Raw genomic sequence first — 57,671 nt, forward strand, 5'->3', positions numbered from 1 at the left:
CAGCTCCTGTAACGTTCCCTTTCCCTTCTCATAGGCCTGCAAAAACTTCCGTCGCAAATCGTTGGAATATGCTCCCGCCATGCCGATGAGCAGAGAATCGCCATCTGTAGTCTACACTATCTTTGAAAATGGTCTAGTCGATGGAGAATGAATGTCAAAGGTAAGTTGGATCAATGCAATTCGGATCAGTCACCATGTCCCTCCATGTGACCATCGCGCTATTGTCGAGGAATTACGCCGACAGTGGCACCCGAACACACCCCCCGAGGATAAGCCCAAGCGCATCGAAGCGGGCGATACTGCTGATTCAGTGACGCGGGTTTGTACGGAGTGTCAGACGACAATCACAGTCACACCGACCACGGTTGTCGAAGTCGATGCTGTCACAGTAGCTCCTTGAAGTTCGCGGGCAGGTTTTCGCCCATTTGCCGCGCTCGCGTAAATGGGAGCAGATTTGTGGTGCGGTCGGTCTGCTCCCTCTCGGGGAAGTTGGGAATGTTGAGCCTCATTCCTTACTTCCCCTTTTTTCTTGGGTGATACATGAGCCCTAGAACAGGCCCCAGAATGAACTTCCGGGGGTACAGTTAAAGTACAGATTAGGTCAACGAGTGATCCAGGCACCTTACGGTATTGGCGGCACCCCCGGAGAGCCCCCTCCCCCCGCCTCGAACCGCCATAGGCTCCCCCTTTTCAGATCGGCTCGCCATCGCGTCACGTTCGGTTATAGGCGTTCGCTGCGGGTTGAATGGTGTTCGGGGATGACCTGAGTAAACATCAACATACGTTGATAATCGAGGGGTCTGATCCATCTTTGGGGGGCTCTTTTATGGCTCATGGATTGGGCGATAGCTCAAAGACAACTCCCCCACAGGCTCGGGGGTTTGCTTAGAGGTTACCTCCGAGCGGCGGGTTTATTGTGCACGTTGTATGCAATCGAGCTGGTAAACAGATATGTTTACAGTCACTTACAGTAATCCAGCGGTCACCGTAACCGCTCATCTGCTGACGGCGACGAAAAAGCCAAAGTGTCTCAAATTGAGACAGCAGCGTGATACGCGGTTTCAACTATGTAGTTTTTACCTGCCCATCGGATTATCACAAACAACCGTGACCCAGATCACTGCAATGCTAACCGGACTAGCGTAATATGCAAGCCCGGTACACATCCATGACGAAAAAGATATCAGAAGAAGCCCGCAAATACCTGCGGTCGATTGCACGGCGCGGCGGGAAGAAGCGGGCCGCGTCATTGAACGAGTTCGAGCGTAGTCAACTGGCAACTAATGCGGCCAATGCGCGATGGACGAAAGAGAATCACCGCATCGCAGAGGACACCGCGCAAGTGGTCAAGCGGGTAATTGACCGGCTGGAAGAAATCAGACAGCGGGAACCTGCGGCAGTGATCCGCTATACCGGGCCGTTCCCGCCTGAGATTGTGACCGGCCCCACAATGTTCGAGCAAGGCGACGTGATCCTGAGCCCTGAAGGACTCGCGGAATGGCTGCAAATTCCGCTGTCAACGGTGCGCGACCTTTGCCGAGCACGATCACAGAAACGCGACCGATATCCGCTGCCATTTTTCAAGCTGGGGAAGCGGGTACGGTTCACTAAAAGGCAGGTGTTGGAATGGCTCTCGAAATTGGAACAAGCGCGAAAGAGTTAATCAGAAGTCGGGGCCGCCGTCGCAAACAACATCGCGTCGGTTGCGTGGTCAAGATAGGCGCGTCGTGGTACGTGCGCTATTACACGGGCCGTATGGTTCAGCATACAAAACGCGACGGCAGCACGGCGACAGTACGTGAACTGAAAAACCATCCGCTCGGGTCAGTATCAGAACTGACAAAAGATCAAGCACGCGGCGCGGCTGAGAGCTATCTCAAGCCTCTAATCTCAGCGCGTGGTGTGCAATCCTCCAATCTGACTGTAGGTCAATACTACACGGATGTGATTCTCGAATGGTGGAAGCGAAACCTGAAGCCCTCCACGTTGTACGGATATGAGAAAAATTGGCGACTCTATATTGAGCCTGAGATGGGAGAGCGGCCTATTGCGGAATTCACCACGGTTGACGGTGGCAACTTTCTTGACAGGCTTATCCGCAAGGGGCTGAATAGTACAACAGTTGCTCACGTTCGTAATACAGCCAATCGCATCTTTGCTCATGCCGCGACAAAGGGAGTCATTGCAGCGAATCCGTTCGCGGGAGCAGTAATGACCGAGAAAGCCAAACCGCCCCAGCGGACATATAAATATTCGATGTTGGAAGTACATGACATTCTGCTGGCATTGCGGGGGAATCTCAAAGCACAATCGGCTGTGGGGCTATGTTTCTTTGGGGGTCTTAGACCTGGAGAGGCGCGGGCGACAAGGTGGGAGAACTATGACGGCGCGACACTGAAGGTTGAGCAATCGGCTTGGAGAAAGCACGTCACGCCGCCAAAGACACGGGAATCCGTTGCGGTAATTCCTGTTCTCGCGCCCTTGCGCGAATTGCTCTCCCGTTTGCATGAGGAACAAGGGAACCAGACCCAGGGCTGGATTCTGTGCGGGGAAAATGGTGCGCCATTGAACCTCGAAATGTTGGCGCGAAACACAATCAAACCGCTACTTAAGTCGGCGGGGATTGAGTGGCACACGTATTACGCTTGTCGGCGCGGTTGCGCGACTGTGGCGACCGACGCCATCAAAGACCCAGTCGGCGCGGCGGGGATGCTGCGGCAAAAAGGAATCGAAACAGCAGCGCGGTTCTACATCGGGACTCAGAGCGAAAGCACAATGCGGGCAATGGCTGAGTTTGAGCGGCTGTATTCGACGGTTGAAAAACAATTGCCCGCTTCAATCTCTGTGTGAAAAGGTGGTCAAAATGAAGTACGAAGTCATGCACACGCGAATTAGGTGTTTGACGTGCGGTCTCATCCAGGATTGCAATGGCATGAGGACAGCAGAGAACGAACGAGACGCGCACGAATTTGGACACTTACATCCGACTGTCATTCAGTGCCGCGTAGGGAGGCAGCGGCGTTGGGTTACGGTGACCGCCACACTAAGCGATGATGGTTGGATTCCGTACACAGACCCGGAAGACTACGGCCACACTTGTCGGGACATTAGCCGTTAGTATGCACGCCGTATGCACGGAAACGTCAAATTATGCACGGGAAATCAGCGCAAGTGATTGATACAATTGAGTTCGGAGAGGTGCGTGAGCGGTCGAAACGGGCGGTCTTGAAAACCGCTGAGCCCGAAAGGGTTCCGGGGGTTCGAATCCCTCCCTCTCCGCCAGCTTTTGACCACGGGTCCTTCGTCGGCTCAGGATTTCGCCTGCGGGCTCCCGCTCGCTTGACGTCCCCGACGAGCCCTGGGGCCCGTTCGCGCGCGGCGTCAAGAACGCAAGGCTTCGGTCGTCAAGCTTCAGGCTTCAGGCGGAGAGCGTAATCGCTCGCGCTTGCGGCCTGAAGCCGGAGCCTGGAGCCTGGTGCCTGACATTCACTCCGGCTCGCTCGCGCGCGCTTTTTGAGGTGCGCCCTTACCGTGCAGCAGCTCGACGATGGCGCGATACAGCCGGGCGCGCATTTCGTAGCGTTCGGATGCCCGCGTGATGTAGCGCACCATGATGTTCACGCCCATGTTGGTCGGCTTCACGTTGATCGCCGGCGCCGCCGAGAACGCCTGCAGCGCGTGACCGCGTGCCACCCGCTGCCATTCCTGCTCCGCCTGACGGACGTTGGCTTCCGTCTCCGCCAACACCTGATCCTGCACCGACTTCAGCACCGGATACGGATCTTCTCCGCTGGGCACGAGCACTTCAATTTCGTCCCACATCCACTGGCCCGTGGTGGAGAAGTTGAAGTAGTGCCCTTCAATGGCAAAGCTGTTGACGAAGGCCACTTTCCTGCCCGTCGGATGTCCAGCGTCGCTCCACTGCCCGGTCTCCAGCAGAACGGTGCGCAGCAGGCCGATCTCCACCACCTCGCCGCCAATTCCGTTGATCTCGACCCAGTCGCCGACGCGAATTCCGTTTTTGCCCATGAGCACGAACCAGCCGAAGAAGGCGACGATGAAATCCTTCAGCGCCACGGTCAGGCCCGCGCCCGCCAGCCCGATGACGGTCGTCATCTGGCCCGGCGCGCCCACGATCACCATCACGATCAGCAGCAGCGCCAGCGCCTGCACCGCGAACCGCGCCACGAAGTGCAGGCTGCGCAGGCGCTTGCGGTCCGGTGTCAGCGAGGCGCTGAAGCGCCCGAGGCCCGCCGTCGCCAGCAAGGCGCCCAGCACGATGAGCAGAATCCACAGCACACCCTGGATCATCCCGTGCACGCTGGCACGCTGCTGCACGGCCACCACACCGGCCCAGTCGCGGTATATATCGCCCAACTCCTGCTCGTTCTGGATGCGCTTGCCGTAGTCGGCGAGGCTCCTTGTGTCTTCGCCCAGCCGCCGCACTGCAGTGACCGCAGCGCTCAGTCCCGCCGATGCCCCGGACTTCTGCTGGTTGATGCGCGACTCCAGATCGTCGTGTGCCTTGGTCAACTCGGCCGCCGCCCTCTCCGCTTCCTGGGACGCCGCCGCCAACTGAAGCTGCTTGCCGCGCAGCAGCTTCCAGTACCGCAAGTGCGACGCCAGCGGCCACGATTCCGGCAGCGGCGGCGCGTTGGGCAGCGCGAAGGCGGTAGTGTGCGTGGCCACGTGCTCATCCAGTAACCGCTTCAGCGCGCCTTGCTGATCGCCGCCCTTGCGCAGCAGATCCTGCTTGGCGTCGGCCACCTCCTCCTGGTCGAGCGCCAGTTGCGCCTGCGCCAGTTGAATCAACTGCTGCACCTCCGGATCATCCTTCGCCTTGGACTCCTGCAGCGCCGCAATCGTGTCCTGGTCGGCGGCGACGCTGGTCTCCGCCTCCTTCAGGAGCGCGGTGATCTTGCGGGTTTCCTCGGTCGGAGGAGCGGGATGCGCCACGGCGTCGCGCAACGAGATCGCGAATGCCAGGTCCACCGCGTCATCGGCAACATTCAGCGCGCGCCGCGCCGGCGGATGTTCTTCCCGGGTCCAGGCCTGCGCCGCCAGCGCCCGCGCCGTCTCCAGCGGCTTCTGGTCCACCAGGTTGCGCCGCCACATGCCCGGGCGCGAGTTGCGAAAACGGCTCACCGCCGGCCCGTTAGAACGCGTCAGTACCCACGCCGTCAACGCCGCCACCGTGACCGCCAGCCACACGCCAAGGATCAGCTTTTGCTTGCGCATCATCGTTGCCCGCGATTCCGCGCCTCGGAAGGGCGCCGCAAAGAACTTCCTAATCTTGCCATTCCGAAAGGCTTTGCCCCGAGGAAACTGTTTTTCCGGGCTTGGCATCTATGCTATTTACTTTCTCACGGGAAAGTACGAGCATATATGTTGCTCTCTGGCCCAATCCAGAACTCCAGGTATGCCGTGCTAGTGCGCTTGCTCATAATCTGTTTGATGCTGAGTTTTACCGTGAGCTTGAGCGGGCGAGGACGTACGCGCGGCTATCAGGCCGGCGGCGGCATTCATCGCAACCAGCCCAAGCAACGCACCAAGAAAGACAAGCAGCCGAAGAAGCCTTCCCCTCCGCCCGAAATCAAAACCGTTCAGCTAAAACCGAGCAACTAAACGAGGCAGGACCTCGACCCATTCCGCGCAACTCGGATCTCACAACCCACGCAATCCGCCGTTCCTTCACCGGATCGAGACCGCCCTATGGCGCCTTCAGGGCGAACACGTCGATCGCGAGTTTGCGCCCGAAGGACGGAGATGCGGCCATGGAGGGCCTCCAGGACTAGCGAGTGGCGTTTGGGACGAGTCGCTGCGGCGTGACCAGAGAAACGTGCAACTCATTTTCGCTTAAACGCAGACACAAAGAAAGCCGCAACATGGACGCGCACATCCTCATCGTCGACGACGAACAAGCTGTTTTCTCCATGCTCAAGGCCGTATTCGAATCCGAGGGATACACGGTCACCACCGCCTCCTCCGGCGCGCAAGCCTGCTGCCTGCTCGCCGTCCAGACTTTCGACGTGGTGCTGACCGACATGCGGATGGAATCCGACAACGCCGGCTTCGACGTGGTCCGCGCCGCCCGCAAGCGCTCCGCTGGCAGCGTCATTGTGATCCTCACCGCCTTCCCTTTGCTCGCCCAGGATTGGCGCGCCGCCGGTGCCGATGCCGCCTTCACCAAGCCCTCCAACATGGCCGCCCTGCTCACCGCCATCCGCGAGCTCCTGGACCAGCACGGCCGGCTGTCAACTCTCTCCCCTGACACCGCCAGCTAGTCTGACTTTGATTCACTCGTAGCGCAGGGCTTCCACGGGATCCAGCTTGGAGGCTTTCCACGCGGGATACAGGCCAAAAAAGAGGCCCACGCTCATGGAACTGATGACGCCCAGGAGGACGGCCCATATCGGCACCGAGGACGGCAGCTTGGGCATGGTCATGTTGATGACGACGCTGATTCCGATGCCGAGCAGCACGCCGATGGCGCCGCCGGCGAGGGTGAGGGTGATGGCCTCGGTGAGGAACTGGCGGATGATATCGCGGCGGCGGGCGCCCATTGCCTTGCGCACGCCGATCTCGCGGGTACGCTCGGTGACCGACATCAGCATGATGTTCATCACGCCAACGCCGCCTACCAGCAGCCCGATGGAACTGACCACCACGGTAACCAGCGCGATGGCGCCCATGATCTGGCGGAACTGTGCCGCCATGGCCTCGGCCGAGCTGACGGAGAAATTGTCCGGTTTGTCGAACGGCACATTCCGGCGGCGGCGCAGCAGACCGCGCACTTCGTCTTCGGCAGCCGCTTTTTGTCCGGGATAAGCCTCGACCCCGATAAAGTGCTCGTCGTAGTTCGGGTGGTGCTTACGGTAGCTGTGGTACGGAACCTGGATGGTCTTGTCGGCCGCTTCATCGCGGAAGAACTGGCCCTTGCGCTTCTCCAGCACGCCGATGACTCGATACTGCACGCCGTCGACGGTGATTTCCTTGCCCAGCGGATCTTCGCCCTGGAAGAGGCCCTCCTGGAGGTCATAACCGATGACCGCCACGTCCATGCGGTGCAGGTCTTCGCCGTCGTTGAAGAAGCGCCCCTTGATGACATGCGCGTTGTACACCTCGGCCCAGCTGGGTACCGTACCGTTGTGATCGACGTTAAAAACCTCGTTGCCCTTGTAGCGCGCGCTCATCGGGCCGCTGCGGCGGTCGAAGCGCGGGAAAATCTCGACCGTGGTGTTCTTGACCGCCGGGCATTCCTCCTTGATGGCGAGCGCGTCCTCCAGGGTGAGTGGTTTGCGCATGCGCTCCTCGGCGGAACGACGTCCGACGTGGAACCCGATGTCCCAGCGGAAGACAAACAGGGTGTTGGGGCCGAAGTCTTCCAGAAAGCTGCGCACGTCTTGATCAAGGCCGACGACGATGGAGCCGACGGCGATCAGCGCGGTCACGCCAATCATGACGCCCAGCACCGTGAGCAGGGACCGTCCCTTGTGCTCGCGCAGGGTGGTGAACGCCATGCGCGCGTTCTCGCCCAGTTGGAAGTGTGGGAGCAACGATTTGTGGTTGCCGTTGGGCATATCTTTGTGGCTGCGTGGTCCGTAGCCCATAGTTCGCAGCCTCTTGACTACCGACTACGGGCTGCCGACGACCATTCGTTTAAGTTTCAAACCTCAGGGCCTCGATCGGATCGAGCTTTGCGGCCTTGCGCGCCGGATAAATTCCGAAGAACAGGCCAACCGCGGTGGATACGGTGAGCGCCACAATCACGGCCGAGAGCGGCACCGCCATCGGGACCGACGTGGTATTGCGCACGATCACGGCGCCGAGCCAAGCGACGGTGACGCCCAGCAGGCCGCCCACGGCCGCCATGACCGAGGATTCGACCATGAACTGCATCAGGATGTCGCGGCGGCGCGCGCCGATGGACTTGCGCACGCCGATCTCGCGGGTACGCTCGGTGACGCTGGCCAGCATGACGTTCATGATAACCACCCCCCCGATCACCAGGAATACGCTGACGATGCCAATCATGCTGGAGGCGAGTACCGCGGTCAGCTTATTCCATAGTCCCATGATGGTGTCGGAGGAGATGATGCCGAAGTTGTCTTCGGCGCCCGGACTGAGGTGCCGCCGCGCCCGCATCAGGGCGCGGACCTCGTCCTTGCTTCGCTCCATCCACTCTGCGCTCCGGCACTGCACGTTGACCGACAGGCTGGAGTCGTGGCCGTAGTGCTTGAGATAGGTTTGAATTGGCAGGTAGACGAAATTGTCCTGCGACTGCCCGAGCACGGTGCCGATGGATTTTGCCGTGCCGACAATCTCGTATTCCTGGCCGTCCACCGTGATGATCTTGCCGATGGGATCCAGGCTGGGGAATAGCCGGTTGGCGGTCTCGCTGCCGGTGAAGGCCGTCATGGCACGGTGTTCATTATCGGCATCGGAGATGTAACGGCCGGTCTGCGGCTCCTCGACGTCCATCTGCCCGATGTTGGCGGTAACGCCGCGGATGGAGACGTCCTCCAGGCTATCGGCGCCGCTTTTCACCTTGCCGTTCTTCCTGACCTCGACGCCGACCTGGAGGGGCAGGCGCAGGCCGGCGCGCAGCGCCTCGTAGTCTTCCCACTCGATTTTGCGGTTGCGGCGCTGCGCCTTCACGAAATCGGCGGCGTTGGTGATGATGGGAAACTGGTGGACCAGGAAAACGTTGGAACCCATGTTGGCCACCCGGTCGGCGATGTAGCGGTTGGTGCCTTCGATGACCGCCACCACCAGGATGAGCGTTGAAACCGACAGGATGATTCCCAGCAGCATGAGGAAGGAGCGCAGCTTGTGGGCGCGCATGGTTTGCAGCGCCACCAACACCGGTTCGCGCACACGAAAGCCGCCTGGCAGGTTGCTCACACTGCAGGATACGTCAATTGCGGCGGCGAAGTTTCGGGAAAATCGGAGGGTTGCGCGTCACACTCCATTGTGACAACGAGATTTTCCGCTTGGGCGGGAGGGCGCGAGCGCATATCGTTAAGTCATTGCCAGTGCAAGAGATTCCCACTTGATTAGGAGCGATTAGTGGAAACCCACCCCCAGGGCTCTCGGGCCAAAGTGTTGCTCACTTCCGTATTCGGGCCTTACGCGCAGGACGACGAGTTCGGCAGCCGGGCCATCAACCCGATGGAGCTGTACCACAACCAGGTGACGCGGGCGCAGGGCAGCTTCTCGCTGCGCATGTTCCATCGTTCCTGGGGGATCATGCTGATCCAGCACAATATCACTGCGCCCTGCACGGTGCTGGATTTCCCCACCCTCGATCACTTCAAGCGCGAGCTGACGACGCAACACTACGACATTGTCGGGATTTCGTCCATCATTCCCAACTTCGGCAAAGTGCGCGAAATGTGCCGTCTGGTGCGCGAGCTGTCGCCCCAGTCGCAGATCATCGTCGGCGGGCACGTCGCCGCCATTCCCGACATTGAGAAGATGCTGGACGCCGACCACATCGTCAAGGGCGAGGGCATCGCGTGGATGCGCCGGTATCTCGGCGAGGACGAGAAAGCGCCCATCCAACATCCGCCGATCATGTCGGCCTTTCAGTTGCGCGTGATGGGGTTGCGCGTGCCGGAATCGAAGCGCACCACCGCGGCGACCATCATCCCGTCGGTGGGCTGCCCGATGGGCTGCAACTTCTGCACTACCTCGGCGTTCTTCGGCGGCAAGGGCAAGTCCGTGAACTTCTACGAGACCGGCGATGAGCTGTTCGAAGTCATGTTGCAGGCAGAAGCCGCGATGAACACCCGCTCGTTCTTCATCATGGATGAGAATTTTTTGCTCAACCGGCCGCGTGCGATGCAATTGCTGGCCCGCATGAAGCAGGAGAACAAGCCGTGGGCCCTGTACGTGTTCTCCTCGGCCAACGCGATCCGCAAGTACACCATGCGGGAACTGGTCGAGCTGGGCGTGTCGTGGGTCTGGATGGGACTGGAGTCCGAGCAGTCCGGCTACGCCAAGCTCAACGGCGCCGATACGCTGCAGTTGACGCGGGAGCTGCACCAGCACGGCATCAAGACGCTGGGCTCCACCATCGTGGGCATGGAGCATCACACGCCGGAGAATATTCGCGGTGAGGTGGAGCACGCCATCGCGCATCAGACCGACTTCCACCAGTTCATGCTGTACACGCCGGTGCCGGGCACGCCGCTGTTCCAGCAGATGACGGAGGAAGACCGCATGCTCGACGTGGACTTGGCCGACATCCACGGGCAGTACAAGTTCAATTTCCAGCACGCGGCGATTTCACGCGACGACTCGAAGATATTTCTCGACTGGGCGTTCTGGCGGGACTTCGAGCGCAATGGACCCAGCGTCTTTCGCATCTGCCGGACGATGCTCCAGGGCTGGATGCGCTACAAGAATTACCACGACGCGCGGGTTCGCGCCCGCTTCGAGTGGGAAGTGAAGCAGTTGAAGGTCGCCTACAACGCCTCGCTGTGGGCCATGGAAAAGCGGCTGAAGCACGCCAATGAGAGCATCAGCCAGCAGATCCGGACGCTGCGCAAGGAAGTGGAGAAGGAATTCGGCCTCGCCGCGCTGAGCGCGCGCGCGTTTTTGGGCCCGCTGCTGCTGTGGGCATCGAAGCGCGAGGACAAGCGCCTGGCCAAGGGCCAGACCTACGAGCCGCCGACGATTGTGGAGCGTCGCAACTGGTCGGAGGCGTGAAGAGGTCGATAGTCGATGGCCGGCGGTCGATGGCCGATTGCGAGTAAACGCTGCTTCCCAGCATCAAACGTGGAGTATCTTCCACGGCCATGAAGCTTGCGCTGCCACAATGCCCAGGCTTTCTCGTATGCATGAGATGGCCTGCCGCTAGCCACGCCCTTTGCGCCATCGACCCTAGGCCATCGACCATCGACTATTCCCAGCCATTGCCTTCCCGCCGCACTCGATTTATGTTCCCTGCATGGCGAAAACGATTCGTGTAGGTGTGCTGTTCGGCGGGCGCAGCGGTGAGCACGAAGTGTCGTTGCTGTCGGCCGCGTCGGTAGTGGAAGCGATTGACAAGAGCAAGTATGAGGTCGTGCCCATCGGCATCACCAAGGACGGCCGCTGGCTGACCGCCGACCACGCCGAGCGGCTGTTGCGCGGCGAGCATAAGGAAGAGCGCCACCTGCGCGCCGGGGATCCGGAAAGCACGCCCGGAGCGGCGCTGCTGGCGAAAGGCGAGTCGGTGATGGTGCCGCCGGTGCCAGGACGCGAACTGGAACCCTTCGAGGTGGATGCCCCGCACCGGAGAGCCAGCGACCGCGCGATCAACGTCGACATCATCTTTCCGGTACTGCACGGGACCTTCGGCGAGGACGGAACCATCCAGGGATTGCTGGAGCTGGCGGACATTCCGTACGTCGGCGCGGGCGTGCTTGGCTCCGCCGCCGGCATGGACAAGGACGTAATGAAGCGCCTGTTCAAGCAGGCGGGGCTCGCTATGGTGAAGCACATCACGGTGCTGCGCTCGCAGTGGGAGCAAGACCCGAAGAAGGTGCGGCGCCAGATCGAGAAAGCGCTCAAGTACCCGGTGTTCGTGAAGCCCGCGAACCTCGGCAGTTCAGTGGGAATTTCCAAAGTGCATGATCGCGGCGAAATCGATGGGGCGATGAAGGAGGCGGCGAAGTTCGACCGCAAGATCATCGTCGAGCAGGGCGTCGGAGGAAAGGGCGGGCGGGCGAGAGAGATCGAGTGCTCGGTGCTGGGCAACGACGAGCCCCAGGCGTCGGTGGCGGGCGAGGTCGTACCCGCGGCGGAATTCTACGACTACAACGCCAAGTACATTGACGAAGGATCGAAGCTGATCATTCCGGCGAAGCTGACGCGGGCGCAGCAGAAAAAAGTGCAGGAGATGGCGGTGAAGGCGTTCCTCGCCGTGGATTGCTCCGGGCTAGCGCGCGTGGACTTCCTGATGGACCCGAAGACGAACCGCATTTACGTGAACGAGATCAATACCATGCCGGGCTTCACCTCGATCAGCATGTACCCCAAGCTGTGGGCGGCCTCGGGAATATCGTATCCCGACCTGATTGACCGCTTGATCCACTTAGGGCTGGAGCGGTTCGAGGAGAAGAAGCGGAACCAGTACACCAAGGATTGAGCTTCGCGGACATATCAGGGCAGGGACCGACTGGAATCACGCTCGACGCGGACACCGCGAACGATTTCCGAGCCGCGCAGCACCGTCGCGGGTGGCCTTGAGCGTGTTGATCAGCGACTCCTTGGGTAATTTCTGAATGATCGGCTCGATCACCCACCCCAGCCCGAAGGGTACGTCCCGCGTCAGCGAAAGGGCGCGACACTCAACGTACACACCTTCCTCGCGCTCCTGAAATCGCCAGTAGGAATGCAGACGCCACAGGAATCCATGGCCCGTATCAGGTGGCTGCACTCGTTCCTGAGCGGTACCCGCCCCCTCCACTTCAGCAACCCGCGTCGTGTTCGAGCGGCAAATCCAGTGCCTTGGGTCCACGGGACGGTAATGCACTTCGTGATCTGTGTCGAGCACCACGGTCATGATTCTTTTCTTGAGAAGTCGCAAGTAAATTTGGAAATCGTTGCCTTGCCGGCTAATCAGTTTCGAGGCAATCACCTCGGGCTTGTAGATGTTCTTGTGATTATCGTAGTTCTGTACCAGCGCCAGCACGTCTTTCGCCGTCGCACCGGAAATCAAGGCCGCGCCAATCCAGTCATGGATCAAGCCGCTGGGGACTTTGACCGGCCCCTGACCCGACCAGAATTCCGCCACAATCTCTCCGGCTTGGACGCGCTGGGCTCGCGCGGGAGTTGCGTCCGACCACAGAAACGGTTCGCCACCCCCCAGATTCTGTTCCATGGCCGCTTCGGCATCGCGAACGTAGGAAGCGAAATTCTCCAGTGTCTTTTGTTTCAGAGTTACCGGAGCGACAGTCGACGCCATGGCGCGTGATCCAATTCGAATCGTGTCATTCCCCTGGCGGGCAGGAATTACGCGCCGGGTTGCGAAACACTCACGACCAGCATCGCCTTCCTGGCGCCCTTCGGCGCGGTGGCGTACGCAAAGTCGATGTTGATGCCCTTCTTTGCCAGCTTCCCGGTTGCCTCTGCCAGAGCCCCTGGTTTGTTGTTGAGTTCAAACTGCTCCAATGTCCCTTCGGTGTAGGACGTACCCGCCTGCTTGAGTGCTTTTTTTGCTTTGTTGACGTTGTCCACGACCACCTGCGCCGAGCCTTGCGTCCCAGCGGTGCTGCCCAGTAAGGCCACGATATTCACCTTCGCATCGGCCAGGACTTGGGCGACCTGAGCCAGTGCTCCGGGCTGATTCTCCAAAGCGACGGTTAGCTGTTTCACTTTCGCCATGCGTAACCTCCACGCAGCCAGTTGAGGCTGTGATTGTGATTGATTGACCGGGAATTGTGCGCACCCGCGCCGTCTTTGGCAAGGACTTTCGGCGTGGGTTCCCGGCCGCTGGTAGCCTCGCGTGTCCTCAGCGCATCGGCCCGTGAAGCAGCTTCGATGTAAAATGCTGGCGAATCCAGCATTCATATCGGACGGAGCGAGCGATGCGCGGAAGCGAGAAAGTGATTGAGCAGTTGAATGCGGCTCTGAGCGCAGAGTTAACGGCTATCGTGCAATGCATGACCCAGTCCGAGATGTGCCAACACTGGGGCTACAAGCAGCTTGGCGACCGCACCAAAGCACGAGCCATCGAGGAGATGAAGCACGCCGAGGGACTGACCGAGCGCATTATTTTTCTCGGCGGCACACCCGCCATCGAGGTTGGGCTAAAACCGCAACTCGGCAGCAACGTGCAGCAGCAAATGGCCATTAACCTCAAGGACGAACAGGATGCGGTGAGCCAATACAACCAAGCCGTGAAGATCTGTTTCGAGGCCAGGGACGAAGGTTCCAAGGTTTTATTCGAGCGAATGATTCAGGACGAAGAGCGGCACGCGGACTACCTGGAGGCCCAAGTTCATTCCATCGAGGAAATGGGCATTGCCAACTACCTCGCACAGCAGTTGCAGGGCGGCGCATGACCTTGCATCGCCAAGTCCAATGGAACTGATAGATCGGTTCAAATTTTCCGCACAAGGGCGGTGTCCATGGCGCTTCCGCTATCCGACGAAATCCGCTCTCTGCTCGATGGCCCCAACTTCGCCCATGTGCTATTGCGGTAGGAAAAGGCTCCGGCGGCGTTCGGTGGCAAGTCGGGTAGATTAGTGACACTCGTGAATAACTTGCCAAGCGCGGCAAGAAACTTCTATTCGCTTAAGCTGCTGACACCATAAAAAACTTCGTCACACCGGTGATGTGATTGTCGTCACAATGGCTGCGCCAACATATGCCACCGAATTGAGCCCGAGAACCGAGAGCAGCCCAGCTACAACGCACCCGACCGCGCCTGAGTAAACACAGCATCAAGCGGAATCGCGGTGCTTCCAATTCCCGAACCAGCGATCAAAGAACGGAAAACGAACGTTGAGCAGGTGGTCGAGAACCTCTGGCAGCCGGGCGGGCACATCGTTTTTCGGCACTACTGCGTCTGCTGCCGAGAATTTGCCGAGGGGAATGCTCGCGGAATGGCATACCAGCAGTACGGGGACGTGAGGCTTGATGTCCTTCATACGGCGCACCGCGGCGCCAGGCCCCATTCCGGGCGCTTCGAGGTCGAGGATGATGGCATCAACCGGTTTCTTCCTGAGCACTGAGTAACCTTCGCGCTCGCTGGTCACGGTTATCACTTTATAGCCGTGGCGTTGGAGCAGCCTCTGCTGCCCCGATCCTCCCAAGCTATTGTCAATGCAGAGGATAATTGGGTATCGTCCGGACACGGGGCTCCCTCCTCAAAAGTCTTTGAGTTGCTTGCGGCGGAAGAATCCGCTCTTGGGAACCAACAGCATCCAACGTGCCAAAAGCTCGGTGTGGCACAGCCACGCCGCTTCCCACCGAGGTCGAAGCTTGTCGCGAACAGCTTGCGGGGCTACGAGGCCAGATTCACAGTTCTTTCCAGAAGCCCGCCCTGCTGCAGGGGTGAAAATTGTTCACGAGCGGAAGGATTTGTTTCCAGGGTGGGAGGCTAAGGTAAACAGCGGCAATTGGTGACCGGATGGGGCAGTCAGAGGATCGCTCGTGGCAGTGACACCTCTAAGCTGCGCGGCGAGGCTGTTCCTGCTCGTCTTGTGGCTTCCGTCTTGCTATGCGGTCGTCGAGGTACGCGATTATTCCGCCCGCGAGGATGACTAGGGCGGCGATGAGCAAGAGGCTGGGATCGTCCACCCGGAGGAACGCTGCTCCGATCACCATACTGCCCCCTAATGGTCTGCGGCAGTCAGAGGCTGGGCAGAACCGTCGCAAGCATGGGGAGAAAACCGGGCGCTGGATGGCCGCTCACTCGTTCATTGCGAAGACGCGCCAGATATCCAACCGGCGTAAAGGGTCATCCGACCCCATGAGTGACCAGACCGTGTCCGAACGCCCAGTCCAAGATGATCTTACTGCTTCTTCAATCCAGCAGTGCAACCGCAACGGTTGAAGTAGTCGATTTTGATTCCCAAAATGGCGCACTAACCCAACGGCCCAAGCAGACTTGCTGTATCTTCAGGAAGAGCTATGCCCCTCGCCCGCTCCACCGAAACCCCGCTGCCGCGTCGATCTCAATGGCATCGCCAGCAACAGCCAGTTCGCGCAGCAATCCCTCTACATCGCGCTGGCTCAAGAAAAATCCTTGTTGGGCTAGTTGCAAATCTACATCGGCTGCGGTGAGTGGAATAAATCGTCCCGCCGGCGAGCGGGCGTTTTGCAGCAGGTGGCGGCAGGCTTGGGTCGCAGAGGAAAATTCCGTGCTGCGGGGAGGAATGCGTGCTGGAATCCGCCCGGACATAGAGCATCTTGTACGACGGTTTCCAGCGTGCGTCAATTCCCCAACATTAGTGCAGGTGCAGGGTGGCCTTACTGCACCGCTTGGAGGCGCGGCGTGGGGTCGCCGATGGGGCGTGAATCTCGCAGTGTCATCACTTCCGTAATCTTCCGGTGCCTCGGGGAAGGCGTAAGTTGTAAGGAACGGTTATGGGTATCCAAGTCATTCTGCCTCAACAAGGCTATGAGCCAGTCCGCCGATGGGCGCGCTACAGAATCGATGTCCCCGTTCGCCTGATCGCCCAGCGACCCACGAAGGTGGCCATTGTGCCCGGTCGTGGCAGAGAACTGAACCGCGGCGGGATGGCCGTCTTTGCTGGGGTCGAACTGTCTATCGACGAGGTAGTTGCGGTCGAGTTCACACCGCCCTACGCAGGGCAGCCTATCAGGGCCAGGGGCTTCGTTCGGAATCGTGCCGGCTACACGTACGGGATCGAGTTCATCACCGAGAACGATGCCGACTACAGGAACGTGGGGCAGCTAGAATCCATTCTCCAGATTCTCGGCTCGGTGGCGAACTGAGGCGCAGGACGCAGAAGATCGGCGCCGCTAACGCCGCGCCGAAATCACATTCAACACGAGTGCCGCGATTTTCTGGCACTACTCTCATTCCCAAGGGGTTGGGGATGGTGGCGGCGGTTGGACTCGAACCAACGACCTAGGGATTATGAGACCCTCGCTCTAGCCACCTGAGCTACACCGCCACATAGGAAGTCGCGCCCAGCGGCGCGCCAACAGGAGGCCGCTTACGATTCTAAGAGGCGCGTGGAAACAGTGTCAAACCGCGGCGCACCGGCGCCGCCCATGGTCGCGAAAGGACAGGGACAAAAGAGCGCGCCTCTACGCTCCTGTCCAGCATCCAAACACGGGTATAATGAGCTGTCGCGGCTCGTTAGCAATCTCACCCGAATCGCAGGTGGCGGAGTTTCATGTCCAAGAAGGTTAAGGCGGTAATTCTGAGCGTTTCCATCGCAATCGTGCTGTTCACGATCGCGGGCGGGCTGGGCGTGCGCGCTGCCTCCAACGACGGAGCATATCGCCAGTTGGGCGTGTACAGCGAAGTGCTGTCGCGCATTCGCAGCGAGTACGTCGAGGAGCCCAACATCCCGCAGGTCACCGACGGAGCACTGCACGGGTTGCTGGAATCGCTCGACCCAAACTCCAGCTACCTGACCCCGGCCGAGTACAAGAAGTACCGTTCGCGCAAGGGCGATGCCAGGGGGCAGATCGGGGCCGCGATTTCCAAGCGCTTCGGCTATGCCGCGGTGATCTCGGTCATCCCCGGCGGGCCGGCCGACAAGGCAGGTATCGAGAGTGGCGACATCTTTGAGGCCATCGAGGGCCGCACCACGCGCGAGATGTCGCTGGTGGAAGTCCAGTCGTTGCTGGCAGGCGAGCCGGGTTCGAACGTCAACGTTTCGGTGGTGCGCGCGCGCAGGGCGGAACCTCAGAAGGTGACGATCACGCGCAACCTGGTCACCATCCCGCCGGTGACCGACAAGAGCCTGGAGGACGGGATCATCTACATCAAGGTGGACGCGTTCAACAAGGGCAAGGCGCAGGAGATTTCGAACAAGCTCAAGGCAGACCAGCAGAAGGGGGCAAAGAAGATCATTCTCGACCTGCGCGACTGCGCCGAGGGCGACATGCAGGAAGGCATCGCGACCGCGAACCTGTTCCTGAACCACGGCGTCATTGCTTCCCTGCAGGGGCAGCGCTATCCGCGCGAGACGTTCAACGCCGACCTGAATAAGGTGGTCACGGGGTTGCCACTGGTGGTGATGGTGAACCGCGGTACCGCGGGGCCGGCGGAGGTCGCGGCGGCCGCCATCCTGGAAAATGCGCGCGGCGACGTACTCGGCGACAAGACCTTCGGCGTGGGTTCGGTGCAGAAGGTGATCGAGATGCCTGACGGTTCGGCGCTGATTCTGTCGGTTGCAAAGTACTACACGCCCAATGGCAAGGCGATCCAGGACACGGCGATCACACCGAATATCCTGGTGGCCGACAACAACGACGACTTCGTGCTACCGGATGACGAAGACAACTCGGCGCCACCCGACCAAGGCAAGAAGCAGCGCACTCTGCAGAATGACGAGCAACTCAAGCGTGCCATCGAGGTGCTGAAGAACCGCGACGCGAAGGTGGCCAGCGCGGGCAAGTAGAAATCAATACGATGAATCTGTGCGGCCCGGCCACTAGCGGCCGGGTTTTTTCTTTCCTGAGTTGGCTTACATCGGCGTGAATTAAGGTCAGGATGGACCGCACTTCGCGTACAATGAAGACAGCACTTGAGTCGAAGACACACCAGATCCCATCCTTGCGCCTTCGCCATTAAGCGGCTTTCATCCCGAGACAGCGTCCCACGTCCACCCTTTAAGCACGTCAACCGGCCGGCCCCGAGCGATACAGGAGTGAAGTGTATGAAGCGACCGCCTGCGGTACGAGCAGCCAGCCTCTGCACCGGCAAGAAGCTAGTCCTGATGGTGGTAACTCGCAGTCCCAAGAACAACCTGCGCGCCAACGTCCTGCGGAAGCACGGGCTGGAAGTGGTTTGCGCGAATCACATTGGCGACGCGCGCATGCTGTGGCACCCGGACACCTACGACTTGGTTCTGTTTGACCTGCGCCATGAAAACGGCGCCACCGAGGAGCTTTGCCGGGACATGAAGGCCGAGAGTCCGGAACAACGGATTGCGTTCCTGGTCGGGAAGCCGGAGTATCTGGCCTCGTCGCCGTCGGCCAATGAGCTCGCCGCCGATGAAGCACCCAAGCGCTACGAGGAGATCCTGCGCCAGCTCATGGCGACCGCTTGCGAGGCTTTGCCCCAGCGCGGCGGATTCCTGGAAGCGACCTGGAGAATGTCGCTGGCGCGGGCGGTCAAACCGGCGCCCATTCCGCCGACCCCGCGGGAGGTGGTTCACCCGGTCACGGCGTTGCCGGAAGTGCCGGTAAGCTTTTCGTTCGGCGATGCCGTCAGGCAGGCCGAGGCGGCCGGGGAGGTGGCTGAGTGATAAAGAGACGGGACGGCGACTGCAACAATACCAACAGGAAAGTCTTGCAACGGATGGCGTGTGGGTATGGTGCGTCCTTCCGTCTGTGCCCCGTCTTTTTCAACGGCAAGCTGATCCTCAGGGGAGGAGGGCTCGAGGATGCGGCGCGTCAGGTCGACATCGTGTGTCTGACCTAGCGTCATCCTTCTTGTTGCGGCCGTGCTATTCTGATTTCGCGCCTTCGTTGAATTTCCATGAAGCCGATTTATGACCAGCTGCCGCCGGTCGAGGTCGCCGGGACCAGGCTGGTAGGACGCGTGGTGTTCGCCCTGCTGGTGGTGGCGTCCGCGCTGATTGGGGCCTTCGGCGGGCTGCTGTTGGTTTACTCCACCGACCTGCCCGAGGTCGACGAGTTGCAACGTTATCATCCCTCGACCATCACCGAACTATATGACGACCAGGGTCGCGTGATCGGCTCATTCGCGCTGCAGCGGCGCATCCTGGTCAGCTACGAAGACTTTCCCAAGGTGCTGCGCGACGCCATCATCTCCGTCGAGGACAAGGATTTTGAAAAGCATTGGGGCGTGAATTTCTGGCGCATTCTCGGCGCCGCCTATAAGGACATTGCGCTCGGGCAGAAAGCCCAGGGCGGCTCCACGCTCACCATGCAGCTTTCGCGCAACCTGTTCCTGACGCCGGAGCGCAGCTTCCACCGCAAGATCCAGGAGATCATGCTGGCCATCCAGATCGAGCGGCGGTTCACCAAGCCACAAATCTTCGCGCTCTACGCCAACCAGATTTTTCTCGGGCACGGGGCGTACGGGTTCGAAGCCGGCTCGCAGCTTTATTTCAGCAAACATGCCAAGGACCTGACGCTGGACGAAGCGGCGCTGCTCGCCGGACTCCCGAAAGCGCCGAATTACTACTCGCCTCTGAATAACCCGGAGCGCTCGGCACGGCGGCGCAACCTGGTGCTCAACGCCATGCTGGAAGACGGAAAGATCACCGCCGAGCAGGCGGCGCGCGCCAAGTCCATGCCCATCCTGTTGCGCATCCAGAGCGACCCGAATTCGCTGGCGCCGTATTTCGTCGAGGAGGTCCGGCGCTACTTGGAGAAGAAGTACGGCGCCGACGAGGTCCACCAGGGCGGGTTGCGGGTGTACACGACGCTGAACAAGGAGATGCAGGAGGCGGCGAACAAAGCGGTCCTGGACGGGCTGGCCGCGTACGAACGCCGCCACGGATGGAAGGGGAACCTGCCCAACATGGTCGCCGCCGGGCTGGACATTGATAAGTACCAGCACGCGGACTGGGACGAGCCCCTGGCGCCGGGCAGCTACGTGCATGCGCTGGTCACTGGGGTCAAGGGGTCGTACGCAACCGTTAAGTTCGGGCGTTACACCGCCCCGATCGCGCCTGCCGACATGGCGTGGACGGCACACAAGTCGCCGGAGGAAATTCTCTCCCGCGGCGATATCGTATACGTGAAGGTGTTGTCGCTCGCCGGCACCGGCAACTCGAAAGTTTCGCTGGAACAGGATTCGGGCACGCAAGGCGCGCTGCTGGCGATTGACAATGCCAGCGGCGATATCAAGGCCATGGTCGGCGGACGCGATTACGATGAATCGAAGTTCAACCGCGCCACGCAGGCGATGCGGCAAGTGGGCTCCTCGTTCAAGCCGTACGTGTACACGGCGGCCATCGACGACGGCGCCACACCCGACGACATCATCCTGGACGCGCCGGTGACGTTCATGACCGCTTCCGGCGCTTACTCGCCGCACAATTACGACGGCAAGTTCGAGGGCAACATCACGCTGCGGCGGGCGATCGCGCAGTCGCGCAACATCCCGGCGCTGAAGACGGCGGCGAAGGTCGGCATCCACAAGGTCATCGAGTACACGCGCAAGTTCGGCATTACCTCGCCGCTGCCGCCGGTGTTGCCGCTCGCCCTGGGAGCAGCCGACCTGACGCTGATGGAGCAGGTGTCGGGGTTCACCACGTTTCCTAACGATGGCGTTCGTGTCGTACCGCGATATATTCGCAAGGTGGCCGATTACGACGGGCGGATCATGGAAGAGAACTTTCCCGACGTGAAGGACGTCATCAGCCCGCGCACGGCGCGCATCATGACCTCGCTGCTGCGCGAGGTGGTGCTGCACGGCACCGCGTTCCAGGCCAGCAAGCTCAACCATCCGCTGGCCGGCAAGACCGGCACCACCAACGACTTCACCGACGCCTGGTTCGTGGGCTTCTCTCCCTCGATCGCCTGCGGAGTGTGGGTAGGCTACGACGAAAAGAAAACCCTGGGCAAGAAAGAAACCGGGGCGCTGGCCGCGCTGCCCATCTGGATCGATTTTATGAAGGTGGCGCTCAAGGGACGCGACCAGGAAGACTTCGCCCTGCCGCCCGGCATACCGCGCAACGCCGCCGCGAAAGTGGACACGCCGGATTTTCGGCCGGGGGACGGAGAAAGCCACTAGAAAGCGCACGTGCGCTGCGGGTCGGGCATGCTCCACAGCGGCTAAAGCCGCATCCTTCCTGCGGCTTGATTTTGCACGGCTGAAGCCGCGCGCTTCCACGGTGAACCCGACACTGACGCGGGTTTGGGGTCGCAAGAGCTTGGGGAGTGTTCCGTTCCGCAGTAGAATCAAACATCCTCGATGCGCGGCTTTTTTCGATTCCTTCTGCTCGGACTGGTGCTGCTGATCGTCGCCTTGATCTCGGCTTTGACGGCGATGCGGGTTGCCATCCACGGGCGCCAAGTCGTAGTGCCGAAACTTGTGGGCCTGACGCCGCAGCAGGCCGAGCGCCTGGCGCTGCAGAACGGGCTGCTCACCGAAATCGAAAATCATTTCTACAGCACCGACGTTCCAGAGGGCCGCATCATGTCGCAGGTGCCGTACGCGGGCGAGAAGGTGCGCCGCGGATGGCGGGTGCGGCTGGCGCAAAGTCTGGGACAACAGCACGTGGAGATTCCCGACGTTGTCGGCATGAGCAGCCGCGCCGCCGAGATCAACCTGCGCCGTCGTGGACTGGAGCCGGGAGCCGCCTACGCCCATTTGCCCGACCAACCGGAAGACCAGGTGATCGCGCAAAGTCCGCCGCCGGAGGCGGTGGGCGTGGCGACGCCCAAGGTAAACCTGCTGTTTGCTTTGCCGCCGGAGCCGCGGGCGTTTGTGATGCCGAACCTGGTTGGACGGCAGCTCTCCGATGCCGTGCGCAGCATCCGGGACGCCGGGCTGAAGCTGGGCAGCGTGCACACCGCCGCCGTGGATGCCACGGCCACCAGCGGCGGCGGGCCGGCGATGGTGATCAAGCAGTTTCCCGCGGCGGGGCAGAAGATTGCGGCGGGCAGCAGCGTGACGGTGGAAGTCGCGAAATGATCAACCATGGGTGAACTCGGATCGGGAAAACCCGTCCTTTGCTTGATCCGTGTGAGTTCGAGGCGATCAGTGACCAACGTTTTCCAGGATCGCGGCGAAGAAGCCGTCGCAGGGGTGCACGCCGGAAATCGTACGCAAGTAGGGGCCGTCGAGCAGCGAGGCGATGTCCAGCCACGCCAGCTCGCGCGAGTCTAGCAACCGCTCCAACTCGCTGCGGCAATTCATCACGCGGAATTCGGACTGCGACTGCAGCGCCTCCTCGATAACCTGCGCATTTTCTTCCGACTCCAGCGAGCAAGTGGAATAGACCAGGCGCCCACGGCGGCGCACGTGCGTCATCACCGCGGCGAGGATCGCCGCCTGGCGCGCCTGCAGCTCGGCGAGATCGTCCGTGGTGAGCATCCACTTGATCTCAGGGTTGCGCGCCAGTGTTCCGGTGCCGGAGCAGGGAACGTCTGCGAGCACGCGGTCGAAGCCGCCCCAGACGGGAAGCCCGGTCGCGTCCGCGGCGATGACGGTGACGTTGGGCATGGTGGCCAATCGCTCTTGCAACAGGGCCGCCCGATGGGGATGAATGTCAGTGGCGATGATTTCCGCTTGCGGATTGCGCTCGGCAATCATGGCCGTCTTGCCGCCGGGCGCAGCGCAGCAGTCCAGCAGCCGCTCGCCGCTTCCCACCAGCAGCGCCACCAGTTGCGAGGCCTCGTCCTGGATGGCGACGCGCTTGTCGCGGAATGCCGCCGTGTGGGTCACGTCGCCTTTGACGACCCGGCGCGCCGAGCCGAGCAGCACCCCCGGCTTCAGCTCGATTCCCTCGCGATGCAATTCCTCTTCCGCGGCGGGATCGCGCAGGCGCAGCGCGGTCTCGGGTACCTGCTGGTCGAAAGCGCAGATCTTCTCCGCCGCTTCGAGCCCGTAACGTGAGGCCCATCGCTCGACCACCCACCGCGGATGCGCGTACAGCTCCGCCAAATCCACGGCGGTCTTGGGACCCAGCGAGAGCCGCGGCTCGATGAGATCGGGCTTGGCCGCCAGCTTGCGCAGCACGGCGTTGACGAACGACACCGAGTAGCGCCGCCGCGCGCGCTTTACCAGTTCGACGCTCTCGTTCACCGCGGCGCGCGCCGGCAGACGCAGAAAGCCGATCTGATATGCGCCCAGGCGGAGCGCGGTAAGCACTTCGGGATCGAGCTTGTTCATCGGCTGCGAGGAGTCGGCGGCAATTGCCAGGTCAAGCCGCGAGCGCCAACGCAGCGTGCCCATCACCAGTTCAGTGCAAAGGTTGCGGTCTTGCGGAGAGAGCTTGTCGAGGCGGTCGGAGTGCAGCAGTTCAGAGGCATACGACTGCTCCTGCTCGACGCGGAGCAGGATGTCGAACGCGGCTTCGCGCGAAGGGGAAGGCATCGTGAGGGAGAAGTCAACCACGGATTTCCACGGATCGACACGGATAAAAACAAGGGAAAAACTGATCCGCGTTCATCCTTGGGAATCCGTGGTCAATTTGTCTACCGATCCGAGGTGCTCCCCGGTTTTCGGATGATACCCGTGCACAAAATCCCGCGCCGGCATGCGCTTCTTGCCTTCCGGCTGCACGATTAACAATTCCAGCGCGGTGCGCTCGCCGCACGCGACGAATAACCGGTCCTTGTCCACTCTTAGCTCGCCGGGCTCGTGCGCTGACTCCTGACTCCCGACTCCCGACTCCCCCACCGGCCGCGCCTCCCACACATGCAAAATCCGCCCGCGGAACGTGGTGTACGCGCCCGGCCAGGGCTGAAATCCGCGCAGGCGGTTCCAGATTTCGCGCGCCCTGCGCCGGAAATCAATCAGGCCGTCTTCTTTCTTGAGGATCGGCGCCAGCGACGCTTGCGAATTGTCTTGCTTGCGCGGCGTGATTGTACCCGCCTTGAGACCGGGCAGCGTCTCGACCATCAGCTTGGCGCCAATCTCCGCCAGCCGCGGCGCCAGTGTTTCGGCCGTGTCTTCCGGCGGAATAGGCAGCTCGCGCTGCAGCAAGATGTCGCCCGTGTCGAGGCCGGCGTCGATCTGCATGGTGGTTATTCCGGTGACAGTCTCGCCCATCGCGATGGCCCACTGCACCGGCGCGGCGCCACGATATTTCGGCAGCAGCGAGCCGTGCAGGTTGATGTTGCCCAGTGGCGGCAGGTCAATCATCCACTGCGGAATGATCCGCCCGTAGCCGACCACCACAATCGCCTCGGGCTTGATCTGCTCCAGCTGAGCACGAAATTCCAGATTGTTCTTGATCTTGTCCGGCTGCGTGACTTCGATGCCCAGCTTCTGGGCGAGCTGCTTCACCGGCGGCACGGCGATTTCCATGCCGCGTCCGCTGGGCCGATCGGGCTGGGTGACCACCAGGCGCACGCGGAATCCGGCGGCGTTGACCAGCGCCTGCAGCGTGGGCACGGCGAATTGCGGGGTACCGCAGAAGATTACGTCCATTTTGGCAATTGGGTAATTGGGTAATTTGGAGAGGTTCGACCAGCGGCATCAACTTGCAATTACTAAAAACCAAATTACGAAATTACCAACTACTTCCATTCCCCCTGCTTGATCAGCTTGCGCACCTTGCGCTTGATCAGGTCGCGCTTGAGCGCCGAAATGTGCGCGATGTAGAGCTTCCCGTTCAGGTGGTCGGTCTCGTGCTGGAGCGCGCGCGCCAGCAGGTCCTCGCCGGTTTTTTCGAACCAGTTGCCCTTGGCGTCCTGCGCACGAACCGTCACCACGCGAGGCCGGGTGACGTTCTCGCGAAACTCGGGCAGGCTGAGGCACCCTTCCTGCTGGGTGTGCCGCCCCTCGGTGCGGATGATCTCCGGATTGATCAGCACCAGCCTGGCGTTCGGGTCCTCTTTGAAGGTGATATCAATCACGGCGATGCGCCTGGAAATGCCGATCTGCGGCGCGGCCAGCCCGACGCCGCGCGCCGCGTACATGGATTCGAACATGTCGTCGAGCAGCTTCTGCAGCTCGTCGTCGAAGACCGTGACCGTCGCCGCCGGCTTGTCCAGTACCGGGTCGCCTAACTTCACGATCGGGTAAATCATTGTTTCGCTTCCGACGAGGGGTGGGATCGCCAGTCGATGGGACAGTACGCATTTCCATCCCGGATTGAGCAGGTGTAGGTATACCCGTCTGGTTGAAGGTCGATCCGAGCGCCTGGGTGTGAGGTGTCCGGGTCAAAGTAACGAACACCAACGATCTTCTCGACACCCGGTGTGCCAGTTGGCACGGGGCAGGGATCAGCCTTGAGCAGACGGTCATCAAAAACGCGATTAGTCCCGGGGGTGTTGTCTTGCCACTCCGAACCGTCGGCGAAAACCACCTTGGTAACTGCGACCTGCACATGAATGTATGCAGCGTGAAGAGTCTCGAAGTCTTTCACAAACGCACTTGGTGGGACAGTCTCCCGCGCGATCTCCGTTGCTTTTGGTCGCAACGCTGTGGACTCCAACCTCGAACCGCTAAGAAATCCCGGTTGCAGAGTGTCGCTTTGCGTGGGGCACCCTGGCGGTACTGTAACGACATAGACGATCATAAATCCCGCGACAGCTTTGTTCGTTTCGTTGCGCACTTTGACCCTCGGTCCATCATAGGGGCGCTCGACCGGCGAGAGGAGCTCCACAATATGAACAGGGGCGTTGGGAATTCGGACTATGTTGACCTTGAACGTCACCTTTTGGGGAGATTGAGCGAAAAGTGGAATAGCAACGATCGTGAAGAGGATTGTAAAGACAACGTTGATTCTCATATTCATTCAATAGCGCCTTAGTTGCTCGATGTAGGCTTCATAGTTTCTTCTTGTTTCGCCCATCGAATCTCCGCCGAATTTCTCCACCGCGCAGCGCGTCAGGGTGAGCGCGACCATCGCCTCCGCCGCCACGCCCGCCGCCGGCACCACGCACACGTCGGAGCGCTCGTACGCCGCGCTCACCGGCTGGCGAGTTTCGAAATCCACCGATTGCAGCGAACGCCGCAGCGTCGAGATCGGCTTCAGATATCCGCGCACGACAATGTCCTCGCCGTTCGACACGCCGCCTTCCAGGCCGCCGGCGCGGTTTGCCGTCCGCGTGAAGCCAGTGAACGCGCCGCCTTTCCCTACATAGCCGATTTCATCGTGGACGGCGGAGCCCATAGCGCCCGCGGCCGCAATCCCGCTGCCGATCTCGACTGCCTTCACCGCCTGCAGCGACATTACTGCCTGGGCCAGCAGCCCGTCCAGGCGCTCGTCCCAGTTGGCGTAGGTGCCCAGGCCCGGCGGCACATTGTGGGCGCATACTTCGAACACGCCGCCGACCGTATCGCGGGCCTCGGTCGCCTTGTCCACCTCCGCTTTCATCCGCGGTTCCACTTCGGCATCGGCGCAGTTGAGCAGGACGTCTTCGCGCGCCTGAAGCTGCGCCAGTTCTTCCCACTTCACCTCGCGTCCGACTGCCACCGCGCCCACCGCCACCACGTGACTCAACACTTCCATCCCAAGTTCCCGCAAAAACAACTTCGCCACCGCTCCCGCCGCCACGCGCGCCGCGGTTTCCCGGGCCGACGAGCGTTCCAGCACGAAGCGCGCTTCCGGAAAGTTGTACTTCAGCGCGCCCGCCAAGTCGGCGTGTCCCGGACGAGGCGATGCGACACGCTTATGCTTCGCGGGATCGCCTTCGCCCACCGGCAGCGATTCCTGCCAGTTGTTCCAGTCCTTGTTCTCGAGCAGGATGGCGATCGGCGAACCGATGGTCTTCCCCTGGCGCACGCCGGACAAGATGCGCGCCGTGTCGCGCTCGATCTTCATGCGCCCGCCGCGGCCGTAACCCTGCTGCCGCCGCCATAACTCGCGGTCGAGGAACTCCTGCTTGACGCCGACGCCAGCCGGCACTCCCGACACCAATGCGACCAACGCCTCTCCGTGCGACTCCCCGGCGGTGAAAAAGCGGAACATGGAAGTAAGGGATTAAACCACAAGTAAGTCGCCAGACCCGAATCCACGCGCGTCGCACAGTTACCAACTAAATAACTCTTCCCGCGGCTTTGACGCAGTCACCGTGAAGAAGCACCATGTTCGGCGGCGGCCGGCGATGGTCATCAGAAGATCGCAGGAGGCTTATTGGTTCTCGACACTCGGTTTTGGGTTTGGGTTTCCGGTCTTCTGATTGCTGGGACATGGACGCTGATCGGCGGGCGTGAAAGAAGGTGACGGAGCCTGTCCTGAGCGGAGCGCGGGAACTGTGCCTGTAACCCGCTTCTCCTTCATGACTTTAAGTCGTGGTCGTCAGACGTTCGCACGACCGCCATCGGCCGACGACCACTGACTAAATGTCGGTGCACCGGGTAGAAATTGCACGCCCGGTTGCGCAAGGGACTCAGAATTGCATACAGCGTCTTATGGGACAGTTGCAGGTAGCGACCAATGGCTAAGATCAAATGTTTGCTCGTGGACGATCACACCCTCCTCCGGCAAGGGGTCCGCCGCCTTCTAGAGGGCGAATCGGATTTCGACGTTGTGGGCGAATCGCCCGATGCCGGGGACGCCGTGGAAAAAGCGCGCGAGCTTCGTCCCGATGTCGTGCTCATGGACATCGGGATGCCCGGCCTGTCGCCGTTCGAGGCGGCGCGCCAGATCCGCAAGAACCGGCCCGAAACCAAGCTCCTGTTCCTCACGATGTACGAGGACGACGAGTACCTAGCGCAATGCCTGGAAGTGGGCGCCACCGGCTACGTGCTGAAAGACACGCCCGCGCCGCAACTGGTCAGTGCTGTACGCGATGTTTACAAGGGCGGCAATCACCTCGGCGAGCAGGTGCTCGGCAAGCTGGTCGACTTCCGCGCCCGCGTGCGCGACGCCAAAATGCGCCCGCGCATTTCCACTCTGACCCCGCGCGAGCGCGAGATTCTCAAGCTGCTCGCCGAGGGCAACTCGGTGAAGGAAATTGCGGTGCTACTCGACCTGAGCGTGAAAACCGTCGAGGCGCACAAATTCAACCTCATGCGCAAACTCGATATCCACAACAAGGCGCAACTGGTCACTTACGCGATCCAGAAGAACATCATCAAAATCTCCGTGAACCAGTAGGTTGATTTGGCGTCCGCGTGATCCCCATCGCCCGGTCCAATGATTCCTTCTCCTGGCGCGTCAACCTCCGCGCCGTTCCCTTCCTTAACTCGCCCAACTCCAGCGGCCCGATGCGGACCCGGATCAGCCGCAACACGGTCACGCCCAGCCCCTCCAGAATGCGCCGGATCTGACGGTTCCTGCCCTCGTCCAGCACCACCTCCAGCCAGGAGTTGCGCCGGCTGTGGCGAACCACGGAGACGCGCTTCAGGCGCAATCGCTCTCCGTCGCTCTCGACGCCGGCCAGCATCTTCTCCAACAGCTTCTCGTCCGCCAGAGCACCGATGCGAACATGGTAGGTCTTCTCCAGGTGCGACTCCGGCGCCGTGATCCGCGCCGCCCACTCGGAGTCATTGGTCATCAGCAGTAGCCCTTCGCTCGCCTTGTCTAACCGGCCGACCGGCGCGACCCACGGCAATCCCGGTGGCAGGCACGCGTACACCGTTTGGCGCCGCTGCTCGTCGGAGGCCGTCGTCACCATGGTGCGCGGTTTGTTCAGCACCAGGTAAACTTTTTCCTTCGCGGTGAGCCGCCTGCCATCTATCGTGACGCGATCTTTCTCCAGCCTGACCGGCGACTCCGGGTCGCGCCGCAGCCTGCCGTTCAGGCACACTCGCCCGGCCCGAATTATCTCTGCGGCGTGCGAGCGGGAGCAGTACCCGAGCTTCGAGATCGCCCGCGCCAGTCCTACACGCCGTTCTCGCCGTTGTGGCTTCATGTGCTCTGGCGCCTACCGCCTAAAGTACAATGTCTTGCAACCTTTATCTTCAATTGTCTGTGAGGAATCATGGCTGCCAGAATCCTGGACGGCGAAAAGATCGCCGCCGCCATCAAGTCCGAGGTCGGAGAAGACGTGAAAGCAATGACCGCCGCCGGAGTTCATCCCGGGCTAGCGGTCATCCTGGTGGGCAACAATCCCGCGTCGGAAATTTACGTGCGCGGCAAGGTAAAGTCATGCGAGGCGCTGGGCATTTACAGCGAGAAGCACACGCCGCCCGACACCTGCGGCACCGACGAACTGCTGGCGCTGGTGCACGACCTCAACTCGCGCGCGGAGATTGACGGTATCCTGGTTCAGCTTCCGCTGCCCCAGCAAGTGGACGCCAAGCGCGTGCTGATGGCGGTCGATCCCGCCAAGGACGTGGATGGCTTCCACCCGATGAACGTCGGGTTCCTGTCGACGCAGCGCCCGGGGCTGACGCCGTGCACGCCCGCCGGGATCATCGAGATCCTGCGTCGCAGCGACATCCCGATCATCGGCGCAGAAGCGGTGGTGGTGGGGCGCAGCGACATCGTCGGCAAGCCCACGGCGATGCTGCTCACCAACCATCACGCCACGGTTACGATCTGCCATTCCAAGACGCGCGACCTGCCGGGCGTCTGCCGCCGTGCCGACATCCTGGTGTGCGCCATGGGCCGCACCGGCATGATCGACCAGGATTATGTTCGTGCGGGCGCAACCGTGATTGACGTGGGCATGAACAAGATCACCGACCGCGCCGAGTTCGAGAAGTTTTTCAAGGGCAACGAAAAGCGCGAGAAGACGTTCGCCGAAAAAGGCTCGACGCTGATCGGTGACGTGGCCCCGCACGTGGCCGAAATTGCCGGCGCGATCACGCCAGTACCCGGCGGCGTGGCGTGCGGCAAGTCCACGGTCGGAGAAATCTTTGTCGCGCACGGGGCCCATCTCATCAAGGCCGACGAGATCGCGCACCAGCTCATGCGGCCGGGGCAACCGGTGTACGAGAAAATCCTGCGACATTTCGGGCGCGACATCGTGCATCAGGACGGGACCATCGACCGGCAGAAGCTGGCACAGGCGGCCTTTGGCGGCGGCCGCGTCGAAGAGCTGAATCGGCTGGTGCATCCGGCCGTGATCGCCCACCAGGACCGGTGGATGGAAGAAGAGGGCGCGCGGCATCGCGACGTGGTGGTGATGGTAGAAGCGGCGCTGATCCTCGAAGCCGGGGTGCAGAAGCGCTTCGACAAAATCGTCATGGTCACCTGCCGGGCGGAGCAGAAAGTTTCGCGCTTTGCCGCGCGTCAAGGCATCTCAAAAGAAGCCGCGCGGCAGGAAGTGGAGCGGCGTCAGGCGGCGCAGCGGTCGGACGAGGAGAAGATCCGTGCCGCGGATTACGTGATCGACAACTCCGGTGCGATGGCGGAAACGGAGCGCCAGGTGGACGTGGTGTTTCGCGAACTGAAGCAGTTAGCCATTAGCCATTAGCGGTTGGCCATTGGCCGTCGGCCGTCGCATCGGCGATCACGGGGATGGCTGGAACTGAACAACGAAAGGCTAAGAGCTAATGGCTGGTGTTCGATGAGAGGAATACGCGTACTGCTTCTCGCTCTCGTAATCGTGGGCGCGTTTTATTTCTACACGACTTCGCACCACGAGCCGATGTTGCCCACGCATTGGTTCGGCGGCAACGCCGGCAAGCTGGAACTCACCGAAGCGGCCGGGCCGGAGCAACTCGATCCCGAGGAGCAGGTCAACGTCACCGTCTACAAGAAGGGCGTGCCTTCGGTGGTCAACATCAAGTCGCGCTCGGTGTCGTTTAACTTCTTCTACGGCGTGGTGCCGGAGGAAGGCCAGGGCTCGGGCTTCATCCTCGACAAAGACGGGCATATCCTCACCAACTTTCACGTCATCGCCAACGCCCGGCAGGTCGAGGTTACCTTGCATAACCGCAAGACCTACAAGGCTGACCTGATCGGCGTGGATCGTGCGCATGACCTGGCGGTCATCCAGATCCACGGCGGCGGATTTGCCCCGGCCACGCTGGGGGACTCGCGCGGGCTGCAGGTGGGGCAGAAAGTGTTCGCCATCGGCAACCCGTTCGGGCTGAGCGGCACCATGACGCGCGGCATCGTCAGTTCCATCCGCTCGGTGCAGGAGCCGGGAGGCGCCAGCATTGACGAGGCCATTCAGACCGATGCCGCCATCAATCCCGGCAACTCCGGCGGCCCACTGCTGAATTCCAGGGGAGAGGTGATCGGCATCAACACCCTGATCGCTTCCAGCGTGGGGCAGAGCGCCGGCATCGGTTTCGCCATCCCGATCAACACGGCAAAGGCGGTCCTCAATGACCTGGTGACGCTGGGGCGGGTGCGGCGTCCAGCCCTGGGCGTGCACACCATCCCGATCGGGCCGGAATTGGCGGCGCAACTCAACCTGCCCGCCGATAACGGGCTGTTGATTAACGACGTGATTCCCGGCAGCGCGGCGGAACATGCCGGCTTACGCGGCGGCACCGAGCGCGCCTACCTGGGGAACATGCCGATCATGATCGGCGGCGACCTGATCGTCGCCATCGACGGCCAGGCGGTGGAAGACCAGCGGGAGCTGTCGCAGGTTATGAATAATCACCGCGCCGGCGATACCGTGACGGTCACCATTTTCCGCGGGCAGAAGAAGATGGAGGTGAAGGTGACGCTGGGGGAGGCGCGGGAGCAAGCGTAGTTCCGAGTTGCGAGTTCCAAGTTGCGAGCGGTCGATCACTCGCAAATCGAAACTCGGAACTTGCAACGATGAACCTCGATTCTCTCCGTCAGCTCTGCCTCTCGTTCCCCGGCGCCACTGAAGGTCTGCAATGGGGCGAGTGCCTGCTGTTCCGCGTGGCGAACAAGATTTTCGTGAATGTCACGCTGGCCGACACGCCGCCACGGATCTGGGTGAAGTGCACTCCGGAGCGCTTCTGGAGACCGTCAGCGCAAGCCCAGCAATAGTCCCGGCTAGAACGACCATGGCAGTCTTGAACGACTCATGTTTCCTCTTTCCCGCTTGGACGGGCGGAAGCCCGATTAGTTACAGTTGGGATCGTAATTCCATAAGGAACCGTGGGTACTGATCTAATTCCACTCAGTACCGAACCGTGGGTAGTGGTGCAGTTTGATACGCTGGCTGACAGAGCAGTATGGATTAAAGAAGCTGGTTGAGCACATCTGGAAAGTGGTTGGCGTAGCCAGCACTTGCCAGACAATGCCTGAATTGCGGAGGAAGATGCAGGAACTGTACGGGAAAAAGCCCGGGTTCCAGTTCGAGCTAAGACTAAAATAATCCACATCGGAAGCCTAGTCTTTAGTCGCCCTCCCTCACGATCCGCGCAGCGGCTTGGCTGAAGTCCTCACGCTTATTCCTGGTTTTGGCCCTGTCCTCATGGGCATCGGCACGCTTTTGGGTCCGATCAGAACTACGCTGCAACTTATCGGCTTTTGTCCGCTTCTTTGCCATGCGGACAGTTTACGCCAGTTCGTCCCCGAAACTTCAAACTGCACCACTACCGAACCGTGGCTTTATTTGACTCTCCGTCGCCCCCTAGGCTAGCCTCGAAGATTCCGTTGCGGGTAAGAACGTCCCATGCCGCTCCACCGCAGATCATTGCTTGTGCTGGCGTTCACGGCGCTGGCGGTAGTGTGCTCGCAGGCGGCGGCGATGCGTCCGGCGCATGCGCAACATGCGATGGTCGCCAGCCAGCACGAGTTAGCGTCGCAGGCGGGCGTGGAGATCATGAAGCAGGGCGGCAACGCCGTTGACGCCGCCGTGGCCACCGGCTTCGCGCTGGCGGTGGTGCACCCGCAGGCGGGCAACATCGGCGGCGGCGGATTCATGCTCATCCGCCTGAGCAACGGCAAATTCCATTTCATTGACTACCGCGAGAAGGCGCCTGCCGCGGCCACGCGCAACATGTACCTCGACGCGCAGGGCAACGTCATTCCCCACGCCAGCCTGGTGGGCTACCAGGCGATCGGCGTACCGGGATCGGTGGCGGGCATGGCGTACGCTCAGAGGAACTTCGGCAAGCTGACGCTGGCGCAGGTGATGGCGCCGTCGATCCGGCTGGCGCACGACGGCTTTGCCCTCTCGTATGAAGACGCGCAAGACCTGCGCAACCCGCACTATCACCTGGGCGAGTTCGCGGAGTCGCGGCGCATCTTTCAGCGCGACGGCAAGTACTACGAGCAGGGCGAGATCCTCAAGCAGCCGGAGCTGGCGCGGACCCTGGAGCGCATCGCGAAAAATCCCGACGATTTCTACCACGGCGCCTTGGCGCACGAACTGGCGGCCGCAATCCAGAAGGGTGGCGGCCTGATCACCGCCAAGGATCTCGCGGATTATGAGGTCAAGGAACGCGAGCCGGTGCACGGCAGCTATCGCGGAATGGAAATTTACAGCGCCCCGCCGCCGTCATCGGGCGGGGTGGCGCTGCTGGAGATTTTGAACATTCTCGAGGGCTACGACTTGACGAAGTACGGCGCCGGTTCGGCCGAGGCGGTACACCTCACCATCGAGGCTTTCCGCCGTGCGTTTTACGATCGCGCCGAGTTCATGGGCGACCCGGACTTCGCCAAAATCCCGGTGGCGCAACTGATTGACAAGAAGTACGGCGCGGCATGGCGCGAGTCGGTGAATCCCGACAAGGCCAGCGCCAGCAATGGCCTGAAGCGTCCGGAGATTTTCAATGAGTTGGAGCGATACGCGTCCCTTCATGCGCTCGCGCTTGCGCCCGAGCCGTCCAACACCACGCACTACTCGGTGGTAGACGCCGACGGCAATGCGGTAGCGGTCACCACCACGCTGAACGATAGCTTTGGCTCCGCCGTCACCGCCGAAGGTCTCGGCTTCCTGCTGAACGACGAGATGGACGACTTCACTTCCAAGGCGGGTGCGCCAAATTTGTTTGGCTTGCTCCAGGGAGAGGCGAACGCCATCGGGCCGGGCAAGCGGCCGCTGTCGGCGATGACGCCCACCATCATCGTCAATAACGGCAAGCTGCTGCTGGTGATGGGGTCGCCGGGCGGCCCGCGGATAATTACCACCGTCGTAAATGTGCTGCTGGGCATCATTGATTACGGGTTAAACGTGCAGCAGGCGGTGAACGCGCCGCGCTTTCACCAACAGTGGCAGCCGGATTGGGTTTATGTGGAGCGCGTGGGATTTTCTCCCGACACGCTCCACCTGCTGCGCAACATGGGACACAAGATCGCGACCGAGGACAAAATTTACCCAAGCGGGATGTGGGGCGACGCCGAGGTGATCGAGATCAACCCCAAAACCGGCGAGCGCCTGGGCGCGTCGGACGCGAGGAATAATGGGAAAGCTCTCGGGTACTAGGTTGTCGTTCGTCGGTTTACGGTTGTCGGTTTTCGGTATCCTAACCAATAACTTGGGTTCATCAACCGAGAACCGAAAACCGAGAACCCGCTGATAACTGAGAGCTGACGGCTGAGAGCTATGATCAAAGCGATGTCCACCTTCGTTTATGTTCGCGAGCGCCTGCACCCGGGCTTGCTGGATGACCTGGTGCGCGCGGGCGCCGAGGCGATCGAGATCTTTGCCTTCCGCGGGCACTTCGACTATGCGCAGCGGCGGCAGCACGTGATCGAGATCGCCGCCTGGTTCAAGAGCACGGGCGCGCAGCTCAACTCGGTGCACTCGCCGATCTACAACAGCTACGAGTGGCGCCGGCGCGACGTAGCGCCGCTGAACATCGCCGGAAAAGACCGCAAGGGGCGCATCGACGCGATGGACGAGATCAAGCGCGCGATCGAGGTCGCCGAGCACGTGCCCTATCGTTTCCTGGTGCAGCACGTCGGCATCGGCAACGAGGAGTTCGACGAGCACAAGTTCGAGGCGGCCATGACCTCCATCGAGCACCTGCGCGCTTTCGCCAAACCGCTTGGGGTGAAAATCCTGCTGGAGAATATTCCCAACGAGCTCTCCACGCCGGAGCGGCTGGTGGAGTTGCTGCATACCTCGCACTTTGACGACGTGGGCGTATGCTTCGACGTCGGGCACGCGCACATCATGAGCGACGTGGCCGGCGCGTTCGCGATTTTGAAACAGCACATCCGTTCCACGCACGTGCACGATAACAAGAAAGACAAAGACACCCACCTCTGGCCGGGCGAGGGCTCGATCGACTGGGCGGAGACGATGAAGCTGCTGCGCTCGGTGCCGCATACGCCGCCGCTGCTGCTGGAAATCGAGGGCGACGGGAAGGCGCAGCCGCAAGTCACAAGCGGCATGGCGGAAGCGTTCAGGAAGCTGGAGCAGGTGGCGACAGACGCGGGGTAAAGAAACCGGTACCTGGTAGCTGGTCGTGGTTGGGAAAAGTTCGCCAAGCTGCGAGCTACCAACTGCCACCTGCGGTTGGGTCATCATGGAAACCGAAGTGGTAAAGACACAAGCGCCGCTGGCGCGCATCGACGAGATCGGAAAACACGAAGGCCAGAGCGTCGAACTGCGCGGTTGGCTTTACAACCTGCGCGAGAGTGGGAAGCTTTTGTTTCCCCAGTTTCGGGACGGATCGGGCGTCATTCAGGGCGTAGTGCCGAAAAACCAGGCGCCCCAAGCGTTCGAAGCTCTGAAGGGTTTGACCCAGGAGTCGAGCGTAATCGTGCGCGGCAAGGTGCGGGCCGACAAGCGCGCACCCGGCGGCTACGAGCTCGACGTCAGCGATGTGCAGGTCGTCCAGAAAGTTCCGGAAGACGATCCCTACCCCATCTCGCTCAAGGAGCATGGCGTTGACTTCCTGATGGAGCACCGCCATCTCTGGCTGCGCACGCCCAGGCAGGCGGCCATCCTGCGGATTCGCGCCGAGATCATCAAGGCAGTACGCGATTTCTTCGACTCACAGGGATTCGTCCTGACCGATCCGCCCATCCTTACGCCGGCCGCGTGCGAGGGCACGACCACCCTGTTCCCGGTGGACTATTTCGAGGAGCAGGCGTTCCTGACGCAGTCCGGCCAGCTTTACATCGAAGCCACGGCGATGGCGCTGGGCAAGGTGTACTCGTTCGGCCCGACGTTCCGGGCGGAGAAATCGAAGACGCGGCGCCACCTGACCGAGTTCTGGATGGTCGAGCCGGAAATGGCCTTCGCCGATCTCGACGACATCATGAACCTGGCCGAGGGACTGCTTACCCATATCGTGGGGCGCGTGCTGGAAAAGCGGCGGAAGGAACTGGAGTTAGTCGGGCGTGACGTTGCGCAACTGGAAAAAATCGCGGCGCCGTTTCCGCGCATCAGCTACGACGAGGCAGTGCAAATCCTGCAAAAGGGCCGCGCCGAGGGCAAGCTGGAGACCAAGTTCGAGTGGGGCGGCGACTTCGGCTCGCCGGATGAGACCTACATCTCGGCGCAGTTCGAACGCCCGGTGATGGTGCACCGCTACCCGGCCGAGGTGAAAGCGTTTTACATGGAGCCCGACCCGCAGAATCCCGAGCTGGCGTTGTGCGTGGACGTGCTCGCGCCGGAAGGGTACGGCGAGATCATCGGCGGATCGCAGCGTATTGCGTCCTACGACCTGCTGCTGCAGCGCATCCACGAGCACAATTTGCCAGAGGCGGCGTTCAAGTGGTATCTCGACCTGCGGAAGTACGGCGGCAATCCGCACGGCGGCTTCGGCATGGGCATTGAGCGTGCCGTGGCCTGGATTTGCGGCCTGGAGCACGTGCGCGAGACGATTCCATTTCCCAGGATGCTGCACCGACTCTACCCGTAGGTCTTTCCGTCTATCGGTCTCGGTCGCCGGGTTTCCGAATGATCGCAGGGCCGACAGACTGATGGACTAACAGACCTCTTATGCCAGACGGAACGACGACAAACACCGCTCCTGGCCCCGTCGCGGCGCCGATGCCGGGGATCCTTCCGAAGAAGATCCGCGTCATCGGTGTGCCGCTCGACCTGGGGCAGACCCGCCGCGGCGTGGACATGGGCTGCTCGGCGCTGCGCGTCGCCGGCCTGGAGGCGCGCCTGGAGGCGCTCGGCCACAAGGTCGAGGACTCGGGCAACATCGCGGTCACCATCGCCGAAACCAAGTCGTCTTTCGGCGCCGCCCATGCCAAGTACCTGAGGGAAATCACCCAGACCTGCACCAAGGAAGCCGAGTTGGTGGTCAAGACCCTGGAAGCCGGCAAGGTGCCTCTGGTCATTGGCGGCGACCATTCCATCGCCGTCGGCACCGTGTCCGGTGTCTCGGAGTTCTACCGTCGCCAGAGCCAGGCGGTCGGGCTGCTCTGGATTGACGCCCACAGCGACATCAACACACCCGACAGCTCTCCCAGCGGCAACGTGCACGGCATGCCGTTGGCCGCGATCATGGGATTGTGGCCCTCCGAGTTGGCCAACATCTTCGGCTTTTCGCCCAAGGTGCGCCCGGAAAACTGCGTGCTCATCGGCGTGCGCGACATTGACGCCGTGGAAAAGGAGAACATCCGGCGCGCCGGCATCGAGGTCTTCACCATGCGCGACATTGACGAGCGCGGCATGCGCGCCGTCATGGAAGAGGCGCTGCGCATGGCCGGGCGCGGGACCTCCGGCTACCACGTCTCGCTCGACATGGACTGGATTGACCCCGAAGACGCTCCCGGCGTCGGCACCCCGGTGCGCGGCGGCGCCACCTACCGCGAAGCCCACCTGGCCATGGAAATCATCGCCGACCACGGCCGCATGGCGAGCTTTGAGATCGTGGAAGTCAACCCGGTCATCGACGAGCACAACCGCACCGCCGACCTGGCCGTTGAACTGGCGCTTTCCGCGTTCGGCAAGAAGATCCTGTAAATCATCCCAGCGCTGCAGCTGGGGGTCTGCGACCGATAATCCGTCAGTGCCCGATCTTCGCCTCAAATTCCGCGAAGTCCTTTTCCAGTTTCCACTGCAGGCGGGCGCGTTCGCTGCTTTGCAGGAATTGCCGGCACGAACCCGACAGCGATTCTTCCGCGGCGCCCGAATTGTCCGTCTGGCAAGCCGCACGGCGGACCCGTTTCGTATCCGACCACAAGCTCGCGCCCGGCACGAAGGCGTGTTCCAGGCTGTCGCGTGCCATCTGCTTCAGCGTCGCGTAGCCGAACGCGTAGGTTTCGATGGCGCGCAGGTATTCGCGATCGAGATCGGAACGCGCCACGCCCTCGTCGTCGGTGGCGATCGCGACCGGGACACCGTACTGCAAATACATCGGCAGCGGGTGATCGGGACCGCGCACGCCGAGAATCATGTCGTTGCTGGTCAGGCATATCTCCACCAGGATGCGCTTGGCCGCCATCTCCCGCAGCAGCCCGAGCGGATCGCGCTCGTACATCACGTCCACGCCGTGCCCGATTCGCTCCGCGTGCCCGAGGTTGATGGATTGGCGAATATGAAAGCGCAGGCCGTCGGGCGGGACCAAGCCGGGCGCCAGTTCGCCGGCGTGCAGCGAGATGCGCAGCTTGGGATAGAGCTTGTGCAGGTAGTCCATCATCTGCATGTGGAGGGTGAAGTCGCGCATCTCCACCAGGCCGTCTTCCGGCATCACCAGGTTGATTCCGACCACACGCGGATCGGCGGAGCCCATTTCGAATCCCACCACCATCTCCGCGAACACCTGATCGCGCTCCAGCCCCCGGTGGACTTCGTAGAGGTAGCGCACGGTCACCGCGCATCCCGGGTCGGCATCCATGGAGCCGCAGCGCAGCATCGACCTCATCTTCGCCTCGCCTTGGTCCACGTTGGCACGCGCCGCAGCCACCACCTGCGCGAGGTCCTTTTCGATCAGCTTTTGCCGCTGCCCGGCCATGTCGCCGGCCCAGCCCATGCCGGCGCCCAGCCTGCCCGCCGCGCCGTTGTCCGGGCTGAGTATGAACTCGATGTACGACACGTGCTCGTGCCCGGCTCGCGATACCGCCTCGGCCAGCATCTCGCCGAGGTGATCGTTCTTAGCGAGGGAAAACTTGCCGAAGGTGTCGAAGAAATGATCGTGCGCCGACCTGTCGCCGGCGTTGGGGGTGTAGTGGCGCATGGACCACGCGTCAATGATGTCACGATAGAGCACGGGGTCGCTATACGCGCGCGCTGCCGGCACCTGGCCCTTGGCCTCGTCGCAGGCCGGCTGCTGACCGGCTTCTGACGGGGCCACCGCGCGGAGTGTCTTGCGCTCGATGCACAAGTGGTCGTGGACCGCAAAATCGATGAAAGACTCGGCGTAGGTCGCACCCGTCAGGTGATTGTGCAGGTCGGCGCCCTTGGGCAGTTGGCGGACAAAATCCACCAGCAAGGACGGCTGATGGCGGATCGACTCCAGGTAGCGAGCCGCGCGCTGTCCGCCGGCATCGCTTACCGTGGCGCGTCCGACGCGGTTTTTGACCGGCGCTTTGGGGCCAGGCTGCTGCCCCGCTGCGATGGTCGCTACTAAAAGAAGAAACAGGGATGCGTGCCAGCGGCGGCTCAGTGGCAAGGTCTCACCTCAAGGAGTGTGAAGGATTGTAGCGCCTTCATGGAACAAACAAAAAATCGGCCACGGATTCACACGGATGAACGCGGATTCCTCTTGTCTCCATCCTCTTTTTATCCGTGTGTATCGGTGAAGATCCGTGGTCAGTGACCGGTGATATCCTACGCAGCACAATGGAAGTCAACGAAGTCAAAGAGCTGCACGAGGTTGCGGCCGAAGCCCGCACCCACGAAGACAAGCGCATCGGGCTGACCATGGCCATCGTGGCCGTCCTGCTTGCCGTTTCCACGATGCTTGGGCACCGCACCCACACCGAATCGGTGCTCATGCAGACGCGTGCCACCGACCAATGGGCGTACTACCAGGCCAAGAACATCCGCGCGCACATGTACGAGGCGAACTCACAGATGGCCGCGCTCGGACCACAGGGGACGAAACTGGCGGAGGACTTCAAGACGCGCGGCGAAAAACAGCGCGCCGACGCCGAGAGCATCCGCGCCAAGGCCGAGCAGATGGAGTCTGAAACCCAGGCGACGGAGCGCAAAGCGGGGCATTACAACCTGTCCGAGATCTTTTTCGAGATCGCCATCGTGCTCTGCTCCATTTCGCTGCTGGCGGGCGCGAGCCTCTACTGGCGATTGTCGTTTATCAGCACGCTCATCGGCATTGTCATCGCCGTGCGCGGCGCCTGGCTGCACTGAAGCAATTTACGGATCGACGAATAGAGGAATTGACGAATCTCGACGCGCTCCGGGTCTAATCCGCCAAATCCGTCCGTGGTTTCTTTTACCAGCGATCGTGGTCTGCCCAAACGAGAACGCCTGTTTTCATTTGCTTCTCGGCGGCGCCACTTGCCGCTCCGGTAGGAACATGTCGAGGAACGTCAGGTAACGTGTCACCAGCCGGTACGTCTCGAAATAGTAGGACAGGTTCACGGCGCGCAGCGTGTCGTCGTGCGTGTGTAGGATGGCCAACGTCTCCTGGGTTACGGAATGGATGGTGATACTGGGAATCTTGGCCCGGCGGAACGGGTCGGCATCATCGTTGCCCACTCCTTCCACGTTCACCGCTGCCAGCGGCAACTCCATGACATCGGAGGTCCGGATCAACAGGTTGACCAGCTCTGGATCCGAGTAAGTCCGCCACACCTTCGTCGGCGACAGGCCCAGCGTATCAATGTTCACAATCGCTCGTACCTTTGCCTTTTCCTCGGCCGATAACGCGCTCACGTAGTACTTCGACCCGACCAGCCCCTTTTCCTCGCCGCCGAATCCGATGAATGTGAACGTGTAGCGGCGTGACGTTCCCGAAAGGCTTTCGTAGAGGCTGGGCAGCAGCGACGCCCCCGTCCAGTTGTCTGCCGCCCCATCGCCCGCGGCAATGTGATCGAAGTGCGCGCTCACGATAATCACCGCGTCCGTCTTTCCCGGCAATACGCAGATCAGGTTCGGCTCTCGCAGGCGGGGCACCGGCTCCTCCGACAGCTTGGTTCCACAGCCCACCTCGCCGAACATCTCCTTGAGCACCGCCTCGCGCTCCGCATCGCTCTTGGGCAGGTGATCGAGCCGCTGTTCGATCACGTTTCGATCCACCGTCTTGTAGCTCAACTGAGCCCGCGCCGGCAGACCAGTCAGCAGCAGCGCGCAGCACAGCCAGGGGAAGGTCCGCATAGGCGAGCGCATTCTACCGGAATCTCCCGTGTCGCCGCTCGCATCTGAGATTCCCTGCTCGGAACTCGCGGCCCGCTGCTTCTACTGCTTTTGCCCTGTACTCTCTCTGTGATAGTCATCGCCGCCCGCGGCGCCTGGCTGCACTGAACTGCTGGAAATCGCGAATTGACGAATTGCAGAATCGACGAATTTCGGCACCTCTGCGTCTAATGGGTCAATTCTTCAGCTCGACAATCCGGCGTTTTGCCGTACCCCCCCGGTGCCCATCACTTCTGAACCATCCCGTGTGCCTTCAAAATCTCCACCACTCGTTCCACCGGAATCGCCTCCCCCGTGTGGCCGCGCCCGGTCACCGTCGTCGCCTTGAGCAGCGAGTTGTAGATAGCCTCTTCCGTCGCCTCAATCGCCGCAAGGAACAGCGGCGACATCGCCTCGTTCCCCAGCACCGTCACTTGGCGTGCTTTCTTCTCATCCCCCGGACGAAGGCGCAACTCCGCCGCCGTCGAGAATGCAATTACGTAGTCGCCGCTGCCATTCGATCCCGCTGCGCCCGTGCGCGCCATGCCCATCACTGCCCGCGCCGCTAGCCGCTTCAGGCTACGCGCATCCACAGGTGCGTCCGTCGCCACCACGATCATGCATGACCCATTCGCGCCGTCTTCCGTTCCTAGCTTCGTGCCCCTTCGTGTCCTTGGTGGTTGAGCTTTTCCAGACCCCGCCGCTCCCTCTAATTCTTCCCGAAACACATACTTCTTCAATTCTTTCCCTACCGGCGCGCCCGCCAGGGTCAGCACGCCGCCAAAATTCGTCTGCACCAACACGCCCACGGTGTAACCGCCGAGCGAGGCCGGCAATTTCCGCGAAGCCGTTCCAATCCCGCCTTTCCACCCAAACGCAATGGTCCCTGTGCCCGCGCCGACGCTGCCCTCTTCCACCGCGCCGCTCTTTGCGCCCTTGATCGCTGCCAGCACGTCGTCGCCCGTGATCGGCCGCGACCGAATGTCGTTCAGATACCCGTCATTGGTCTCGCCCACCAGCGGATTGACGGATCGCACCCCCTCGTTCCCAGGCAGCGCCAGCATGTAATCCATCAGCGCGTCGGCCACGCGCGGTACCGCCAACGTGGACGTCAGCAGAATCGGCGTCTCGATCTCGCCCAGTTCATTCACCTGGGTTGACCCAGCCAGTTTCCCGAACGCATTGCCGATAAACACGGCGCCGGGCACTTTTTCGCGGAACAGGTTGCCACCATGCGGCAGAATTGCCGTCACGCCAGTACGCATGTCCTCGTCGCGCACGATCGTGGTGTGCCCAACGAGAACGCCGGCCACGTCGGTGATCGCGTTCAACGGCCCTGGCGCCATGACGCCAACCTGCACACCGAGTTCGCGGGCTCGCGGTCGCGCCTGCTTCGGCGCTCCCTGCGCCACGGCGTTTCCCACGAGGAGAATGACAGTCAATGCGCAATGAAATCTGCCGGCCATTAAGGGACCGATTCTACGCCATCGGCTCGGTACCGGTGCTCGGTACTTGCTGACTCGTATAGTTGTCCGTCGGCGGCTGGCAGCCTGAGGCTCGCAGCCGGTGTGCGCTTTTGCCGCACGCTCTCTCTGTGATAGTGTTACCCGCATTCCAGATTAGTCTGGCGAAATTCGTCCGCGCCCGCTATCCCGCGTTCCAATTCCGGGCCCACGGCACGCCCGGTCGGGAGCGTCGAGGGAGAGCGTGCATCCACCGGCGGGCGGCCGATTGCAGCACGGAGTCCATCGTTTATGGCGCTGGGTTTTGGCTTTAACAAGGCGAAGGTCCTCAGTTCCGCGGAAAAATACGTTCAACAGGGCAAGCTGCAGAACGCCATCGCCGAGTACGAGAAGGTCGCCAAGGAAGATTCCAGGGACCTCACCGTGCTCAACACCATTGGCGATCTCTATGCACGCCTTGGCCAGTCCGACCGCGCCACCGCCTACTTCCGCCGGGTGGGCGACGCCTACGCCGCCGATGGGTTCACCGTCAAATCCATCGCCATGTACAAGAAGCTCACCAAGCTGGCCCCTAGTTCCGTCGAGGGCCTGCAAAAGCTGGCCGAGCTCTACACCCAGCAGGGCCTGTACAACGACGCCCGTCAGCAGTATGTCGCCCTCGCCGACCACTGGATGAGGGCCAACGACCTGGAAGGCGCCGCCCGCGTATTTCAGAAGATGCTCGAGCTCGATCCGGAAAACGCCGCCATGCAGTCCAAGCTGGCCGACCTCTACATTCGGATGGGCAAGAAGGAGGACGCCAAGGAAATCTACTTCCGCGCCGCCGAGTCGCTTTACCAGCGCGCCGCCATGGACGCCGCCGACGAAGCCCTCGGGCGCATTCTCAGTATCGACCCCACCAACGTGCGCGCGCTGCTCAAGCGCGGCCTCATCGCTGTAGATTCCGGCGACGGCGCCGGCGCTGTCCTCCACCTCCAGAGCATCCCGCACATCGACGCCAATCCTGACGCGCTCGGCATCCTGCTTCGCGCTCACCTGGTTTCTGGCGATCATGCCGAGGGCGAAAAGGTGGCCCGCATGCTCGCCACCCAGCACAAGGACCTGAGCGGCATTCAGGCTCTGGCTGAGTCCTTGATGTCCCACGGCTCCTGTCAACAGGGCCTGGCTGTCTACCGCGAGTTCTCCGGTCAGCTTTCGGTCAGCAACACCGAGTCGCTGCAACGCGCTCTGGAAGGGGCTCTGCACAAGGTGCAGGAGGACGCGACTTTGCTCGAGATCGTCCGCGAGCTCTACACGCAGCTCGGTGATAAGGGGCACGTCAACGAATGCAGCGAGCTGCTGGCGCACGCTCTCGTCCAGTCCGGCGACCTCAAGCGCGCTCGCGATTTGTATCGCGAACTGGCCGACAGCGAGCCGGAAAACCCGGCGCACGAGCAGAACTACCGCCAGGTGCTCGCCAAGCTTGGCGAAGATGCCGCCATCCGCCCGCTCACCCAAGCCGAAGGCTCGCAGGCCTTCATGGTGGATGAGTTGGAAATGACCGCTCCGACGGTGGCGCAGGAATATCCCGAGGCCGTCGCCGAGTCCGTCAAGGCCGCCCTCACCGACTCCGAGTTGCTGGACTCCTACAATCTCCCCGAGAAGGCCCTGGCGCCGCTGGAGAAGGTCTTGCCGCAAGCGCCACGGGACGTGCGCCTCAACCAGCGCCTCGCCTCGCTCTACGCCGCCGCCGACCGCTTCGCCGATGCGGCGCGCTGCTGCCAGATCCTGGAATCGGTTTACAGGCAGGTCGGTCACCTTGATGAGGCGAAGCAGTACGCCGAAATGGCGGCGAAATACGCTGAGCGTGCCGGCACCCCGCTCGCCGGAGTTGCAGCCCCGGCTCCTCCGGCCGCCGACTTCACCGTTGAAGCTCAGCCGCCGGCTGTCTCGGTTGAGGCGGAGGTTCCCGCTGCCGCCTCCGCCACAGGCGCGCCGACGCATGAGATTGATCTTTCGGACGAATGGGAGACGCACGCTGCCGCCGAACCTGTGCCTCAACCCGTCCCGCCGACTGCTGCGGTCGCCGATCTGCTCAACGAAATCCGCTTCTATGTCTCGCAGGCCATGTGGAACGAAGCCCGCGCGGCTTTGGAGCACTGCCAAGTCCTCTCGCCCGGTAATCCAGACCTCGCCGCACTCCAGGCGCAACTGCCCGTCGCCGCTGCCCCCGCACCCGCAATCGAAGCGCAACCACCGGACGAAGTCTCGGTCGAAGCCCCTCCGCCTGCGTCCGCGGAAGTTTCTGTCGAGGTCACTGCTCCGCCGCCACCTGAACCCGCGTGGGAGCAACCGCCCTCGGCCGCTCCAGCCGTCGCCGCCAAGGCCGACGTTCTTGGCGACATGGTTTCCGATCTGGAAGCATCGCTCGGCGCCGATTTTGCCATCGCCGGCACGACCGCTGCACCGCCGAGGCCCGTGGCGCAGCCGGCCACGGCCGCACCCGGCGGGCTTTCCCAGGAAGTTCACGCCGAGGCCAGCAATGTCCTCTCCGACATGTTCGCCGAGTTCAAGGAAGACGCCGAGGCCGGCGCCGATCAGGTCGAGGATCCCGACACGCACTACAACCTCGGTGTCGCCTTCCGCGAAATGGGCCTGATGGACGAGGCCATCGGCGAGTTGCAGAAAGTCTGCCACGCCATCGACAAGGGTGCTGCCTTCAGCCAGACCATGCAGGCTTACACCTGGCTGGCGCAGTGCTTCGTCGAAAAGGGCGTGCCCGAGGCCAGCTTCAAGTGGTACGAGAGGGCGCTCAAAATCGCCACCGACGAGCAACAGCGCCTCTCCCTCCATTACGACTTCGCCAATGCCTGCGAGGCCGCCGGCAACCGCCAGACCGCCTTGCAGCACTTCATGGAAGTTTACGGCAGCAATATTGACTACCGGGATGTCGCCGAACGCATCAAAGCTCTGAGGCCGTAGTATCGCTGCATGTAGAATCGCTGCATATGGATCCTGCGACCGATCCCACAGAGCGATCACGCCAGGTGACCCCCGAAGCCAACGTTTTTCGCGGCGATAGTTTGCAGCCGGTCGCGAGCAAGCTCGATGCTGCGTCTTCCCCTGAACCCCAGATCAAAGTCTCGTACACCGCCATCTGGCTGCATCGCCTGTCGTTGGTCATCTTCGTCATCTTCTGCATAGAACTGGGCATGCTGCTCAGCGTGCTGCCCTGGACCCGCGTCTGGACTGACAACTCCCTGCTGGCCGCGCGTCCCACCTGGCGCGCCTTACTCCAGGACAACTTCGTCCGCGGCGTGATCACCGGCCTCGGCCTGATCGACATCTGGATTGGCGTCTGGGAGGCCGTCCACTACCGCGACCCGGGGAAGAAGAAGAATTTGTAATTTGGCAATTTGTAATTTGTAATGGCCTCTGCTCGCGCGGCCCGATTGGCAGTACTGTGCGGTCCGAAAATTGCAAGTTGCAGATTACCAATTGCAAATCCATGAACGAGAACATTCAACGCGCTCCCCTCGCTTACGAAAACAAGAAGTTCCTCAACTCCCCCGATGGGCGCATTCTCCGCCTCCTCTCGGAATACTCCGAGCCGCTGGCGCGCTTCCGCCGCGAGCGCATCCAGGACACCGTCGTCTTCTTCGGCTCGGCCCGCTTCCACAGCCGCCACGACGCGCAGCGCACCCTCGAACTGCTGGAAAAGCCCGGCTCGCGCGCCCTCGCCTCCGCGGCGGAGCAGCACAGAATCCTGCAGGCCCGCGCCTCGGTCGAGATGGCCCGCTACTACGAGGACGCGCGCGCGCTTGCTTCCCGGCTCACCGAGTGGGCGATGAAGATCCCGTCCAAGCGCCGCCGCTTCGTCGTTACCACCGGCGGCGGGCCAGGAATCATGGAAGCCGCCAACCAGGGCGCGCGCGAAGCCGGCGGGAAGACGATCGGCCTCAACATCAACCTGCCCTACGAACAGATGCCCAACCGCCACATCAGCCCGGAACTCAACTTCGAATTCCACTACTTCTTTATGCGCAAGCTGTGGTTCGCCTATCTCGCCAAGGCGCTCATCGTTTTCCCCGGCGGCTTCGGCACCTGCGACGAGCTTTTCGAGATCGTCACTCTGGCTCAAACCGAGAAGCTGGCGAAAAAAATCCTGGTCGTGATGTACGGCAGTGAATACTGGAAGAGCGTGTTCAACCTGCAGGCCATGGTGGACGCAGGTACCATCTCCGCCAAAGACCTCAACCTGTTCAAGATGGTGGACTCGGTGGATGAAGCTTTCGCCTACCTGCAGGAAAACCTGACCCGGTACCACCTGAATCTCCCGCAGCCGCAGAAGGCCCCTGAAATTGCCAAGACCAGACCCTAGTCGTGAGTGATGAGGTGCCAATGCGCAGCTTGGCGCGCGCGGTTCGCATCCGGTGTGTTCTGGTCCTCCTCATGGGACTCGCGTTTGGCTCTTGCCGCCAGGCAATGGCCGGCGTCCTGAGCTACCGCGGTAAGATTACGCTGGATCCCTCGACTGCCGAGCTTGCCGAAAAGCTGACGATTCGATTCGCTGCCCCAGCGCAGGGCGCCGACCAACTGGTCCTCTACCTTAACAAGGATCTTGCGATTTCCAGCCTGTCCTGCCGCTCCTGCCTCAGCCACGAAGAAGGTCCTCTGAACGAGCGCATCGATGCCCGGCCCGTCATCATCAAGTTCCGGCAGCGGCTCCGGCCCGGCGAAATCGCCGACATTCACCTCCAGGCTCACGGCAAGCTCACCGATGTCTCCAGAGAGACCAACAGCTTTGCTTCGCCCTGGGTGGAGCTTTCGATCGATTCCGGCTGGTACCCCTACGAACCCGAGGCCAGGAATTTTCGTTTTGACCTACGGGTGAATATCGACCCTGGGTATAAGCTCGCCGGCAACGGGAAAGTCTCCGGCGGCAACGGAACTTGGCGGCTGGTACAGAAGGACGCCTCTCCGGATATTGATTTGATCGCGGCCCCCGCCTGGACCACCAGCGAGTTACGAGTGCAGGCGCTCAACATTCGGATGATTGCCGTCAACGTGCCGCCGGTCACCCTACAACGCTTCGCGCAGCAGGCCGGTTCGAGCACGAGAACGTATTCCGAATGGTTTGGCCAAGCCGCCGGGCACGACCTCACCATCGTGCTAAGTCCGCGCCAGGGCGGCAGTAGTTACTCGCGGCCAGGTTACGTGTCGCTTGCCTACTCACCTCCCGCTGAGCCGGACCGTCTCTTGTTCACACTCGCGCACGAGCTCGCGCATTTCTGGTGGTCGCGGGCACCGAGCTGGAGCTGGGAGAACTGGCTCAATGAGGCATTCGCGGAATATTCCGCCCTCATGTATATCCGGAAATCCCAGGGGGAAGCCGCTTTTCGAGAGCTCATGTTGCAGCGGGTGCAGCGAGCCAGGAACCAGCCGCCGATCTGGGGTGTGGGCCGCAACTCAGGCACTTACGCCCGGGTGATCTACGCCAAAGGCGCGGTCCGCTTGCTGCAGCTCGAACAGATGATCGGGCAGGAACAATTCCGCCGATTACTGGCAATGCTGGTCCGCAAGCACATCAACACAACCCAGGACTTCCTCGACGAGTTGCAGGCGGAAAGCTCCCCCGAGATGCGGATGCGCTTCGAACGATTGTTGAAGGATCAACGACCGTGGCGCGCCCGCCGAGCGCGTGTCAGTGGATTTCAACGCCGCCATGCACCGTGATGACCGGACGGCGCACGATGATCCGTCCCACCTCATCTTTATAGTAGTAGTGGGGACGGCCTTCGACGACGTAGCTTCGGCAACCATACTTCTTGGCCTGGCCCGGAGGCAATCCACAATTTCCCCAGCCCGCTTTCTTGCCGTGACTCCATCCGGGCGGGCGCGCGGCACGATCGTAAATTCTGTACTCGTATCCTCCGCGGCGTTCCCAGTCGTGATCGCCTTTGTCGAAGTCCCTGCCGGCGTGCGGGTTCCCTCTTCCTTTTCCTTCCGGGCGATCCGCCAGTGCAGCCGGCGTGCTCAATGTTACGCAGCCTGCAAGCGCGAGTACTACGAGCCAATTCTTGCTCATGCCTTTTCCTCCCATTTCAGCAAGAGCCAGCTTACGTTCCTGGGTCAGCGATTGCATGATTACGAGGGTCGTGGGCCCAGCCAAGTCGCATGGATTGAACAGGCTGCATGCGAATAGACGTCTGCCCTCAACTCATGCATAATCGCGGCCACAGGCACCATGGCGAGAATTCTTTATGGGGTCAACGGTGAAGGCGCGGGCCATTCCACGCGAGCCAAAGAGGTAATCTCGCACCTCTTGGAAAAAGGGCACACCGTCCACGTGGTTTCCTTCGACCGCGGCCTGCAGAACCTCAGCCGACATTTCGAGGTTACCGAGATCTACGGATTCCGCTTCGCCTACGTGAACAACTGCGTGCGCTATCGGAGAACGGTGGCAAAAAACCTGATCACCGTTCCTCAGGCGCGTGCTAGTTTCTCGCGCCTGATGAAGCTCGCCAACGAATGGCAGATCGAACTGGTCTGCACTGACTTCGAGCCGTTGTCCTGCTACCTGGGCCATCGCAAGCGCTTGCCGGTAATATCCATCGACAATCAGAACTTGCTGGTGAACGCGGCCCTTTCCTACCCGCGCCAGTACCGTCGCGAGGCAGCAGCGGCCAAGCTGGTCACGCGTTACATGACCCGCGGCGCCGATGCGTACCTGGTCATTACGTTTTTCGACGCTCCCGTGCGCGACAAACGCACCCATTTGTTCCCTCCGCTGCTGCGCAGGGAGGTTCTCGACGCCCAGCCGACAACCGGCGAACACGTCCTGGTCTACGTCACCTCGCCCTCTGTCGAACTGGCAAGCCTGCTGCGCAGGGTCCGTTGCCGCTTCGTATGTTACGGCTTTGATCGCGCCGGCGAAGACGGCAATCTGCTGTTCAAGAAACCCAGCATGGATGATTTCTTGCAGGACCTGACCACTTGCAAGGCCGTGATCGCCAATGCCGGGTTTTCCCTGGTGAGTGAAGCTCTCCACCTGGGAAAGCCGTACCTTGCCGTGCCCGTACAGCGGCAATTTGAGCAGGTCCTCAATGCCTACTACGTGGACAAGATGCACTACGGCGTCTATTGGGACGAATTGAACAAGGAGAGAATCGAATCGTTTCTCTTCAACCTCGACTCGTTCCGCGCCACCTTGTCGAACTATCCGCGAGCGGGCAACGCGGCCTTGCTGGCGAAACTGGATGAGTTGATCGCCGTGTACGTCCCCGCCGCGCGTGAGCAAACCGCTCATCCATCCCGTTGATGAGCAAAACGCCAGCAACGTCCAACATCGACTCTGGGCTGCCCGGGATAGAGCCACAGTCAGCGCCCGTGCCCTCGCTGCGAGCGGCCATTGTGGGCAGCCTGGCGGTTGCCGTGCTCGCGCTGCTGCTGTTTTCCTGGCTCGCCGAGGAAGTGTTTGAAGGCGGCGCGAGGCGCTTTGACGCTTCCGTGCGCACCTGGGTACATCAATTTGCCTCGCCACCCCTGACCAGTGCCATGGTGGCAATCTCGGCGCTGGGCTCCGTCGTCTTGGCTGCGGCGTTCATCGTCGCCTTGGTCATCTTTCTGCGCCTCAGGTGGCGGCGCGCGGCGATCTGGCTACTGCTCACCATGGCAGGCGGGCTGATCCTCGAGTTGACTCTGAAATTCGCCTTTCATCGGCCCAGGCCAACGCCCTTCTTCGGTCCTGTTCCGTACACCTACAGTTTTCCCAGTGGACACTCGCTGATGGCGTTCTGCATCTATGGCGTGCTCGCCGGACTCCTGTCGCACCGCATACGCTCTGCCGCGTTCCGTGTCTTGGTCTGGATCCTCGCTGCCGCTTTGATCGGAGCCATCGGGCTGTCACGCATTTATCTCGGAGTGCACTATCCCAGCGATGTACTTGCCGGCTATCTTGCGGCCGCGGTATGGGTCAGCACCCTGATCGCCGCCGACCGCGTTCGCAGGCGCAAACGAGATAGCCAGTAACCAGATTGTGTCCTGCTGTGTCCTGCAAACGGCCTCGAGGCCATGGTGTAAAATCCATGACCTGCGACGAGGATGGTGCCTGTGTGCGCAAAAGTTGCTCCCGTATTGCAGATGGAAATCGAGAGACAGCCAACAAAAACCGTCGTTCACTGCACCGGCAAGGTGAACATGGAATCCTGGACGGACTTCTCGGTGGCCGTCCGCGCGCTGATTCCCGAGGGAAAGCCGATCAGGGTGGATCTCAGCAACGTCGTGCAGGCGGACAGCACCGGCATCGGCACGTTCGTCAATGTCTGGGCGTCCGCCAAGAAGAACGGCTGCGACTTGAAGTACATCAACCCGCACAAGCGCATTGAGGATGTGATCCGCATCACCCAGTTGTTCAACATCTTCGAAAGCCCTGAGAGCGGCGCCGGTTCGGGGTCGTAGGGCTGCACGCGTCCCCCTCCGCGGCGGCGCGACTGCTGAGCGTGGAATCGGCTTTCACGCTCGCGACTCCAGCTCGCATGCTGCTCTACTACATCACCGATCGCCACCAATTTCCCGGCTGCGAGGGAGATCGGCGCCGCATGCTGCTGAAAACAATCTCCGAAGCGGCCCGCTACGGCGTTGACTACATCCAGCTTCGCGAGAAGGACCTCAGCGCTCGCGAGTTGCTCCGCCTCGCCGAAGAAGCGCGGAAGATAATTGCAGAAGTCGCGGGCTCGGCGCTCGCAGCTCACAACTGGCAACGCGGAACCCGCCTGTTAATCAACTCGCGTATTGATATCGCGCTTGCTGCGGGCGCCGACGGCGTTCATTTGCGCTCCGACGACATTCCCGCCGCCGAAGCGCGCATTGTTTGGAGCAAAGCTTCCGCAGGTCGCAACTCGCAACTCGCAACTCACAATTTTCTCATTGCTTGCTCCTGTCACACAGTCGAAGATGTCCGCCGCGCCGAAACCGACGGCGCCGATTTCTCGGTCTTCGCGCCGGTGTTCGAGAAAGGTGGACAGCCAGGCGTTGGACTGGGGGCCTTACGCGCCGCCTGCTGCGGAGCGCCACAGGCGAACACGCCGGGAGCGTCGCCCGCGGTGCGGATTCCCGTGCTCGCGCTCGGCGGCGTGACGCTGGAGAACGCGCGCGCCTGCATCGCGGCTGGAGCGGCGGGAATCGCGGCCATTCGCCTGTTCCAGGAGAACGATGTGGAGGAGGTTGTAGCGCGTTTGAGAAACATAAACCGATCCGACCAACCGGGAGAGCTCTGATGCGTCACCTTGTCTCGCTAATTGCAGTTGTGTTCATGATGGTCCCGGCATACGCACAGCAAAAGCCGAAGGTGCGCGCCATCACCGCGTTTGTCGAGCTTGACCACGCGCGATATCAGCAGCAGGTGCACGACACGCTCGCCTTCCTGCATGCAGCGAAGGCGGCGTTTGAGAAGCGCGGCTACGAAATGGAATCGGTGCGCATCACCACGCAGCAGTTCCCAGGAGTCGTCAAGGGGCTCCCGCGCGAGGAGGCGCTGGCGTACCTGCGCAGCTACGACCAGTTGGCCCAGAAGGAGAACTTCGATACCTCGCTGGGACCTCCCAACCTGGGCGACGCCGCGGACCCTGTCATGACGCAACTCATGGCGGAGGCGCTAGCGAGCACCAAGGTTCTGGAGACCAGCATTATCATCGGCGGCAGGGATGGAATTCATTGGAAAGCTATTGAGGACGCGGCGAGGGTAATCAAGTACCTGGAAGAGCACAGCCCGCACAGCCAGGCGAACTTCAATTTCAGCGCGACCGCCATGCTGGCCCCGCTGGCGCCGTTCTATCCCGGCTCGTACCACACCGGCGCCGGACATCAGTTCGCAATCGGGCTGGAGTCGGCCAACGTGGTGAGCGAGGCATTCGAAGGCACCTCGGTGATGCACCGCGAGCTGGCGTTGGCCAAGTTGCAGGAGCGGCTGGGCGGGTTCGCCAAAGACATTGAAGCCGAGGCGCAGGCAATTGCGGCCCGCTCCGGCTGGAGCTACGCCGGCCTGGATCTCTCGCCGGCGCCGCTGAAGGACGTGTCCATCGGAGCCGCCATCGAGAAGATGACGCGAGCCCGCTTCGGCTCCAGCGGGACGATGAGCGCCGCGGGAGCAATCACGGCGGCGTTGAAGGCGATACCGGTGAAGCAGGTGGGCTATTCGGGACTCATGCTGCCCATCCTGGAAGACAGCCTGCTGGCGCGGCGCTGGAGCGAGGGCACAATCTCACTGGACTCGCTGCTCGCCTACTCGGCCGTGTGCGGCACCGGGCTGGACACCGTGCCGCTGCCGGGTGAGATCAGCGAAGAACAACTCAGGCGCATCCTGGCCGACGTGGCCACTCTGGCGTTCAAGTGGCACAAGCCGCTGTCGGCGCGGCTGCTGCCGGTCGCCGGGAAGAAAGCGGGCGAGCGCACAGAGTTCGACGATCCTTTTTTGGTCAACAGCACGTTGCAGCCCTTGCCGTAATGCATACCGGAACATCACCAGCGTTGTACAATGCCGACCCACGCACCGCCTGACATCTCGGCTTTACGACCAACGCTGTCCGCGCGGCGCGGGCCTGCGTTGACCACGGAGAGGGGTAGCGCATGTCGATTTGGCGCATGGGAGTGCTTTTGTTCGCTGTGCTGCCCGTCGGCGCGCAGGGACAATCGAATCAATCGCCAACGCCACCCGGCAGATTAGTGAACATTGATCAGGGCGTTTCGCTGCATATCTACTGTACTGGCCGAAGCAAACCTCCGGTGGTTCTCCTGCACGGGCTGGGAGATTATTCTTTTGACTGGGCATTAGTTCAGCCGGCAGTGTCGAAGGGAACACAGACATGCTCTTACGACCGTGCCGGACAAGCATGGAGCAGCCCCGGTAAACCTCCGCGGGGCCCCGACACCGCCGCGCATGAACTTCACACATTGCTTGACCGTGCCGGGATCAAGCCGCCGTACGTGCTGGTTGGACATTCCTGGGGAGGCCTGGTTACGCGTATGTATGTCCACGACTATCCCGGAGAGGTCGCCGGAATGATTCTGGTCGAGAGCGCCGATGAAGACGAGTACCTTTGGATTAACGGAAAAGTTGTTCGTCCCTCGCAAATGTCGACCGAGGACTGGGAGTCGCTCACTAAGCCCAGATCTCATCCGGCCACCACTCAACAAGACAACGCAACTCGACCGCCCGCGCAAACCAAGGCTGCTTCACCTCCACATCTGGAACCTCCGTATGACAAACTGCCGGCTGGTGCGCAGAAGCTGAGGCTCTGGGCGATGTCAATCCCACGGAGCAAGGAACGCGATGAAGGTGGGGACATTCAGGACCTCAGGGGCGATTTCATCGAGGTCCATGGAGCCCTGAGCGGGGATCATCCTCTGGGAAACATCCCTGTTGTGGTCATCACCAAGACCCCCGAAACTAACGAGGATTACACGAAAGAACAACTTGAGTGGAACCGAAGCCTGCAAGATAAACTTGCACGGGAATCGACCAATAGCGTACATATCGTAGCGAAACACAGCGGCCATCATGTCCAACTCGATGATCCCGCATTGGTCTCCTCGGCCATCCTCGATTTAGTGAGGGCAGTGCGACGCAAACAGCCAATCACTTCGAGCAAAATCTCGGTCGGTAAGACATCCGCTCTGAGGCCAGACTAGCAACATCCGCCGACTGGGAGATCGCTCCTCACTGCTAAGGCGGGCCCGCGTCGATTACAATGTCCCGCTCGCTGGAGGATTCCATGGTTCGCCGTATTAGCTGCGCCCTCGCCATCACTCTGCTGTTTTCGACTTTGACCGTTGCCCAGACTCAGAGTTCATCTTCATCGAAGCCATTCGCCAGCGCCGCGGCGATGCAGGCGGCGCCGGCGGAGGCGGAAACATTCATGCGCGACGCCGAGGCTCGCCTCGACGACGTGGGCGTGAAGGCCAGCCGCGCCAGTTGGGTGCAGTCCACGTACATCACCGACGACACCGAAGCCCTGTCGGCCAGCGCCAACGAGGAGGTGCTGGCCACGACTACCGAACTGGTGAACGAGGCGAAACGCTTCAAGGGAGCGCAGCTTTCGCCCGTGCTGCAGCGGAAGTTCATGCTGCTGCGGCTGGCGCTGACGGCACCGGCGCCAAATAATCCCGCGGAACGAAAAGAGCTGGCGCAGATCGGCTCGTGGCTCGAGGGCACCTACGGCAAAGGCAAGTACTGCCCTAAGACCGGACCGTTTGCCGGCAAGTGCCTGGGACAAAGCGAGATGGAAGAGGCCTTCGCCACCACCAAAGATGAAGCGGTGCTGAAGGATCTTTGGGTGGGTTGGAGATCGTTCGCGCCGGAGATGCGGCAGCGCTACGCGCGCGGCGTCGAGCTGTCGAACAAGGGCGCGCAGGAGCTCGGGTTCAAGGATACGGGGGTGCTGTGGCGGTCGAATTACGACATGACGCCGGAGCGGTTCAGCGCGGAACTGAACCGGTTGTGGGAACAATTGCGTCCGCTGTACCTGTCGCTGCACGCCTACGTGCGGTCGCAACTGGTGAAGAAGTACGGGCCGCAGGTGGTCCCGCCCAACGGCCCGATCCCGGCGCACCTGCTGGGCAATATCTGGGCGCAGGACTGGACCAACATCTACGATCTGCTCGATGTTCCTGGCAAGGACAGCGGCCTTGACCTGACGCCCGTCCTGCAGCAGAAGAAATTCACTTACCTCAAGATGGTGAAGACCGGCGAGAACTTTTTCGTCTCGCTAGGATTCGATCCGCTGCCCAAGACGTTCTGGGAGCGCTCGATGTTCGTCCGTCCGCGCGACCGCGACGTCGTCTGCCACGCCAGCGCATGGGACATCGACAACAAGAATGACGTTCGGCTGAAGATGTGCATCCAGATTCGCGACGAGGACTTCCGCACCATCCACCACGAGCTGGGACACAACTTCTACCAGATGGCCTACCAGAACCAGCCGCCGCTGTTCCAGGGCAGCGCCAACGACGGCTTCCATGAAGCGGTGGGCGACACCATCGCGCTCTCCATCACGCCCGAGTATGTGCAGGAAATCGGGCTGATCCAGCAGGCGCCACCGCCAAGCGAAGACCTGGCGCTGCTGATGCACAAGGCGCTGGAGAAAGTGGCGTTCCTGCCCTTCGGATTGCTGATCGACCAGTGGCGCTGGGACGTATTCTCGGGCAAGATCACGCCCGCCGGCTATAACAAGGCGTGGTGGGAGCTGCGGGAGAAGTACCAGGGCGTGGCGCCGCCGGTGGCGCGCAGCGAGAAAGACTTCGACCCTGGAGCGAAGTATCACGTGCCGGGAAACGTGCCGTACTCGCGCTATTTTCTCGCCGACGTGCTGCAGTTCCAGTTTCAACGCGGGTTGTGCAGGACGATCGGGTACAAGGGCCCGCTGCATCGCTGCTCCATCTACAACAACAAGGTTGCCGGGGAACGCCTGAAGATGATGCTGGAGATGGGCGCCAGCCGCCCTTGGCCGGAGGCCCTCTACGCGCTTACGGGCGAGCGCCAGATGGACGCGACGGCCATCCTGGATTACTTCGCGCCGCTGAAGCAGTGGCTGGATGAACAGAATGCGAAGAATGGCGTGAAGGTGGGATGGTAGGCACTAACCACGGATTTCCACGGACGAACACGGATCGATCAAATCTGATCGGTGTGAATCCGCGGCGATCCGTGGTTGAGTTTTAGGTGCGTTCGCGCTTGGGCAGTAGCGCGCGGAAGAGCAGGTTCACCAGCATGAGCACGATGGCGCCGACGAAGGCCGCGACGAAGCCGCTGATGTGAAAGCCGGGCACGAAGGCCGTGGCAAGCCACAGCATCAGGGCGTTGATTACCAGCCAGAAAATACCGAGGGTTAGGACTGTCAGTGGAAGCGTGATCAGCTTGAGCAGCGCGCCGAGCGTGGCGTTGATCAGGCCGATGATGACGGCGGCCCACAACGCCGTGCCGAATCCGCGCATGTAGAAGCCGGGGACCACGTGCGCAACGATGATCAGCGCCAGGGCGCTCAGGATCCAGTGAATGAGCAGGCGAAGCATAGATCGATTTGCCGATTGGGTGATGTGCTGACTTGCTGATTCAGTCGGCATATCAGGAGATCAACAAATCACCCATCGATGCCGGATGGGAATTGTACGCGCCGGCGCGATTGCAGGCTAGCGCTGGCTGAGATTGCGCCCGGCGGCGAGCATGGACACGGATTTCTCCAGGCGGCGGGCGCGGGTCTCCGGCTTCTTTGCTCCCGTGATCCACTGCACGAATTCCTTGCGATGGGTATAGGAATAGCGGTCCCAGGCGGCCTGCGCGGCTTGGTTGGTCTTCATCGCTTTCTTGAGATCGGGTGGCGCTTGGATAGTGCGCGGGGCGGTGTCGGGCTCCATGACGACCGTAACCGTGTCGCCCACGCCGCACTGGCCGCCCTCGCGCATGAAGCGGTTGACGCACACGAAGTACTCGCCGCGCATCGGACAAACGGTCGTGCGGAACTTGAACCCGTTGATCGTGCCGGTGACCGGAACGCGCGCCTTGCCCCAGACTTCTTTCACGTCGAAGGGGACGTTCATCCCGGCGACCTTGGAGTTGCGTCCGGCGCCGAAGAGCTTCACCTTGAACTCCTTACGCATGGGACCTCCGGGTGAGCCGCAGATTAACGCAGATGGGCGGCAACTTGCCAAATTGGCTACGCTACAATCGTGCCTTCGTGAAGCCACTTCAAGTATTGTCCGCCATCAGCCGCATCGACGATCGCAGCCGGGCGGCGCATCCGCGAGCTGCGGCGGCTGCGCAGAGTGTACGGCGCGGGTCGCTGGCGTAAACTGAAAGGGTTTGCGACCGTCCGAGTTGCCGATGGTACGATATGGTTCGCCGAA

Annotated in this window: 51 protein-coding genes and 2 tRNA genes; 33 read left to right on the forward strand and 20 right to left on the reverse strand. The window is 61.5% G+C overall.

The genetic code is table 11. The features are described from left to right. Nucleotides 1–1,168 precede the first annotated feature (1,168 nt). The 3 genes from LAN64_09545 (at nt 1,169) to LAN64_09555 (ending at nt 3,282) form a co-directional block, all read left to right on the forward strand. Nucleotides 1,169–1,663 (forward strand): helix-turn-helix domain-containing protein, encoded by a 495-nt coding sequence (locus LAN64_09545; protein ID MBZ5568079.1) that lies wholly within the window; start codon nt 1,169–1,171, stop codon nt 1,661–1,663. Further along, complete coding sequence (locus LAN64_09550; protein ID MBZ5568080.1) at nt 1,627–2,850, forward strand: site-specific integrase; 1,224 nt, start codon at nt 1,627–1,629, stop codon at nt 2,848–2,850. Before LAN64_09545 ends, LAN64_09550 begins: the two co-directional genes overlap by 37 nt. A 342-nt stretch (nt 2,851–3,192) precedes the next feature. Continuing rightward, a tRNA-Ser gene (locus LAN64_09555) sits at nt 3,193–3,282 on the forward strand. A 204-nt stretch (nt 3,283–3,486) separates the two neighbouring features. On the opposite strand, the gene LAN64_09560 is transcribed toward LAN64_09555, so the two are convergent. Beyond that, complete coding sequence (locus tag LAN64_09560) at nt 3,487–5,241, reverse strand: mechanosensitive ion channel family protein (protein ID MBZ5568081.1); 1,755 nt, start codon at nt 5,239–5,241, stop codon at nt 3,487–3,489. 213 nt (nt 5,242–5,454) lie between these two features. On the opposite strand from LAN64_09560, the gene LAN64_09565 reads away from it, so the two are divergent. Together LAN64_09565 and LAN64_09570 are read left to right on the forward strand one after the other, a co-directional pair. Continuing rightward, nucleotides 5,455–5,625 (forward strand): hypothetical protein, encoded by a 171-nt coding sequence (locus tag LAN64_09565; protein MBZ5568082.1) that lies wholly within the window; start codon nt 5,455–5,457, stop codon nt 5,623–5,625. Between the two features lie 260 nt (nt 5,626–5,885). Beyond that, entirely contained in the window at nt 5,886–6,284 is a 399-nt protein-coding gene (locus LAN64_09570) for a response regulator (protein MBZ5568083.1), read from the forward strand. Between the two features lie 12 nt (nt 6,285–6,296). Here the strand turns inward: LAN64_09570 and LAN64_09575 are convergent, their stop codons facing one another. Continuing rightward, nucleotides 6,297–7,580, reverse strand: coding sequence for an ABC transporter permease (locus LAN64_09575; GenBank protein MBZ5568084.1), 1,284 nt, complete (start codon nt 7,578–7,580; stop codon nt 6,297–6,299). A 79-nt stretch (nt 7,581–7,659) separates the two neighbouring features. Next, complete coding sequence (locus LAN64_09580; protein MBZ5568085.1) at nt 7,660–8,904, reverse strand: ABC transporter permease; 1,245 nt, start codon at nt 8,902–8,904, stop codon at nt 7,660–7,662. Between the two features lie 165 nt (nt 8,905–9,069). Between LAN64_09580 and LAN64_09585 the strand changes: the two genes are divergently transcribed. Next, entirely contained in the window at nt 9,070–10,713 is a 1,644-nt protein-coding gene (locus tag LAN64_09585) for a radical SAM protein (protein ID MBZ5568086.1), read from the forward strand. 241 nt (nt 10,714–10,954) lie between these two features. Beyond that, entirely contained in the window at nt 10,955–12,136 is a 1,182-nt protein-coding gene (locus tag LAN64_09590; protein ID MBZ5568087.1) for a D-alanine--D-alanine ligase, read from the forward strand. 36 nt (nt 12,137–12,172) lie between these two features. Here the strand turns inward: LAN64_09590 and LAN64_09595 are convergent, their stop codons facing one another. Both LAN64_09595 and LAN64_09600 read right to left on the reverse strand, forming a co-directional pair. Next, a complete protein-coding gene (locus tag LAN64_09595) occupies nt 12,173–12,955 on the reverse strand; it encodes a hypothetical protein (GenBank protein MBZ5568088.1) in 783 nt (260 codons plus the stop codon). A 47-nt stretch (nt 12,956–13,002) separates the two neighbouring features. Beyond that, complete coding sequence (locus LAN64_09600) at nt 13,003–13,374, reverse strand: ACT domain-containing protein (GenBank protein ID MBZ5568089.1); 372 nt, start codon at nt 13,372–13,374, stop codon at nt 13,003–13,005. Nucleotides 13,375–13,577: 203 nt separating this feature from the next. On the opposite strand from LAN64_09600, the gene bfr reads away from it, so the two are divergent. Next, nucleotides 13,578–14,054, forward strand: a complete 477-nt coding sequence (gene bfr, locus LAN64_09605; protein MBZ5568090.1) for a bacterioferritin — start codon at nt 13,578–13,580, stop codon at nt 14,052–14,054. Nucleotides 14,055–14,435: 381 nt separating this feature from the next. Here the strand turns inward: bfr and LAN64_09610 are convergent, their stop codons facing one another. Next, complete coding sequence (locus LAN64_09610; GenBank protein MBZ5568091.1) at nt 14,436–14,849, reverse strand: response regulator; 414 nt, start codon at nt 14,847–14,849, stop codon at nt 14,436–14,438. 313 nt (nt 14,850–15,162) lie between these two features. Continuing rightward, a complete protein-coding gene (locus LAN64_09615) occupies nt 15,163–15,321 on the reverse strand; it encodes a hypothetical protein (protein MBZ5568092.1) in 159 nt (52 codons plus the stop codon). A gap of 762 nt (nt 15,322–16,083) precedes the next feature. Here LAN64_09615 and LAN64_09620 point away from each other — a divergent pair. Next, nucleotides 16,084–16,455, forward strand: a complete 372-nt coding sequence (locus tag LAN64_09620; protein MBZ5568093.1) for a PilZ domain-containing protein — start codon at nt 16,084–16,086, stop codon at nt 16,453–16,455. Nucleotides 16,456–16,560: 105 nt separating this feature from the next. Here the strand turns inward: LAN64_09620 and LAN64_09625 are convergent. Further along, a tRNA-Met gene (locus LAN64_09625) sits at nt 16,561–16,637 on the reverse strand. Between the two features lie 225 nt (nt 16,638–16,862). On the opposite strand from LAN64_09625, the gene LAN64_09630 reads away from it, so the two are divergent. From LAN64_09630 to LAN64_09645, 4 genes are all read left to right on the forward strand, one after another. Continuing rightward, on the forward strand, nt 16,863–18,098 hold the full coding sequence (locus LAN64_09630; GenBank protein MBZ5568094.1) for a PDZ domain-containing protein: 1,236 nt from the start codon (nt 16,863–16,865) through the stop codon (nt 18,096–18,098). Between the two features lie 258 nt (nt 18,099–18,356). Continuing rightward, nucleotides 18,357–18,947, forward strand: coding sequence for a hypothetical protein (locus tag LAN64_09635; protein MBZ5568095.1), 591 nt, complete (start codon nt 18,357–18,359; stop codon nt 18,945–18,947). Nucleotides 18,948–19,180: 233 nt separating this feature from the next. Further along, entirely contained in the window at nt 19,181–21,409 is a 2,229-nt protein-coding gene (locus LAN64_09640) for a PBP1A family penicillin-binding protein (protein ID MBZ5568096.1), read from the forward strand. 180 nt (nt 21,410–21,589) lie between these two features. Next, entirely contained in the window at nt 21,590–22,312 is a 723-nt protein-coding gene (locus LAN64_09645) for a PASTA domain-containing protein (GenBank protein ID MBZ5568097.1), read from the forward strand. A gap of 66 nt (nt 22,313–22,378) precedes the next feature. Here the strand turns inward: LAN64_09645 and rsmB are convergent, their stop codons facing one another. From rsmB to aroC, 5 genes are all read right to left on the reverse strand, one after another. Further along, entirely contained in the window at nt 22,379–23,737 is a 1,359-nt protein-coding gene (gene rsmB, locus LAN64_09650; GenBank protein MBZ5568098.1) for a 16S rRNA (cytosine(967)-C(5))-methyltransferase RsmB, read from the reverse strand. Nucleotides 23,738–23,788: 51 nt separating this feature from the next. Further along, nucleotides 23,789–24,775 (reverse strand): methionyl-tRNA formyltransferase, encoded by a 987-nt coding sequence (fmt, locus tag LAN64_09655; GenBank protein ID MBZ5568099.1) that lies wholly within the window; start codon nt 24,773–24,775, stop codon nt 23,789–23,791. Nucleotides 24,776–24,864: 89 nt separating this feature from the next. Further along, nucleotides 24,865–25,377 carry a peptide deformylase gene (gene def / locus LAN64_09660; protein ID MBZ5568100.1) on the reverse strand — a complete coding sequence of 171 codons (513 nt, stop codon included), beginning with the start codon at nt 25,375–25,377 and terminating at the stop codon, nt 24,865–24,867. Continuing rightward, nucleotides 25,374–26,087: a hypothetical protein gene (locus tag LAN64_09665; protein ID MBZ5568101.1), complete on the reverse strand. Its 714-nt coding sequence runs from the start codon at nt 26,085–26,087 to the stop codon at nt 25,374–25,376. Before LAN64_09665 ends, def begins: the two co-directional genes overlap by 4 nt. Further along, complete coding sequence (gene aroC / locus LAN64_09670) at nt 26,088–27,263, reverse strand: chorismate synthase (GenBank protein ID MBZ5568102.1); 1,176 nt, start codon at nt 27,261–27,263, stop codon at nt 26,088–26,090. It abuts the gene before it with no gap. A gap of 477 nt (nt 27,264–27,740) precedes the next feature. Here aroC and LAN64_09675 point away from each other — a divergent pair, with 477 nt between their 5' ends. Then, complete coding sequence (locus LAN64_09675) at nt 27,741–28,394, forward strand: response regulator transcription factor (protein MBZ5568103.1); 654 nt, start codon at nt 27,741–27,743, stop codon at nt 28,392–28,394. Here LAN64_09675 and LAN64_09680 read toward each other — a convergent pair. Next, entirely contained in the window at nt 28,372–29,151 is a 780-nt protein-coding gene (locus LAN64_09680; protein ID MBZ5568104.1) for an rRNA pseudouridine synthase, read from the reverse strand. The two genes, LAN64_09675 and LAN64_09680, sit on opposite strands and share 23 nt — an antisense overlap. Before the next feature lie 69 nt (nt 29,152–29,220). Here LAN64_09680 and coaE point away from each other — a divergent pair, with 69 nt between their 5' ends. The 7 genes from coaE to rocF all read left to right on the forward strand — a co-directional run bounded on the left by coaE (nt 29,221) and on the right by rocF (nt 37,998). After that, nucleotides 29,221–30,660, forward strand: coding sequence for a dephospho-CoA kinase (gene coaE, locus LAN64_09685; GenBank protein MBZ5568105.1), 1,440 nt, complete (start codon nt 29,221–29,223; stop codon nt 30,658–30,660). Between the two features lie 93 nt (nt 30,661–30,753). Beyond that, nucleotides 30,754–31,896 (forward strand): trypsin-like peptidase domain-containing protein, encoded by a 1,143-nt coding sequence (locus LAN64_09690; protein ID MBZ5568106.1) that lies wholly within the window; start codon nt 30,754–30,756, stop codon nt 31,894–31,896. A gap of 68 nt (nt 31,897–31,964) precedes the next feature. Next, entirely contained in the window at nt 31,965–32,162 is a 198-nt protein-coding gene (locus LAN64_09695; GenBank protein MBZ5568107.1) for an MmcQ/YjbR family DNA-binding protein, read from the forward strand. A 631-nt stretch (nt 32,163–32,793) separates the two neighbouring features. After that, on the forward strand, nt 32,794–34,548 hold the full coding sequence (gene ggt, locus LAN64_09700) for a gamma-glutamyltransferase (GenBank protein ID MBZ5568108.1): 1,755 nt from the start codon (nt 32,794–32,796) through the stop codon (nt 34,546–34,548). A 120-nt stretch (nt 34,549–34,668) separates the two neighbouring features. After that, nucleotides 34,669–35,511, forward strand: coding sequence for a sugar phosphate isomerase/epimerase (locus LAN64_09705; GenBank protein ID MBZ5568109.1), 843 nt, complete (start codon nt 34,669–34,671; stop codon nt 35,509–35,511). Between the two features lie 85 nt (nt 35,512–35,596). After that, a complete protein-coding gene (asnS, locus tag LAN64_09710; GenBank protein MBZ5568110.1) occupies nt 35,597–36,940 on the forward strand; it encodes an asparagine--tRNA ligase in 1,344 nt (447 codons plus the stop codon). Between the two features lie 131 nt (nt 36,941–37,071). After that, nucleotides 37,072–37,998, forward strand: a complete 927-nt coding sequence (rocF, locus tag LAN64_09715) for an arginase (GenBank protein ID MBZ5568111.1) — start codon at nt 37,072–37,074, stop codon at nt 37,996–37,998. Nucleotides 37,999–38,041: 43 nt separating this feature from the next. Here rocF and LAN64_09720 read toward each other — a convergent pair whose 3' ends face one another. Further along, nucleotides 38,042–39,460: an adenosine deaminase gene (locus LAN64_09720; protein ID MBZ5568112.1), complete on the reverse strand. Its 1,419-nt coding sequence runs from the start codon at nt 39,458–39,460 to the stop codon at nt 38,042–38,044. Between the two features lie 356 nt (nt 39,461–39,816). Here LAN64_09720 and LAN64_09725 point away from each other — a divergent pair, with 356 nt between their 5' ends. Continuing rightward, nucleotides 39,817–40,344, forward strand: coding sequence for a DUF4337 domain-containing protein (locus LAN64_09725; protein ID MBZ5568113.1), 528 nt, complete (start codon nt 39,817–39,819; stop codon nt 40,342–40,344). A gap of 126 nt (nt 40,345–40,470) precedes the next feature. Here the strand turns inward: LAN64_09725 and LAN64_09730 are convergent, their stop codons facing one another. Together LAN64_09730 and LAN64_09735 are read right to left on the reverse strand one after the other, a co-directional pair. Beyond that, a complete protein-coding gene (locus tag LAN64_09730) occupies nt 40,471–41,325 on the reverse strand; it encodes a Zn-dependent exopeptidase M28 (protein MBZ5568114.1) in 855 nt (284 codons plus the stop codon). 254 nt (nt 41,326–41,579) lie between these two features. Next, entirely contained in the window at nt 41,580–42,797 is a 1,218-nt protein-coding gene (locus LAN64_09735) for a P1 family peptidase (protein MBZ5568115.1), read from the reverse strand. 288 nt (nt 42,798–43,085) lie between these two features. On the opposite strand from LAN64_09735, the gene LAN64_09740 reads away from it, so the two are divergent. The 4 genes from LAN64_09740 (at nt 43,086) to LAN64_09755 (ending at nt 48,509) form a co-directional block, all read left to right on the forward strand. Then, nucleotides 43,086–45,755 carry a tetratricopeptide repeat protein gene (locus LAN64_09740; protein ID MBZ5568116.1) on the forward strand — a complete coding sequence of 890 codons (2,670 nt, stop codon included), beginning with the start codon at nt 43,086–43,088 and terminating at the stop codon, nt 45,753–45,755. Between the two features lie 152 nt (nt 45,756–45,907). Then, the gene (locus LAN64_09745; GenBank protein ID MBZ5568117.1) at nt 45,908–46,180 is read left to right on the forward strand and encodes a hypothetical protein; all 273 of its coding nucleotides are present in this window, start codon (nt 45,908–45,910) and stop codon (nt 46,178–46,180) included. A 101-nt stretch (nt 46,181–46,281) separates the two neighbouring features. Next, nucleotides 46,282–47,154, forward strand: a complete 873-nt coding sequence (locus LAN64_09750) for a TIGR00730 family Rossman fold protein (GenBank protein MBZ5568118.1) — start codon at nt 46,282–46,284, stop codon at nt 47,152–47,154. A 20-nt stretch (nt 47,155–47,174) separates the two neighbouring features. Beyond that, nucleotides 47,175–48,509, forward strand: a complete 1,335-nt coding sequence (locus LAN64_09755) for a hypothetical protein (GenBank protein ID MBZ5568119.1) — start codon at nt 47,175–47,177, stop codon at nt 48,507–48,509. Here the strand turns inward: LAN64_09755 and LAN64_09760 are convergent. Next, a complete protein-coding gene (locus tag LAN64_09760; protein MBZ5568120.1) occupies nt 48,478–48,861 on the reverse strand; it encodes a hypothetical protein in 384 nt (127 codons plus the stop codon). The genes LAN64_09755 and LAN64_09760 overlap by 32 nt on opposite strands. A gap of 159 nt (nt 48,862–49,020) precedes the next feature. Here LAN64_09760 and LAN64_09765 point away from each other — a divergent pair, with 159 nt between their 5' ends. From LAN64_09765 to LAN64_09795, 7 genes are all read left to right on the forward strand, one after another. Continuing rightward, complete coding sequence (locus LAN64_09765; GenBank protein ID MBZ5568121.1) at nt 49,021–50,094, forward strand: UDP-glucuronosyltransferase; 1,074 nt, start codon at nt 49,021–49,023, stop codon at nt 50,092–50,094. A gap of 68 nt (nt 50,095–50,162) precedes the next feature. Beyond that, entirely contained in the window at nt 50,163–50,804 is a 642-nt protein-coding gene (locus tag LAN64_09770; GenBank protein ID MBZ5568122.1) for a phosphatase PAP2 family protein, read from the forward strand. A 111-nt stretch (nt 50,805–50,915) separates the two neighbouring features. After that, the gene (locus LAN64_09775; protein ID MBZ5568123.1) at nt 50,916–51,233 is read left to right on the forward strand and encodes an STAS domain-containing protein; all 318 of its coding nucleotides are present in this window, start codon (nt 50,916–50,918) and stop codon (nt 51,231–51,233) included. Nucleotides 51,234–51,310: 77 nt separating this feature from the next. Further along, nucleotides 51,311–52,051, forward strand: coding sequence for a thiamine phosphate synthase (locus LAN64_09780; GenBank protein MBZ5568124.1), 741 nt, complete (start codon nt 51,311–51,313; stop codon nt 52,049–52,051). After that, the gene (locus LAN64_09785) at nt 52,051–53,277 is read left to right on the forward strand and encodes a DUF711 family protein (protein MBZ5568125.1); all 1,227 of its coding nucleotides are present in this window, start codon (nt 52,051–52,053) and stop codon (nt 53,275–53,277) included. Before LAN64_09780 ends, LAN64_09785 begins: the two co-directional genes overlap by 1 nt. Nucleotides 53,278–53,399: 122 nt before the next feature. Then, nucleotides 53,400–54,461 (forward strand): alpha/beta hydrolase, encoded by a 1,062-nt coding sequence (locus LAN64_09790; GenBank protein ID MBZ5568126.1) that lies wholly within the window; start codon nt 53,400–53,402, stop codon nt 54,459–54,461. A 59-nt stretch (nt 54,462–54,520) separates the two neighbouring features. After that, nucleotides 54,521–56,404, forward strand: coding sequence for a M2 family metallopeptidase (locus LAN64_09795; protein MBZ5568127.1), 1,884 nt, complete (start codon nt 54,521–54,523; stop codon nt 56,402–56,404). Nucleotides 56,405–56,486: 82 nt separating this feature from the next. Here the strand turns inward: LAN64_09795 and LAN64_09800 are convergent, their stop codons facing one another. Together LAN64_09800 and LAN64_09805 are read right to left on the reverse strand one after the other, a co-directional pair. Continuing rightward, a complete protein-coding gene (locus LAN64_09800) occupies nt 56,487–56,840 on the reverse strand; it encodes a phage holin family protein (GenBank protein MBZ5568128.1) in 354 nt (117 codons plus the stop codon). A 117-nt stretch (nt 56,841–56,957) separates the two neighbouring features. Further along, entirely contained in the window at nt 56,958–57,425 is a 468-nt protein-coding gene (locus tag LAN64_09805) for a YdeI/OmpD-associated family protein (GenBank protein MBZ5568129.1), read from the reverse strand. Nucleotides 57,426–57,671: the final 246 nt, after the last annotated feature.

The sequence above is a fragment of the Terriglobia bacterium genome (genome assembly GCA_020073185.1).
GTDB lineage: Bacteria > Acidobacteriota > Terriglobia > Terriglobales > Acidobacteriaceae > JAIQGF01.

What these genes read in the sequence shown, in the direction of transcription:
- LAN64_09550 (MBZ5568080.1), top strand. Translation starts at nt 1,627, where the DNA reads ATGGCTCTCGAAATTGGAACAAGCGCGAAAGAGTTAATCAGAAGTCGG.
- coaE (MBZ5568105.1), top strand. Translation starts at nt 29,221, where the DNA reads ATGGCTGCCAGAATCCTGGACGGCGAAAAGATCGCCGCCGCCATCAAG.
- LAN64_09560 (MBZ5568081.1), bottom strand. Translation starts at nt 5,241, where the DNA reads ATGATGCGCAAGCAAAAGCTGATCCTTGGCGTGTGGCTGGCGGTCACG.
- LAN64_09800 (MBZ5568128.1), bottom strand. Translation starts at nt 56,840, where the DNA reads ATGCTTCGCCTGCTCATTCACTGGATCCTGAGCGCCCTGGCGCTGATC.
- LAN64_09785 (MBZ5568125.1), top strand. Translation starts at nt 52,051, where the DNA reads ATGCGTCACCTTGTCTCGCTAATTGCAGTTGTGTTCATGATGGTCCCG.
- LAN64_09630 (MBZ5568094.1), top strand. Translation starts at nt 16,863, where the DNA reads ATGTCCAAGAAGGTTAAGGCGGTAATTCTGAGCGTTTCCATCGCAATC.
- LAN64_09680 (MBZ5568104.1), bottom strand. Translation starts at nt 29,151, where the DNA reads ATGAAGCCACAACGGCGAGAACGGCGTGTAGGACTGGCGCGGGCGATC.
- LAN64_09690 (MBZ5568106.1), top strand. Translation starts at nt 30,754, where the DNA reads ATGAGAGGAATACGCGTACTGCTTCTCGCTCTCGTAATCGTGGGCGCG.
- asnS (MBZ5568110.1), top strand. Translation starts at nt 35,597, where the DNA reads ATGGAAACCGAAGTGGTAAAGACACAAGCGCCGCTGGCGCGCATCGAC.
- LAN64_09570 (MBZ5568083.1), top strand. Translation starts at nt 5,886, where the DNA reads ATGGACGCGCACATCCTCATCGTCGACGACGAACAAGCTGTTTTCTCC.
- LAN64_09565 (MBZ5568082.1), top strand. Translation starts at nt 5,455, where the DNA reads ATGCTGAGTTTTACCGTGAGCTTGAGCGGGCGAGGACGTACGCGCGGC.
- LAN64_09645 (MBZ5568097.1), top strand. Translation starts at nt 21,590, where the DNA reads ATGCGCGGCTTTTTTCGATTCCTTCTGCTCGGACTGGTGCTGCTGATC.
- LAN64_09790 (MBZ5568126.1), top strand. Translation starts at nt 53,400, where the DNA reads ATGTCGATTTGGCGCATGGGAGTGCTTTTGTTCGCTGTGCTGCCCGTC.
- fmt (MBZ5568099.1), bottom strand. Translation starts at nt 24,775, where the DNA reads ATGGACGTAATCTTCTGCGGTACCCCGCAATTCGCCGTGCCCACGCTG.
- LAN64_09735 (MBZ5568115.1), bottom strand. Translation starts at nt 42,797, where the DNA reads ATGGCCGGCAGATTTCATTGCGCATTGACTGTCATTCTCCTCGTGGGA.
- bfr (MBZ5568090.1), top strand. Translation starts at nt 13,578, where the DNA reads ATGCGCGGAAGCGAGAAAGTGATTGAGCAGTTGAATGCGGCTCTGAGC.
- LAN64_09780 (MBZ5568124.1), top strand. Translation starts at nt 51,311, where the DNA reads ATGCTGCTCTACTACATCACCGATCGCCACCAATTTCCCGGCTGCGAG.
- rocF (MBZ5568111.1), top strand. Translation starts at nt 37,072, where the DNA reads ATGCCGGGGATCCTTCCGAAGAAGATCCGCGTCATCGGTGTGCCGCTC.
- LAN64_09705 (MBZ5568109.1), top strand. Translation starts at nt 34,669, where the DNA reads ATGATCAAAGCGATGTCCACCTTCGTTTATGTTCGCGAGCGCCTGCAC.
- LAN64_09750 (MBZ5568118.1), top strand. Translation starts at nt 46,282, where the DNA reads ATGAACGAGAACATTCAACGCGCTCCCCTCGCTTACGAAAACAAGAAG.
- LAN64_09775 (MBZ5568123.1), top strand. Translation starts at nt 50,916, where the DNA reads ATGGAAATCGAGAGACAGCCAACAAAAACCGTCGTTCACTGCACCGGC.
- LAN64_09640 (MBZ5568096.1), top strand. Translation starts at nt 19,181, where the DNA reads ATGAAGCCGATTTATGACCAGCTGCCGCCGGTCGAGGTCGCCGGGACC.
- LAN64_09595 (MBZ5568088.1), bottom strand. Translation starts at nt 12,955, where the DNA reads ATGGCGTCGACTGTCGCTCCGGTAACTCTGAAACAAAAGACACTGGAG.
- LAN64_09600 (MBZ5568089.1), bottom strand. Translation starts at nt 13,374, where the DNA reads ATGGCGAAAGTGAAACAGCTAACCGTCGCTTTGGAGAATCAGCCCGGA.
- def (MBZ5568100.1), bottom strand. Translation starts at nt 25,377, where the DNA reads ATGATTTACCCGATCGTGAAGTTAGGCGACCCGGTACTGGACAAGCCG.
- LAN64_09765 (MBZ5568121.1), top strand. Translation starts at nt 49,021, where the DNA reads ATGGCGAGAATTCTTTATGGGGTCAACGGTGAAGGCGCGGGCCATTCC.
- ggt (MBZ5568108.1), top strand. Translation starts at nt 32,794, where the DNA reads ATGCCGCTCCACCGCAGATCATTGCTTGTGCTGGCGTTCACGGCGCTG.
- LAN64_09730 (MBZ5568114.1), bottom strand. Translation starts at nt 41,325, where the DNA reads ATGCGCTCGCCTATGCGGACCTTCCCCTGGCTGTGCTGCGCGCTGCTG.
- LAN64_09545 (MBZ5568079.1), top strand. Translation starts at nt 1,169, where the DNA reads ATGACGAAAAAGATATCAGAAGAAGCCCGCAAATACCTGCGGTCGATT.
- LAN64_09760 (MBZ5568120.1), bottom strand. Translation starts at nt 48,861, where the DNA reads ATGAGCAAGAATTGGCTCGTAGTACTCGCGCTTGCAGGCTGCGTAACA.
- LAN64_09725 (MBZ5568113.1), top strand. Translation starts at nt 39,817, where the DNA reads ATGGAAGTCAACGAAGTCAAAGAGCTGCACGAGGTTGCGGCCGAAGCC.
- LAN64_09755 (MBZ5568119.1), top strand. Translation starts at nt 47,175, where the DNA reads ATGCGCAGCTTGGCGCGCGCGGTTCGCATCCGGTGTGTTCTGGTCCTC.
- LAN64_09620 (MBZ5568093.1), top strand. Translation starts at nt 16,084, where the DNA reads ATGGGTATCCAAGTCATTCTGCCTCAACAAGGCTATGAGCCAGTCCGC.
- LAN64_09665 (MBZ5568101.1), bottom strand. Translation starts at nt 26,087, where the DNA reads ATGAATATGAGAATCAACGTTGTCTTTACAATCCTCTTCACGATCGTT.
- aroC (MBZ5568102.1), bottom strand. Translation starts at nt 27,263, where the DNA reads ATGTTCCGCTTTTTCACCGCCGGGGAGTCGCACGGAGAGGCGTTGGTC.
- LAN64_09740 (MBZ5568116.1), top strand. Translation starts at nt 43,086, where the DNA reads ATGGCGCTGGGTTTTGGCTTTAACAAGGCGAAGGTCCTCAGTTCCGCG.
- LAN64_09615 (MBZ5568092.1), bottom strand. Translation starts at nt 15,321, where the DNA reads ATGGTGATCGGAGCAGCGTTCCTCCGGGTGGACGATCCCAGCCTCTTG.
- LAN64_09695 (MBZ5568107.1), top strand. Translation starts at nt 31,965, where the DNA reads ATGAACCTCGATTCTCTCCGTCAGCTCTGCCTCTCGTTCCCCGGCGCC.
- LAN64_09590 (MBZ5568087.1), top strand. Translation starts at nt 10,955, where the DNA reads ATGGCGAAAACGATTCGTGTAGGTGTGCTGTTCGGCGGGCGCAGCGGT.
- LAN64_09575 (MBZ5568084.1), bottom strand. Translation starts at nt 7,580, where the DNA reads ATGCCCAACGGCAACCACAAATCGTTGCTCCCACACTTCCAACTGGGC.
- LAN64_09635 (MBZ5568095.1), top strand. Translation starts at nt 18,357, where the DNA reads ATGAAGCGACCGCCTGCGGTACGAGCAGCCAGCCTCTGCACCGGCAAG.
- LAN64_09795 (MBZ5568127.1), top strand. Translation starts at nt 54,521, where the DNA reads ATGTCCCGCTCGCTGGAGGATTCCATGGTTCGCCGTATTAGCTGCGCC.
- LAN64_09805 (MBZ5568129.1), bottom strand. Translation starts at nt 57,425, where the DNA reads ATGCGTAAGGAGTTCAAGGTGAAGCTCTTCGGCGCCGGACGCAACTCC.